51 protein-coding genes, 2 tRNA genes and 2 pseudogenes (1 of these 55 cut by a window edge) are annotated in these 57,247 nt (G+C 71.5%); 35 read left to right on the top strand and 20 right to left on the bottom strand.

Features of this window, described 5'->3' with window-relative positions; translation table 11 throughout:
• Both EG812_RS07305 and EG812_RS07300 read right to left on the bottom strand, forming a co-directional pair.
• On the bottom strand, positions 1-2,061 hold the 5' portion of the coding sequence (locus EG812_RS07305; protein ID WP_233579420.1) for a tetratricopeptide repeat protein. The gene continues 522 nt to the left of window position 1, outside the view; only the first 2,061 of its 2,583 coding nucleotides appear in the window; it begins with the start codon at positions 2,059-2,061; its stop codon lies beyond the left edge, outside the window.
• A 140-nt stretch (positions 2,062-2,201) separates the two neighbouring features.
• Positions 2,202-2,759 (bottom strand): sugar O-acetyltransferase, encoded by a 558-nt coding sequence (locus tag EG812_RS07300; protein WP_043721878.1) that lies wholly within the window; start codon positions 2,757-2,759, stop codon positions 2,202-2,204.
• A 136-nt stretch (positions 2,760-2,895) separates the two neighbouring features.
• Between EG812_RS07300 and EG812_RS07295 the strand changes: the two genes are divergently transcribed.
• Positions 2,896-6,234 (top strand): S8 family serine peptidase, encoded by a 3,339-nt coding sequence (locus EG812_RS07295; RefSeq protein WP_126711185.1) that lies wholly within the window; start codon positions 2,896-2,898, stop codon positions 6,232-6,234.
• A gap of 75 nt (positions 6,235-6,309) precedes the next feature.
• On the opposite strand, the gene dapD is transcribed toward EG812_RS07295, so the two are convergent.
• Positions 6,310-7,269 carry a 2,3,4,5-tetrahydropyridine-2,6-dicarboxylate N-succinyltransferase gene (dapD, locus tag EG812_RS07290; protein ID WP_126711184.1) on the bottom strand — a complete coding sequence of 320 codons (960 nt, stop codon included), beginning with the start codon at positions 7,267-7,269 and terminating at the stop codon, positions 6,310-6,312.
• Between the two features lie 81 nt (positions 7,270-7,350).
• On the opposite strand from dapD, the gene dapE reads away from it, so the two are divergent.
• Positions 7,351-8,424, top strand: a complete 1,074-nt coding sequence (dapE, locus tag EG812_RS07285) for a succinyl-diaminopimelate desuccinylase (protein ID WP_126711183.1) — start codon at positions 7,351-7,353, stop codon at positions 8,422-8,424.
• A gap of 45 nt (positions 8,425-8,469) precedes the next feature.
• Here the strand turns inward: dapE and EG812_RS29065 are convergent, their stop codons facing one another.
• Positions 8,470-8,625 (bottom strand): hypothetical protein, encoded by a 156-nt coding sequence (locus tag EG812_RS29065; RefSeq protein ID WP_158632495.1) that lies wholly within the window; start codon positions 8,623-8,625, stop codon positions 8,470-8,472.
• Between the two features lie 140 nt (positions 8,626-8,765).
• Between EG812_RS29065 and EG812_RS07280 the strand changes: the two genes are divergently transcribed.
• The 9 genes from EG812_RS07280 (at position 8,766) to nudC (ending at position 22,045) form a co-directional block, all read left to right on the top strand.
• Positions 8,766-9,602 (top strand): LOG family protein, encoded by an 837-nt coding sequence (locus tag EG812_RS07280; protein ID WP_013735776.1) that lies wholly within the window; start codon positions 8,766-8,768, stop codon positions 9,600-9,602.
• A gap of 4 nt (positions 9,603-9,606) precedes the next feature.
• The gene (locus EG812_RS07275) at positions 9,607-10,152 is read left to right on the top strand and encodes an LOG family protein (RefSeq protein WP_126711182.1); all 546 of its coding nucleotides are present in this window, start codon (positions 9,607-9,609) and stop codon (positions 10,150-10,152) included.
• A 252-nt stretch (positions 10,153-10,404) separates the two neighbouring features.
• Complete coding sequence (locus EG812_RS07270; protein WP_126711181.1) at positions 10,405-14,067, top strand: ATP-dependent helicase; 3,663 nt, start codon at positions 10,405-10,407, stop codon at positions 14,065-14,067.
• Between the two features lie 26 nt (positions 14,068-14,093).
• A complete protein-coding gene (locus EG812_RS07265; protein WP_126711447.1) occupies positions 14,094-17,438 on the top strand; it encodes an ATP-dependent helicase in 3,345 nt (1,114 codons plus the stop codon).
• 233 nt (positions 17,439-17,671) lie between these two features.
• Positions 17,672-17,875, top strand: a complete 204-nt coding sequence (locus EG812_RS07260; protein WP_013735772.1) for a cold-shock protein — start codon at positions 17,672-17,674, stop codon at positions 17,873-17,875.
• 228 nt (positions 17,876-18,103) lie between these two features.
• On the top strand, positions 18,104-18,292 hold the full coding sequence (locus EG812_RS07255) for a hypothetical protein (RefSeq protein WP_013735771.1): 189 nt from the start codon (positions 18,104-18,106) through the stop codon (positions 18,290-18,292).
• A gap of 86 nt (positions 18,293-18,378) precedes the next feature.
• Complete coding sequence (locus EG812_RS07250; RefSeq protein ID WP_043721874.1) at positions 18,379-19,692, top strand: M16 family metallopeptidase; 1,314 nt, start codon at positions 18,379-18,381, stop codon at positions 19,690-19,692.
• Positions 19,693-19,709: 17 nt separating this feature from the next.
• On the top strand, positions 19,710-21,035 hold the full coding sequence (locus tag EG812_RS07245; RefSeq protein WP_502697178.1) for a M16 family metallopeptidase: 1,326 nt from the start codon (positions 19,710-19,712) through the stop codon (positions 21,033-21,035).
• Positions 21,032-22,045 carry an NAD(+) diphosphatase gene (gene nudC / locus EG812_RS07240; RefSeq protein ID WP_233579419.1) on the top strand — a complete coding sequence of 338 codons (1,014 nt, stop codon included), beginning with the start codon at positions 21,032-21,034 and terminating at the stop codon, positions 22,043-22,045. The genes EG812_RS07245 and nudC overlap by 4 nt, the downstream gene beginning before the upstream one ends.
• Positions 22,046-22,196: 151 nt before the next feature.
• On the opposite strand, the gene EG812_RS07235 is transcribed toward nudC, so the two are convergent.
• The 3 genes from EG812_RS07235 to EG812_RS07225 all read right to left on the bottom strand — a co-directional run bounded on the left by EG812_RS07235 (position 22,197) and on the right by EG812_RS07225 (position 23,957).
• Positions 22,197-22,466 carry a hypothetical protein gene (locus tag EG812_RS07235; protein WP_013735767.1) on the bottom strand — a complete coding sequence of 90 codons (270 nt, stop codon included), beginning with the start codon at positions 22,464-22,466 and terminating at the stop codon, positions 22,197-22,199.
• Positions 22,467-22,682: 216 nt separating this feature from the next.
• The gene (locus EG812_RS07230) at positions 22,683-22,916 is read right to left on the bottom strand and encodes a DUF397 domain-containing protein (RefSeq protein ID WP_013735766.1); all 234 of its coding nucleotides are present in this window, start codon (positions 22,914-22,916) and stop codon (positions 22,683-22,685) included.
• A 60-nt stretch (positions 22,917-22,976) separates the two neighbouring features.
• The gene (locus EG812_RS07225; RefSeq protein WP_013735765.1) at positions 22,977-23,957 is read right to left on the bottom strand and encodes a helix-turn-helix domain-containing protein; all 981 of its coding nucleotides are present in this window, start codon (positions 23,955-23,957) and stop codon (positions 22,977-22,979) included.
• 218 nt (positions 23,958-24,175) lie between these two features.
• Between EG812_RS07225 and EG812_RS07220 the strand changes: the two genes are divergently transcribed.
• Together EG812_RS07220 and EG812_RS07215 are read left to right on the top strand one after the other, a co-directional pair.
• Entirely contained in the window at positions 24,176-25,489 is a 1,314-nt protein-coding gene (locus EG812_RS07220) for an MFS transporter (RefSeq protein WP_126711179.1), read from the top strand.
• A 336-nt stretch (positions 25,490-25,825) separates the two neighbouring features.
• Entirely contained in the window at positions 25,826-26,950 is a 1,125-nt protein-coding gene (locus tag EG812_RS07215; RefSeq protein ID WP_158632494.1) for a M14 family zinc carboxypeptidase, read from the top strand.
• Positions 26,951-27,032: 82 nt separating this feature from the next.
• Here EG812_RS07215 and EG812_RS07210 read toward each other — a convergent pair whose 3' ends face one another.
• Positions 27,033-27,275 (bottom strand): mycoredoxin, encoded by a 243-nt coding sequence (locus tag EG812_RS07210; RefSeq protein ID WP_013735762.1) that lies wholly within the window; start codon positions 27,273-27,275, stop codon positions 27,033-27,035.
• A 92-nt stretch (positions 27,276-27,367) separates the two neighbouring features.
• On the opposite strand from EG812_RS07210, the gene EG812_RS07205 reads away from it, so the two are divergent.
• The 3 genes from EG812_RS07205 (at position 27,368) to EG812_RS07195 (ending at position 30,443) form a co-directional block, all read left to right on the top strand.
• Positions 27,368-29,506, top strand: a complete 2,139-nt coding sequence (locus EG812_RS07205) for an ATP-dependent DNA helicase UvrD2 (RefSeq protein WP_126711177.1) — start codon at positions 27,368-27,370, stop codon at positions 29,504-29,506.
• 151 nt (positions 29,507-29,657) lie between these two features.
• Positions 29,658-29,945, top strand: coding sequence for a hypothetical protein (locus EG812_RS07200; protein ID WP_013735760.1), 288 nt, complete (start codon positions 29,658-29,660; stop codon positions 29,943-29,945).
• Positions 29,946-30,077: 132 nt separating this feature from the next.
• Positions 30,078-30,443: a WhiB family transcriptional regulator gene (locus EG812_RS07195; protein WP_013735759.1), complete on the top strand. Its 366-nt coding sequence runs from the start codon at positions 30,078-30,080 to the stop codon at positions 30,441-30,443.
• A gap of 311 nt (positions 30,444-30,754) precedes the next feature.
• Here EG812_RS07195 and EG812_RS07185 read toward each other — a convergent pair whose 3' ends face one another.
• The 3 genes from EG812_RS07185 to EG812_RS29260 all read right to left on the bottom strand — a co-directional run bounded on the left by EG812_RS07185 (position 30,755) and on the right by EG812_RS29260 (position 33,549).
• Positions 30,755-32,083 (bottom strand): ABC1 kinase family protein, encoded by a 1,329-nt coding sequence (locus EG812_RS07185; RefSeq protein ID WP_013735757.1) that lies wholly within the window; start codon positions 32,081-32,083, stop codon positions 30,755-30,757.
• Between the two features lie 10 nt (positions 32,084-32,093).
• On the bottom strand, positions 32,094-33,188 hold the full coding sequence (locus EG812_RS07180) for a hypothetical protein (protein ID WP_126711176.1): 1,095 nt from the start codon (positions 33,186-33,188) through the stop codon (positions 32,094-32,096).
• Positions 33,189-33,381: 193 nt separating this feature from the next.
• Complete coding sequence (locus EG812_RS29260; RefSeq protein WP_012014940.1) at positions 33,382-33,549, bottom strand: DUF5679 domain-containing protein; 168 nt, start codon at positions 33,547-33,549, stop codon at positions 33,382-33,384.
• 519 nt (positions 33,550-34,068) lie between these two features.
• Here EG812_RS29260 and EG812_RS07175 point away from each other — a divergent pair.
• The 3 genes and pseudogenes from EG812_RS07175 to EG812_RS30230 all read left to right on the top strand — a co-directional run.
• Positions 34,069-34,590 (top strand): M48 metallopeptidase family protein, encoded by a 522-nt coding sequence (locus tag EG812_RS07175; RefSeq protein WP_013735755.1) that lies wholly within the window; start codon positions 34,069-34,071, stop codon positions 34,588-34,590.
• 42 nt (positions 34,591-34,632) lie between these two features.
• A pseudogene (locus EG812_RS30235) lies at positions 34,633-34,867 on the top strand (hypothetical protein); the annotation flags it as partial.
• Between the two features lie 95 nt (positions 34,868-34,962).
• Positions 34,963-35,307: pseudogene (locus tag EG812_RS30230) on the top strand (hypothetical protein); the annotation flags it as partial.
• Between the two features lie 181 nt (positions 35,308-35,488).
• On the opposite strand, the gene EG812_RS07165 reads toward EG812_RS30230, so the two are convergent.
• On the bottom strand, positions 35,489-36,790 hold the full coding sequence (locus tag EG812_RS07165; protein WP_043721854.1) for a zinc-dependent metalloprotease: 1,302 nt from the start codon (positions 36,788-36,790) through the stop codon (positions 35,489-35,491).
• Between the two features lie 114 nt (positions 36,791-36,904).
• Between EG812_RS07165 and EG812_RS07160 the strand changes: the two genes are divergently transcribed.
• From EG812_RS07160 to EG812_RS07135, 6 genes are all read left to right on the top strand, one after another.
• Complete coding sequence (locus EG812_RS07160) at positions 36,905-37,918, top strand: YlbL family protein (RefSeq protein WP_043721852.1); 1,014 nt, start codon at positions 36,905-36,907, stop codon at positions 37,916-37,918.
• 193 nt (positions 37,919-38,111) lie between these two features.
• Positions 38,112-41,117, top strand: a complete 3,006-nt coding sequence (locus EG812_RS07155; protein ID WP_193386271.1) for a UPF0182 family membrane protein — start codon at positions 38,112-38,114, stop codon at positions 41,115-41,117.
• A gap of 166 nt (positions 41,118-41,283) precedes the next feature.
• Positions 41,284-41,357, top strand: a tRNA-Met gene (locus EG812_RS07150).
• A 264-nt stretch (positions 41,358-41,621) separates the two neighbouring features.
• Positions 41,622-41,695 (top strand) — tRNA-Met (locus EG812_RS07145).
• Positions 41,696-41,811: 116 nt separating this feature from the next.
• Entirely contained in the window at positions 41,812-42,048 is a 237-nt protein-coding gene (locus EG812_RS07140) for a hypothetical protein (protein WP_013735750.1), read from the top strand.
• Between the two features lie 82 nt (positions 42,049-42,130).
• On the top strand, positions 42,131-42,964 hold the full coding sequence (locus tag EG812_RS07135; RefSeq protein WP_126711174.1) for a phosphoribosylaminoimidazolesuccinocarboxamide synthase: 834 nt from the start codon (positions 42,131-42,133) through the stop codon (positions 42,962-42,964).
• On the opposite strand, the gene EG812_RS07130 is transcribed toward EG812_RS07135, so the two are convergent.
• Entirely contained in the window at positions 42,965-43,435 is a 471-nt protein-coding gene (locus EG812_RS07130) for an ATP-binding protein (RefSeq protein WP_043721844.1), read from the bottom strand.
• 117 nt (positions 43,436-43,552) lie between these two features.
• Between EG812_RS07130 and macS the strand changes: the two genes are divergently transcribed.
• Positions 43,553-44,671 (top strand): MacS family sensor histidine kinase, encoded by a 1,119-nt coding sequence (gene macS / locus EG812_RS07125; RefSeq protein ID WP_232510859.1) that lies wholly within the window; start codon positions 43,553-43,555, stop codon positions 44,669-44,671.
• 14 nt (positions 44,672-44,685) lie between these two features.
• Positions 44,686-45,324 carry a response regulator gene (locus EG812_RS07120; RefSeq protein WP_043721841.1) on the top strand — a complete coding sequence of 213 codons (639 nt, stop codon included), beginning with the start codon at positions 44,686-44,688 and terminating at the stop codon, positions 45,322-45,324.
• 10 nt (positions 45,325-45,334) lie between these two features.
• Here EG812_RS07120 and EG812_RS07115 read toward each other — a convergent pair whose 3' ends face one another.
• Complete coding sequence (locus EG812_RS07115; protein WP_126711173.1) at positions 45,335-45,904, bottom strand: DUF5709 domain-containing protein; 570 nt, start codon at positions 45,902-45,904, stop codon at positions 45,335-45,337.
• Between the two features lie 71 nt (positions 45,905-45,975).
• On the bottom strand, positions 45,976-46,974 hold the full coding sequence (locus EG812_RS07110) for an SDR family oxidoreductase (RefSeq protein WP_233579418.1): 999 nt from the start codon (positions 46,972-46,974) through the stop codon (positions 45,976-45,978).
• Between the two features lie 139 nt (positions 46,975-47,113).
• On the opposite strand from EG812_RS07110, the gene EG812_RS07105 reads away from it, so the two are divergent.
• Positions 47,114-48,316, top strand: coding sequence for a glycosyltransferase (locus EG812_RS07105; RefSeq protein WP_013735743.1), 1,203 nt, complete (start codon positions 47,114-47,116; stop codon positions 48,314-48,316).
• Here EG812_RS07105 and EG812_RS07100 read toward each other — a convergent pair.
• From EG812_RS07100 to aroA, 4 genes are read right to left on the bottom strand one after another with little or no spacing between them, the layout of a single operon-like run.
• Entirely contained in the window at positions 48,271-49,284 is a 1,014-nt protein-coding gene (locus EG812_RS07100) for a hypothetical protein (RefSeq protein ID WP_126711445.1), read from the bottom strand. The genes EG812_RS07105 and EG812_RS07100 overlap by 46 nt on opposite strands.
• A 59-nt stretch (positions 49,285-49,343) precedes the next feature.
• Positions 49,344-50,147 (bottom strand): histidinol-phosphatase, encoded by an 804-nt coding sequence (gene hisN / locus EG812_RS07095; protein WP_126711171.1) that lies wholly within the window; start codon positions 50,145-50,147, stop codon positions 49,344-49,346.
• A gap of 49 nt (positions 50,148-50,196) precedes the next feature.
• A complete protein-coding gene (rsgA, locus tag EG812_RS07090; RefSeq protein ID WP_126711170.1) occupies positions 50,197-51,345 on the bottom strand; it encodes a ribosome small subunit-dependent GTPase A in 1,149 nt (382 codons plus the stop codon).
• Positions 51,315-52,616, bottom strand: coding sequence for a 3-phosphoshikimate 1-carboxyvinyltransferase (gene aroA / locus EG812_RS07085; RefSeq protein WP_126711169.1), 1,302 nt, complete (start codon positions 52,614-52,616; stop codon positions 51,315-51,317). The genes rsgA and aroA overlap by 31 nt, the downstream gene beginning before the upstream one ends.
• A 104-nt stretch (positions 52,617-52,720) precedes the next feature.
• On the opposite strand from aroA, the gene EG812_RS07080 reads away from it, so the two are divergent.
• The 5 genes from EG812_RS07080 (at position 52,721) to rsrA (ending at position 56,102) form a co-directional block, all read left to right on the top strand.
• Positions 52,721-53,431, top strand: a complete 711-nt coding sequence (locus tag EG812_RS07080; protein ID WP_013735738.1) for an SOS response-associated peptidase — start codon at positions 52,721-52,723, stop codon at positions 53,429-53,431.
• Positions 53,432-53,630: 199 nt separating this feature from the next.
• The gene (locus EG812_RS07075) at positions 53,631-54,023 is read left to right on the top strand and encodes a WhiB family transcriptional regulator (protein WP_043721834.1); all 393 of its coding nucleotides are present in this window, start codon (positions 53,631-53,633) and stop codon (positions 54,021-54,023) included.
• Positions 54,024-54,114: 91 nt separating this feature from the next.
• Positions 54,115-54,729 carry an alpha/beta hydrolase family protein gene (locus EG812_RS07070; RefSeq protein WP_126711168.1) on the top strand — a complete coding sequence of 205 codons (615 nt, stop codon included), beginning with the start codon at positions 54,115-54,117 and terminating at the stop codon, positions 54,727-54,729.
• Positions 54,730-54,997: 268 nt separating this feature from the next.
• The gene (locus EG812_RS07065; protein WP_286047692.1) at positions 54,998-55,813 is read left to right on the top strand and encodes a sigma-70 family RNA polymerase sigma factor; all 816 of its coding nucleotides are present in this window, start codon (positions 54,998-55,000) and stop codon (positions 55,811-55,813) included.
• Between the two features lies 1 nt (position 55,814).
• Complete coding sequence (gene rsrA / locus EG812_RS07060; protein ID WP_013735734.1) at positions 55,815-56,102, top strand: mycothiol system anti-sigma-R factor; 288 nt, start codon at positions 55,815-55,817, stop codon at positions 56,100-56,102.
• A 110-nt stretch (positions 56,103-56,212) separates the two neighbouring features.
• On the opposite strand, the gene EG812_RS30225 is transcribed toward rsrA, so the two are convergent.
• Positions 56,213-56,287, bottom strand: coding sequence for a 50S ribosomal protein bL37 (locus EG812_RS30225; protein WP_370461611.1), 75 nt, complete (start codon positions 56,285-56,287; stop codon positions 56,213-56,215).
• A gap of 197 nt (positions 56,288-56,484) precedes the next feature.
• Between EG812_RS30225 and EG812_RS07055 the strand changes: the two genes are divergently transcribed.
• Complete coding sequence (locus EG812_RS07055; protein WP_013735733.1) at positions 56,485-56,700, top strand: biotin/lipoyl-binding carrier protein; 216 nt, start codon at positions 56,485-56,487, stop codon at positions 56,698-56,700.
• Entirely contained in the window at positions 56,697-57,203 is a 507-nt protein-coding gene (locus tag EG812_RS07050) for a GNAT family N-acetyltransferase (protein ID WP_126711167.1), read from the top strand. Before EG812_RS07055 ends, EG812_RS07050 begins: the two co-directional genes overlap by 4 nt.
• Positions 57,204-57,247 lie beyond the last annotated feature (44 nt).

Here is a 57,247-nt window from a genome sequence, read left to right as displayed (position 1 = left end):
GGCGTAGCTGGGCGGAGCGAGCGGGTGCGCGGCGCGGGGCCAGAAGGTGCCGACGTCCCAGATCACGCCGACCGACCGGCGGACGGTGTTGTTGCGGTAGACCAGCAGACCCATGGCGGCGATCGTCACCGGTAGCCAGCCGAGCAGCGCGTCGCCCAGGTCGGCGACGAGCTTGATCATCACAGCGGAACTGCCGGTGGCCGGGTCGGGGTGCGGCGGGGCGGGGGACAGGACGGCGACGCAGCCGACGACGGCCAGCACGAGCAGTGCGGCGGCGTACCAGCCGATCAGACCCAGCGCGTGTTCGCCGACCAGCCGATGCAGGGCGCGGTGGGTGCTCACGTCCCGGCCGCGGCGCAGATCGTGGGCGGAGAGCGGCCCGCTGGCCGCCAGCTTGGCGTATTCCGTGCGGTGCAGCCGGCGGAACAGCACGATGGCACGGATCACGATCACGGCCAGCATCAGCAGCGCGGCACCGAAGAGCAGCCCGCCCCAGGTGACCGGCGTCGGCGGGGTGACAGGTGCCGCGCCGCTGGGGACGCTGCCGCCGTTGAGCCGATTCGTGACCCAGTAGAGCAGCCCGGCGCAGTAGGCCAGGCAGAGCAGCCAGCCGAAGCCGGCGATGACGGCGGGTGCCTGGCCGCGCCAGGTCAGGTCGGTGTACGGGCCGAGCGGCTGCTTGCCTTCGGCGATCCGGGTCCGGGGCAGCAGCAGGCCGGTCGCGGCGAGCAGCAGCAGCGGCAGGGCGATCTGCCAGACCTCCAGTGGTGCCGCCGGGACGGCGGGCAGCCAGCCGTGGCTCCAGGCGGCACCGGCGACCAGCAGCACGGTGGCCACGGCGGGGGTGGCACCACCGCGGCGGCCGGAGCGGGAGGTCGCGCCGATGGCGATGAGCAGCAGCAGTTGACCGGTGACGAACCAGGCGGCGATCCGGTCGATGCCGGGCAGCGAATGGTCTTCCAGGCAGCCGGGCTGGGTGGCCAGGTTGGCGCAACCGGGTGGCGGGCGCAGGGCGGCGAGCGAGGCACCGGTGTCGGGCAGCATCAGCACCAGGACGGTGCCGGTCAACCCGGTCACGGTGAGCACGATGACGGCGATGCTCCACCGGCCGAGCGGGGTGGCCCCGTCGCGTCGGGTCAGGCTGGGCAGGGTGAGCGCCACCAGGGTGATCACCACGACCGCGACGAGCACCAGCACGCTGGTCCAGGCGATCACCGCCTGGGTTCCGTGCGGCGGGCTGAGCACCAGGACGGTGCCGAGCGGGATGGCTGCCGCGACCACAGTCCCGGTGCACAGGTGCAGGACGGCGGCCCGGCGTAGTTGTCCCTCGCCCCACCAGAAGGTCGGGTCCTGCAGCGGGCTGGCGAGTGGTCCGGTGGGCGTGGGCGGGGGTGGCGGCTCCGGCACCGGTTGTGCGTCCGGCAGTTCGGCGTCGACCGGGCCGGGTGTGTGGTGCACCGGCGGGTCCATCGGGTCGGCGGGCATCACCGCCTCGTACTGGTACGTCCGCCAGGCGACGATGCCGAGCACCGCGATCAGGGCGAGTGGGACGATGAGCCCGGCCGCGAGCGACCGGCCGCTCTGCCGCCACCAGGGGTTGGCGAGGAAGTCCCACGGCCCGGGCAGCCGGTTCAGGCAGGCCGAGTCCACGCACTGCCAGGCGATGAGGTCGACGCCGACGGTGGTAAGCGCGAACACCGGAGTGCAGGTCAGGCTGAGGCAGAACATCCGGATCAGCCAGGCGGTGATCCCGGACCGGCTGGCCAGCCGTTCGGTGTTGGGGTCCGGCGGGATGCCGGGTCGGGCGTGCAGCGCCACGTTGGCGAGGGTGAAGGGCAGCAGCAGTGTCCACAGTGCTCGCTCGACGTCGCGTGCCGTCCGCGCCCCCGAGGTCAACTGCCCCCAGCTGTACGCCTCGACCGCGATCGGGTCGAGCGGCGTGCTGGTGGCGGAGCGGTAGAAGCCGGTGATCGGGCCACCGGCCACCAGTTGTGGTGCGGGGGCCTCGCCGCCCGGGGTCGAGCCCAGTCCCAGGGTGTCGGCGGGCGGCGTGTTGGACACTCCGTGTACGCGAAGTTCGAGAATCCGGCCGCCCACAGTGACACCTCCCAGTGATAGCTCCAATACCCAGAGTGCTTGACTTCTGGGCCGAGTGCCACCCTTCGGGACGGTATTTATGCAGGTAGAAGTAGTTACATGGGTCAGCCGATCTGGCGTACCGGTCGGGCGGGGTTACCGACCGCCACGACGTTGGCCGGCAGATCCCGGGTCACCACGGCCCCTGCGCCGACGACCGTGTTGTCACCCACCGTCACTCCAGCGAGGACGATCGCGCCGCCGCCCAGCCACGCGTTGTCGCCGATGGTGATCGGCTGGGCCGCCTCCCACTTGGCGCGGCGCTGCTCCGGCTCGACCGGATGGGTCGGGGTGAGCAGTTGTACGTTCGGGCCCACCTGCACGTCCGCGCCGAGGGTGATCGGCGCGACGTCCAGGAAGACGGACTGGAAGTTGACGAAGCTGCGTGGTCCGATCCGGATGTTGTAGCCGTAGTCGCAGTGGAACGGTGGGCGGATCCAGGTCTCCTCGCCGAGGTCGCCGAGCAGTTCGCGCAGCACGGCCAGGCGGGCCTCGCGTTGGTCGACGGGGCCGGAGTTGAACTGTTCCAGCAGGCGCAGCGCGCGAAGGTGGTCGGCGATGAGTTCCGGGTCGTCGGCGAGGTAGGGCTCGCCGGCCAGCATGCGCTCCTTCATGGATCCCATCGGCTGATCATGCCGCTCGGGGACGCGCCGCGTACTCAACTTCGTCGAAATTTTGACTCCCTGTTGCATACTCAGTATGCAACCCTGGTTCTATCGATGTCCTCACATCGATAGACGTTCTCTAGAGGAGGATCAGTTGCAACGAAGGAGCAAACTGACCGCCATCGGGCTGGGCCTGGCCCTGGTGCTCGGGGTGCCGGGGGCGGCCGCGGCCACCCCGCCGGGACCAGCCGCACCGCAGTCCGCCCAGCTCACCGCCCGGCCGGCGGCGCCGGGACAGTCGACCGTCACGCTGATCACCGGTGACCGGGTCACCGTCAGCGCGTCCGGGGCGGCGAGCGTACGCCCGGCCGAGGGGCGGTCCGGCATCCGCTTCCTCACCCAACGGCAGCAGGACCACCTCTGGGTGGTGCCGCAGGACGCCCTGTCGCTGATTCGCGACGGTCGGGTCGACCGTCGGCTGTTCGACGTGGCCGGTCTGATCGCCGCCGGTTACGACGACGCCCGCCGGGACCACCTGCCGCTGCTGATGACCTACCAGGCAGGGGTTGCAGCCCGTCGCGCGGCCGCCCCGGACGGGGTCACCGTCACCCGCGACCTGGCCGCCATCGGGGGCGTCGCGGCCACCGCCGACAAGCGGGAGACAAGTGAATTCTGGGCGACCCTTGCCGGTAGCGCCGCCGCCGCTCGGCTCGACGGTGCGGGGGGTGTCGAACGGGTCTGGCTCGACGGCCGGCGGCAGCTGACCCTGGAGCACAGCGTGCCGCAGATCGGTGCGCCCGCCGCCCACCAGGCCGGTTACACCGGCCAGGGGGTCCGCGTGGCGGTGCTGGACACCGGCGTCGACGCCGCCCACCCGGATCTGGTCGGGCGGGTCGCCGAGGCGCAGAACTTCACCGAGGAGGCGGACGCGGGCGACCTCGTGGGGCACGGCACCCACGTGGCGGCGACCATCGCCGGCAGCGGTGCCGCCTCCGGTGGACGCAACCGGGGCGTGGCCCCGGACGCGACGCTGCTGAACGGCAAGGTTTGTGAGGAGTGGGGCTGCACCGAGTCGGCCATCCTGGCCGGCATGCACTGGGCGGCGGTCGACCAGCAGGCAGATGTGATCAACATGAGCCTGGGCGGGGCGGACAGCCCCGCGATCGACCCGCTGGAGGAGGCGGTCAACACGCTTACCGAGCAGACCGGCGCCCTCTTCGTGATCTCGGCCGGCAACAGTGGCCGGGCCGGTTCCGTGGGCTCGCCGGCCAGCGCGGAAGCCGCGCTCGCCGTCGGCGCGGTGGACCGCGATGACGAACTCGCCTACTTCTCCAGCCAGGGCCCGCGCGTCGGCGACGACGGGCTGAAGCCGGAGATCACCGCACCCGGGGTGGACATCGTCGCGGCCCGGGGAGCCGGCACCGAGCTCGGCGAGCCGGTCGGGGAGCACTACGTCACGCTCTCCGGCACCTCGATGTCCGCGCCGCACGTCGCCGGTGCGGCGGCCCTGCTCGCCCAGCAGCGCGGCGACGCCACCGCGGCACAGCTCAAGGGCATCCTCATGGCCTCGGCCCAGCCGCACCCGGACCTGACCGCGTACCAGCAGGGAGCCGGCCGGGTCGACGTGGCGCGGGCGATCAGCCAGTACGTGGTCAGCGAGCCGGCGAGCCTCTCGCTCGGTCGTACCATCTGGCCGCACGACGACGACGAGCCGGTCACCCGGGAGCTGAGCTGGCGAAACACCGGCGCTACGGCGATCACCCTGGACCTCACCGTGCAGGCCACCGGCCCCGGCGGGCAGTCGGCCCCGGACGGCATGTTCTCGCTCAGCACCCAGCAGGTCGTGGTGCCGGCCGGCGGTACGGCCTCGGCCACCGTCACGGCCGACACCAGCATCGACAGCCCGGACGGTCACTACACCGGCCGGGTGCTCGCCCGCTCCGGCGACACGGTGGTGACCACCCCGCTGGCGGTCAACAAGGAGGTGGAGAGCTACGACGTGACCCTGAAGCACCTGGGTCGCGACGGTGCCGTGGCAGGCGATCACTTCACCTTCCTGCTCGGGCTGGCGAACTTCGACGAGTACGTCGCGTACGACCCGTCCGGCACCACCGAGGTCCGGGTGCCCAAGGGCCGGTACGGGCTCGTCAGCTACCTGTTCGACGAGGCGACCGAGCAGGTGACGATGATGGCCGGGCCGGAGTTGGAGGTGAAGCGGGACACCTCGGTGACCATCGACGGACGCAAGGCGGGCGCGGTACGGCTCACCGTGCCGGACCGTTCGGCGAAGTCGGCGGTGGCCGCGGCCGAGGCGACCTTCCTGCTCGGCGACCTCGGCGCAGCCAGCTTCGGTGCGCTCGGCGATGACTTCGACGGTATCGCCATCGGGCAGCTCGGCCGACCGGTGCCGGCGGACCGTTTCGTCAGTTCGGTGTCGAGTCAGTTCACCGACTGGGAGGCGGCGAACAGCACGTACTTCTACGGGCTGGGCGAGTCCTTCCCGGGCCGGCTGCCCAACGGTCTGACCAAGCACTACCGCTACAGCGACCTGGCCAAGGTCACCCATCGGTTCCAGGGTGGCTATTCCGGGATGCTGGCCGAGCGCATCGTCTACCCGGTCTTCGAACCCGACCTGGGCGGCTGGGCGGCCGTGACGAGGGTCGCGGTGCCGGGACAGCGGGTCGAGTACTACAACACCAAGCAGGTGCGCTGGTTCGGCGAACTGGCCTTCGGTACCCCGGTCGAGGACCTGCCGTGGCTGGATCTGGTGGCCGCCTACTGGTCCGAGCCGACGGCGTACCGGGCCGGCCGGCACTACCAGGAGACCTGGAACGGTGCACCGTACGGGCCCTCGTTCCCGACGCCTCGGTGGCCGGACGACGGCGTGACCCGGCAGGGTGACGTGATCGGGCTGGCCGTGGGGTTGTACCACGACGCGGCTGGTCACGTCGGCGGTTCGGTGACGGACGCCGGGCGTACCGCGTTGTATCGCAACGGCAAGCTGGTCGGGGAGAGCGAGGAGTACGGCTGGGGGCAGTTCGAGGTGCCACCCGGTACGGCGAACTACCGGCTGGAGACGTCGGCCAAGCGCAGCTTCACGGACCTGAGCACCGAGGTCAGCGTGGCGTGGACCTTCCGGTCCGGCCATGTCCGGGGTGACAAGTACGCGCGGCTGCCGGTCAGCGTGGTCCGGTTCGCGCCTGCGTTGGACGCGCGGAACGCCGCACCGGCCAACCGGGCCTTCGTCATCCCGATCGAGGTGCAGCGTCAGGCGGGTGCCCCGAAGGGGCGGACCACGTCGCTGACCGTCGACGTCTCCTACAACGGTGGGAAGACCTGGCAGAAGGCGAAGGTGACCAAGGCCGGCAGTGGCTGGCAGGCGGTCGTGAAGCACCCGCGGGGCACCGGTCACGTGTCGCTGCGGGCCAGCGCCCAGGACAGCACCGGCAGCACGGTGACCCAGCGGATCATCCAGGCGTACCGCCTGCGGTGAACCGCGCGGCAGGCGTTCGTTAAGAAGGGCCCCTTCCTATACGCGAGGCGTTAGGAAGGGGCCCTTCCTTACACCTCAGTCGTTGGCGTGCAGGGCGGCGTTGAGTTCGATGCCCCGGCCGGTACGCGGGCGGGCCTCCAGCGCGCCGTTCACCGAGTTGCGCCAGAACAGCAGCCCGTCGACGCCGGAGAGCTTCCGGGCCTTGACCACCCGACCGTCCGGCAGGGTGATCTTCGAGGCGGCGGTGATGTAGCAGCCGGCCTCGACCACGCAGTCGTCGCCGAGCGAGATGCCGATCCCGGCGTTCGCCCCGATCAGGCTGCGCTCGCCGATGCTCACCCGGTCCGTGCCGCCACCGGAGAGGGTGCCCATGATGGAGGCACCGCCGCCGATGTCCGAGCCGTCGCCGACCACCACACCCTGCACGATGCGACCCTCGACCATCGAGGTGCCCAGCGTGCCGGCGTTGAAGTTGACGAAGCCCTCGTGCATGACAGTGGTGCCACTGGCCAGGTGCGCGCCGAGGCGGACCCGGTCGGCGTCGGCGATGCGCACCCCGGAGGGCACCACGTAGTCGGTCATCCGGGGGAACTTGTCCACCCCGTACACAGCCAGGTGACGGCCGGCGGCCCGCTCGATGACGCGCAGCTCGTCCACCCGCTCCGGCGGGCACGGCCCGGCGGAGGTCCAGGCCACGTTTGCCAGCTTGCCGAAGATGCCGTCGAGGTTGAGCTGGTTGGGCCGCACCAGACGGTGGGAGAGCAGGTGCAGCCGCAGGTACGCGTCGGCCGCGTCCTTGATCGGGTCGGCCAGCGAGCCGATCACCGTTACCACCTGCACGGTACGCAGACCGGGCAGCGCCCGGTCGCCGAGCGCTCCCGGCGGCAGATCCAGTACGTCGGCCTCGTCCTCGCCGGGCACCAGCGGCAACTCGCCCAGGCCCAGCTTGCCGGTCGGGTACCAGGTGTCGAGCACCTGGTCATCGGCAGTGACGGTGGCCAGGCCGATGCCCCACGCGGATTCTGTCGACGTCACGTACTCACCTCTCGTTGCCAGCTCACACCGCTCACGGGCTCGCGTCTCGCGGTCGCCAGTTGTGACGGTACCGTGCGGACCATGGAGAACCCGCTCACCCCCGAGGTCCTCGCCGATCCGGTGGCGTTGACCCGTGCCCTGGTCGACATCGAGTCCGTGTCCCTCAACGAGAAGGCCATCGCCGACTGCGTGGAGGAGGTGCTGCGGGCGGTACCGCACCTGAGCACGTACCGGCACGGCAACACCGTGATGGCCCGTACCGACCTGGGCCGGGGCTCGCGGGTGGTGTTGGCCGGGCACCTGGACACCGTTCCGCTGAACAACAACTTCCCGTCGACCATGCGCGGCGACCTGATGTACGGCTGCGGCACCTCGGACATGAAATCCGGGGTGGCCTTCGCCCTGCACCTCGCGGTGACCCTGGCCGAGCCACGCCACGACGTGACGTACTTCTTCTACGAGGCGGAGGAGATCGAGTCGCGGTACAACGGGCTCACCCTCGTCTCCGCGGCCCATCCGGAGTGGCTCCAGGCCGATTTCGCGCTGCTGCTGGAGCCGACCCACGGGGTGGTGGAGGCCGGCTGCCAGGGCACCATGCGGGCGACGGTGGTCACCACCGGGGTCCGGGCCCACTCGGCCCGCTCCTGGCACGGGGTCAACGCCGTGCACGCCGCCGGTGACGTGCTGCGCCGGCTCGCCGAGTACCAGGCCCGACGGGTGACGATCGACGGCTGCGAGTACCGCGAGGGGATGAACGCGGTGCGGATCCACGGTGGGGTCGCCGGCAACGTGGTGCCGGACCGGTGCGAGATCGAGGTCAACTACCGCTTCGCGCCGGACCGTACGCCGGCCGAGGCCGAGGCGCACCTGCGCGAGGTGCTTGCGGGGTACGAGCTTGCGGTGACGGACTGCGCGTCCGGTGCCCTGCCGGGGCTCGACGCCGCGCCGGCGCGGGAGTTCCTGGCGGCGGTGGGTGCCGCCCCGATCGGCAAACTGGGCTGGACGGACGTGGCCCGCTTCGCGGCGCTGGGCATCCCGGCCCTCAACTTCGGCCCCGGTGACCCGAACCTGGCCCACCACCCGGACGAGCACGTGGAGATCGGCAAGATCCGCGAGGGCGCGGCCATCCTGCACCGCTGGCTCGCCAACGTTTGAGTCGTTGGTTTGTCAGCGTCTGACCGGAAGGCTGGTGCCTTCCGGTCAGACGACGGTGAGCTGGGAGTCGGTGGCGGGTTCGTCGGCAGGCTCGGGAGCGGTTTCGAGCAGCCGCTCCCGGCGGCGCTCTGCCACCACGTCGCGGATGCGCCGCTGCATCTGTCGCCGGATCCGGATCCGTTCGTTGTTGTTGTTGATCACGCGTTGTCTCCTCCCCCGAAGCCGCGCGCCGGGGCATACCCGGTATGTGAATAGTACGACGCCTGGGGAAGTGATTTGGTTGCACAAGATCACAAAGTGTTTTCCGAGTTCTGCGGCGTAGCTCCACTACGGTTGCTCCCATGGAGCAGAGCAACCACCGCGAACCAGGACGGGAGCGGCATCGAGGCGCCGTCACGATGCGCCGGCAGGCGATTCCCACCAGCACCGCCGACCAGGGGCTGCTGGATTCGCGGGCCCGAGCCGACTGGCGGACCAAGGACTCCTGGCGTGCGTTGCGCATCCTCTCCGAGTTCGTCGAGGGCTTCGACACCCTCGCCGATTTGCCGCCGGCGGTAAGCGTCTTCGGCTCGGCCCGGAGCAAACCGGACAGCCCGGAGTGCCAGCTCGCCGAGGCGGTCGGCGCGGCCCTGGCCCGGGCCGGCTACGCGGTGATCACCGGGGGTGGCCCCGGCGTGATGGAGGCGGCCAACCGGGGCGCGAGCGAGGCCGGCGGACGCTCGGTGGGCCTCGGCATCGAACTCCCCTTCGAGCAGGGCATCAACGAGTGGGTCGACCTCGCGATCGACTTCCGCTACTTCTTCGCCCGCAAGACCATGTTCGTCAAGTACGCCCAGGCGTTCGTGGTGCTGCCCGGTGGCTTCGGCACCCTGGACGAGTTGTTCGAGGCGCTCACGCTGGTGCAGACCGGCAAGGTCACCCGGTTCCCGGTGGTGCTGATGGGCAGCGACTACTGGCGGGGACTGCTCGACTGGCTGCGCGACACCATGGCGGTGGAGGGCAAGATCGGGCCGGTCGACCTCGACCTGATCCGCGTCACCGACGACATCGCCGAGGCGGTGCGGCACATCGTGGAGGCCGAGGCCGCGCTCAGCCCGGAGCAGGAATCGGTACGCGAGGAAGCCGTGGCCCGTACCGCCGCGGACCAGCAGGCGGCGGCCGAAGAATCGGAGCGCTGACCGAGTGGCCGCGATCTGCGTATTCTGTGCCTCCTCCCGTACCCTCGACCGGCGCTGGCTGGACCTCGCCACCGCCACCGGCGCGGAGATCGCCCGGCGCGGACACACCCTGGTCAGTGGCGGCGGCTGCGTCGGGATGATGGGCGCGCTTGTCGACGGGGCCCGCTCGGCGGGTGGCCGGACGATCGGCGTGATCCCGCAGGCGCTCGTCGACCTGGAGGTCGCCGACCTGGCCTCCGACGAGTTGGTGGTCACCGACTCGATGGCCAGCCGGAAGGTTGTCATGATCGAGAAGTCGGACGCCTTCCTCACGCTGCCCGGCGGGCTGGGCACCCTCGACGAACTCTTCGAGGTCTGGACCACCGCCACCCTGGCCCTGCACCGCAAGCCGATGGTGCTGGTGGACACCGACGGCTTCTACTCGCCCCTGGTGGAGTGGCTGCGCAACGTGACCGCGCAGAACTTCCTCAAGCCCGGCGGCTTCAACCTCCTCCAGTTCGCCGACACCCTCCCCGCCGCCCTCGACCTCCTCGAATCCCGCCTTACCTGACCTGCCCTCCGCCATGATCGCGCTCGATCCGGGATCGAGTGGCCTCGGCGGCATCACCAAGGCACTCGATCCCAGATTGAGCGTGATCATGGGCGCGGCCATGCTCAGTCGGGCAGGGTGTCGAGGGTGATCATGGGCGTGGTCACGCTGGGTGGGGCAGGAGTGATGGTGCGTCAAGGGTGCGGCGTGCGTCGGGACTGAAGAGGGTGTGGCGCGGCAAGGGGTGTCGCAGGCCCGTGATGGGATGGCGGGATGCAGGCGTACCGGCTGGTGCGTCGGCCCGTGGGGCCGACCGAGGGAGACGGCCCGACCGACGGGCGCTCCCCGGCGCAGGCTCTCCCGGTCGCCGACCCGCCGTCGACCGCGCCAGCGCCCGCCTCGCCACCCGCCAGTGAAGGCTCTCCCGGCGAGCAGACCGGCCCGGCGCCTGCCTCCGGCGAGCAGACCGGCCCGGCGCAGGTCGCCAGCCCGCCGGGCGACCCGGTGCACGCCTCTGCCCCGCAGATCGGCCCGGCTCGGGTCACTGGTCCGCAGGGCGACCCAGCGGTCACTGGGCTGCGGGGTGGGCTGGGGTGGGTGGCGGATGCGGGGCAGGCGGAGGTGGTGGCGCACACCGACGGGCCGATGCTGGTGCTGGGGGGACCTGGCACGGGGAAGACCAGCACCCTGGTCGAGGCGGTCGCCAGTCGGGTCGCCGAAGGGGTCGATCCGGAGCGGATCCTGGTCCTCACCTTCAGCCGGCGGGGCGCCGCCGACCTGCGGCACCGTATCGAGGCGCGGATCGCCGCCGATGGGCAGCGGGTGCTGCGCGAGCCGCTGGTGCGGACTTTTCCCGCGTACGCCTTCGGGTTGTTGCGGCGTGCGGCGGCCGAGCGGGGTGAGCCGTCGCCGCGGCTGCTCACCGGCCCCGAGCAGGATCTGATCATTCGTGAGCTGCTGGACGTGGTCGGCGAGGAGTCCGGCGACGACCCGGTCGGCTGGCCGGAGGATCTGCGCCCGGCGCTGCGTACCCGTGCTTTCGCGGCACAGCTGCGTGACCTGCTGATGCGGGCGGCCGAGCGGGGGGTGGGTCCGGTCGAGCTGGCGCGGCTCGGGGAGAAGTTGGGTCGGGCCGACTGGCCGGCGGCTGCCCGATTCCTGCGCGAGTACGTGGCCGTGCTGGCGCTGCGGGACGTCGCCAACCGGGGCTCGGTCGCGTACGACCCGGCGGAGCTGGTCCGGGCGGCCACCGGGATGCTGCGTGACGATCCGGAGCTGCTGGCCGTCGAGCGGCGTCGGCTGGCGTACGTCTACGTCGACGAACTGGCCGACACCGACCCCGCTCAGCGTGATCTGCTGGAGACGGTGGCCGGGGGCGGACTGACCCTGGTCGCCTTCGCCGATCCCGATTCGTCCACGTACGCCTTCCGGGGTGCCGACCCGACCGGCGTGACCACGTTTCCGCACCGGTTCCGGACGGCGTCCGGTGCGCCGGCCGCCCAGGTGCTGCTGACCACGAGTTACCGCTGCGGGGAGCGGCTGCTGGCCGCCTCCGCCCGACTGGCGCGGCGGCTGCGTGGTCCGGCGGCGCACCGCCGGATGCGTCCCGTGCCGGGCACGCCACCGGGCTCGATGGAGATCCATACCTTCCGGTCGGCGACCAGCGAGGCGGCCTGGTTGGCGCACGCGTTGCGCGAGGCGCACCTGCTCGGCGGGCTGCCGTGGGCGCGGATGGCGGTGCTGGTGCGGTCCACCGGCCGGCAACTGCCCACGCTGCGTCGGGCCCTGCATGCGGCAGGCGTGCCGACCGTGGTGCACGGTGAGGATCTGCCGCTGCACCTGCAACCGGCAGTCGCGCCGCTGCTGCTTCTGCTGCGTTGTGCGCTGGAGCCGGACCGGCTCGACGAGGAGGCCGCGGTAGCGCTGCTGCACTCACCGCTGGGCGGTGCCGATCCGCTGGCGGAGCGGCGGCTACGCCAGGGACTGCGGGCACTTGCCCTGGCCGCCGGCGACCGCCGTCCGTCCGGTGAGTTGATCGTCGAGGCGCTGCGCGACCCGGCCGAGTTGGCAGGTGTCGAGCGGCGCTGGGCCGAGCCGGCGCAGACGGTGGCCGGGCTGCTGGCCGTGGCCCGGGAGACGGCCGCTCGGCCGGGTGCCACCGCCGAGGACGTGCTCTGGGCGGTCTGGCGGGCCAGCGGTCTCGCCGAGCTCTGGTCGGCGGCGTTGACTAGGGGGCCGTCGGTGGCCGGCGAAGGTGATCTGGCACGGCGTCGTCGTGCCGAGGCGGCCGACCGCGATCTGGACGCGGTGATGGTCCTCTTCGACGCCGCCGCCCGGTTCACCGACCGGCTGCCCGGTGCGCGTACCGAGGTGTTCCTCGACCACGTGCTCGGGCAGGAGTTGCCCGCCGACACCCTCGCGCCGACCGCCGACCGGGGCGACGCGGTACGGCTGCTCACCGCGCACGCCGCGAAGGGGCTGGAGTGGGACCTGGTGGCCGTCGCCGGTGTGCAGGAGGGCGTCTGGCCCGACCTGCGGCTGCGCGGCAGCCTGCTCGGCTCGGAACGGCTGGTGGACGTGCTGGCCGGCCGGGCGGACGGCGCGGGCACGGTGGCCACCCTGGTCGGGCAGACCTCCGCCCTGCTGGACGAGGAGCGGCGGCTGTTCCATGTCGCGGTGACCCGAGCCCGACGCCGCCTGCTGGTCAGCGCGGTCGCCTCGGCCTCGGTCGGCGGCGACGACCACGATGAACAACCCAGCCGCTTCCTCTACGAACTCGGCCCTGGCGACACCCCCACCGACGAGGCGTCGACGGCCAGCGGGGACCCCGAGCCGTTGCCCGCGGGCATCGAGACCTCCGGCACCGAGCCCTCCGGCAGCGAGACGTCCACCAGCGAGGCGGGCGGGTCGCGTACCTTGCCGGTGAGTCGGCCGCCGCGGGCGTTGACCCTGCCCGCCCTGGTGGCGGAGTTGCGTACCGCGCTCGTCGATCCGGCCGCGCCGCTGGCCCGGCGGCAGGCGGCGGCGGCCGAGTTGGCCCGGCTCGGTGCCGCTGGGGTGTCCGGGGCGCATCCCGACGACTGGTGGGGGCTGCGACCGCTGTCCGACGATCGGCCGCTCGTCGACGAGGGGGAACCGGTCCGGGTCACCCCGTCGGGCATGGAGAGCGCGCTGCGGTGCAGCCTGCGTTGGCTGTTGGAACGGCACGGCGGCAGCACACCGGCCAGCGCCGCACAGGGGGTCGGCAACCTGGTGCACGCGGCGGCGATGCTCGCCGAGGACGCCCGCGCCGACCGCAGCGCCCTGCTGGAGTACGTCGCCGCCCGGTTCGACGCGATCGAGTTGGCCGCCCGCTGGATGGTGGGGCCGGAGCGGGCCCGCGCCGAGGCGATGGTCGACAAGCTGCTGCGCTGGTTGGCCGCCAACCCACGTCGGCTGCTCGCCATCGAGCACGAGTTCGCGGTCCGCCTCGACGACCCGCACCGGCCCGTCGACCTGGTCGGCCGGGTGGATCGCCTGGAGGTGGACGAGGACGGCCGGTTGGTGGTGATCGACCTCAAGACCGGCAAGTCGACAACCGTCACCGAACGCGAGGTGGTCGAGCATCCGCAGCTCGGCGCGTACCAGGCGGCGGTGGAGGCGGGGGCCTTCGCCGAGTTCGGCGACGAGTCGGGCGGGGCTGCCCTGGTGCAGCTCGGCACCGGTGCGCGCGACGCCCGGGAACAGTCCCAGCCGCCGGCCACCGACGGTCCCGAGGCCGGCTGGGCCACCGCCCTGGTACGCCGCACCGCCGATACGATGGCCGCCTCCACCTTCGCCGCGGTCGCCAACTCGAAGTGTCGGGTCTGCCCGGTGCGTACCAGCTGCCCGGTCTCCGGGCAGGGGCGACAGGTGGTCGAGCCGCCGACCATACGTCGTCCCGAGCGCGAGGAGTGAGCGTGCCAGCCGGCGAAGCGGGCAGCATGACCCAGCCCGCGCTGTTCAGCCCCGGCGCCCCGGCGCCCCGGGCGGCCGACTCCGGTCCGCGCTACACCCCTGTCGAGCTGGCGAAGCTGCTCCGACTGCCGGCACCGACCCGGGAGCAGGCGGCGATCATCGCCGCGCCGGTCGAACCGCTGCTGGTGGTCGCGGGCGCAGGATCGGGCAAGACCGAGACGATGGCCGCCCGGGTGGTGTGGCTGGTGGCCAACTCCTACGTGCGGCCGGAGCAGGTGCTCGGCCTCACCTTCACCCGCAAGGCCGCCGGTGAGCTGGGGCACCGGGTGCGTACCCGGCTCGACCAGTTGATCCGCCGCCTCGGTCGGCGCGGCCGGGACCCGCTCGACGACCCGTTGGCCGGGGAACCGACGGTGGCCACCTACCACTCGTACGCCGGTCGGATCGTCACCGAGCACGGCCTGAGGGCCGGCTACGAGCCGTCCACCCGGCTGCTCACCGAGGCGTCCCGGTGGCAGTTGGTGGACCTCATCGTGCGCAACTACGACGGCGACATGTCCGAGGTGGACCGGATGCCCAGCACGGTCACCGACGCGGTGCTGGCCCTCGCCGGTGAGCTGGACGAACATCTGGTCGAGCCGGACGACCTGGCCGCGTGGACCGGCCGCTTCTTCGCCGACGTGCAGTCGCGTCCCGGCCGGATCTACGCCGACGTGCGCAAGGCCCTCGCCTTGCAGCAGACCCGGCTGAAGCTTCTGCCGCTGGTCCGCGCCTACGCCCGGCGCAAGGACGACTTCGAGGCGATGGACTTCGCCGACCAGTTGGCCCGCGCCGCCCGGGTGGCCCGCGACCATCCGGGCGTCGGCGAGATCGAACGGGACCGCTACCGCGTGGTGCTGCTCGACGAGTACCAGGACACCAGCCACGCCCAGGTGGTGCTGCTGCGGGCGCTGTTCGGCGACGGGCATCCGGTGACCGCCGTGGGCGACCCCTGCCAGTCCATCTACGGCTGGCGGGGTGCCAGCGCCGGCACCCTGGACCGCTTCCCGACCGAGTTTGTCGGCAGCGACGGCAGCCCGGCCCGGGTGCTCGGGCTGACCACCAGTTGGCGCAACCGTCCGGAGATCCTCGCGGTGGCCAACGCGCTGGCCACCCCGTTGCGGGCGGCCGGTGCCCGGGTGCCGGAACTGCACGCCGCGCTCAGCGTCGACGAGCCCATCGCGCACCGCAGCCCCCGTGGGGCCGCCGCCGGCACCGTGCACTGTGCGCTGCTGTCGACGTACGCCGACGAGGCCGACTGGATCGCCGACAGCCTGCTGGCGGCGTGGCAGGGGGCGGCTCGGATGCCGCGGGCGCTGCCCGAGCAGATTCCGGTCACCGCCCGCCCGACCACGGCGGTGCTGGTCCGGCTGCGCAGCCAGATCCCGGCGATCGCCGCCGCGCTGCGCGAGCGCGGCCTACCGGTCGAGGTGGTCGGGCTCGGCGGCCTGCTGGACACCCCCGAGGTCCGCGACGTGGTGTGCACGCTGCGGGTGCTGGCCGACCCGACCGACGGTGCCGCCCTGCTGCGCCTGTTGACCGGTGCCCGGTGGCGGATCGGGCCCCGGGATCTGGTCGCCCTGCACCGCCGGGCCAAGGCCATCGCCGCCGCCCGCCGCCAACTCGCCGACGACGGCGATCCCGAGATCGTCCCGGATCGTCTGGACGAGGCGACCCTGGTGGAGGCGCTGGCCGACCTCGGCCCGGCGCAGGCGTACTCGGCCGAGGGGTATGCGCGGCTGCGCGCGTACGCCCGGGAACTGGGGTTGCTCCGTTACCGGCTGGACCAGTCCCTGCCGGAGCTGATCGCGGACATCGAGCGGACCACCGGCCTGGACGTGGAGGTGGCGGTACGGGCCGGCGGGGAGGGCGCCGGTGACGCCGGCCTGGCCCGCGCTCACCTGGACGCCCTCGGTGACGTGGCCGCCCGGTTCAGCGGGGAGACGCCGGGGGCCACCCTCGCCGGTTTCCTGGCCTATCTGGCCGCCGCCGAGGACGAGGAGCGCGGGCTCGCCCCCGGTGAGGTGGAGGTGGTCGAGGGTGCGGTGCAGATCCTCACCGCGCACGCCGCGAAAGGGCTGGAATGGGACGTCGTGGCGGTCGCCGGGCTGAGCAGGGGAGTGTGGCCGGGGCCGGTACGCAACTCCGATCACTGGCTCGGTGGCCTGGGCGTCCTGCCGTTCCCGTTGCGTGGTGACGCCGACGGGCTACCCGAGCTGGCCCTGGCCGAGGCCGCCGATCAACGCGCGGTGGCCCGCACGATGGCGGAGTTCACCGACGCCTGGCGGGCCCACGACGAGCGGGAGGAACGGCGACTGGCGTACGTGGCGGTAACCCGCCCCCGTCGACTGCTGCTCTGCTCGGGCCACTGGTGGGGGGAGGGCACCAAACGCCCACGCGGGCCGTCGGCGCTGTTGCGTGAGATACACGACGCCTGCCTGGACGGCGGGCCCGGTCACCTGGTCGACGAGTGGACGCCCGAGCCGACGCCCGACGCGGTCAACCCGACCACCGAGGTGGTGTTGCGCGCCGAGTGGCCGGCGGACCCGCTGGGGGTACGTCGGCCGGCGCTGGCCGAGGCGGCGGCGCTGGTGCGCCGGTTCCTCACCGGGGAGGGCGGGCCGGACGACTCCGCCGCCTCGGATCCGCAGGTGGCGCGGTGGCGGCGGGAGGCCGATCTGCTGCTGGCCGAGCGGGCGGAGCTGAGCCGACTCTCCGGCCCGATCGACGTGGTGTTGCCGGAGCAGCTGTCGGTGACGCAGCTGGTCAGTCTGCGCCGGGATCCGGCGGCCCTGGCCCGTACGCTGCGCCGGCCGTTGCCCGCCGAGCCCAACCCGTACGCCCGTCGGGGCACCGCCTTCCACGCCTGGCTGGAGCAGCGCTTCGGGGCGGACCGGCTGCTCGACACCGACGAGTTGCCCGGGGCGGCCGACGAGGACGCCGCGCCGGACGAGGCGTTGGCCGAGCTGCAGCGGCGCTTCCTGGCCAGCGAGTGGGCCGACCGGACGCCGATCGAGGTGGAGGTGCCGTTCGCCACGGTGATCGGCGGCGTGGTGGTGCGGGGCCGGATGGATGCGGTGTTCCGCCGGCCGGGGGACCGCTTCGACGTGGTCGACTGGAAGACCGGTGCCCGCCCGACCGGCGCGTCCGCCGAGGTGGCCGCGGTGCAGTTGGCGGTCTACCGGCTGGCCTGGGCGGAGTTGGTCGGGGTGCCGGTCGACCGGGTCGGCGCGGCCTTCCACTACGTGCGGGAGGGGGTCACGGTACGCCCGGCGGATCTGCTCGACCTCGATGGCCTCACCACCTTGATCACCTCGATTCCACAGCCGTGACACTTGCTGTGGGTCCGGAGCGCTGGTAACGTGCCTCGCGTTGCGAGTTTTGGTTACCAGCTCTGTGTGCGCCTGGTTGAACTTAGCCCCAGGCGCACTTTGTTGTGTCCGGAGTTCTCCGGGCGGGGCGACCAGAAGCGACAGGTGTTCCGGGCAGGTCCGCCCGGCGCACTCCTCTCTCCGATCCCGCAACAGGTGCGGGATCGACGTTCCGTCAAGGAGACGTAACAAGCATGGCTATTGGCACCGTCAAGTGGTTCAACGCTGACAAGGGCTTCGGTTTCATCACCCCGGACGGCGGCGGCGCTGACGTCTTCGCCCACTTCTCGGCGATCCAGTCCTCCGGCTACCGGAGCCTGGACGAGAACCAGCGGGTCGAGTTCGAGGTCGTCCAGGGCCAGAAGGGCCCGCAGGCGGAGAACATCCGTCCGCTCTGACCTCAGGGCGACACACACTTCCTGATCGCGAACGGTCGGGTCACATCCGGTGAACTTCTGGCCGGTGTGACCCGACCGTTCGCACATTCGGGCGCACTCCTCCGCATCCTGAGTCGGGAATCAGTCGTTGAAGCGTCGGGTGGCTGACTGCCAGCACCGCTGGGCCGGGTGAGGCTGGCCTCGGGGGCAAGCGCAGACGCGGCTTGGGCGCGGGGGAGGTAGGACCTTATGGTGGGCTCGGCGACGGCACGTGAGCTGCTGTTGGTGGTGGCGATGGCGGTCGTCGGGCTGCTGCTGGCCACGGTGGCGGCGTTCACGCCCTGGCCGGTCACGCCTGGTGGGTCCGCACCCTCCAGCCTGGTGGATCTCCAGGGTCCGCCGGTTCCCCCGGAGCCCGTCGGCAGCACGGCCGGCTGATTCCGCCCCTCACGGCACGCCCGGCCTCGGCACCAGCGCGCAACGGTTCCTCCCGCGCGTAGCCGTCGAGACGCTAGGGTCGGACCGTGCCGACGCGCAAAGCGAAAATCCCAGCGACCAGGTATCCGGTCGAGCGGTTCACTCTCGACAACGGCCTGCGGGTGGTCCTCACCCCCGATCGCAGCGCCCCGGTCATCGGGGTGGCGGTCGTCTACGACGTGGGCATCCGTTCCGAGCCCGAGGGGCGTACCGGCTTCGCCCACCTCTTCGAGCACCTGATGTTCCAGGGCTCGGAGAACCTGGAGAAGCTCGCGCACTTCCGGCACGTGCAGGGCGCCGGTGGCACCTTCAACGGCTCCACCCACCTGGACTACACCGACTACTTCGAGACCCTGCCGAGCAACGCGCTGGAGCGGGCGCTGTTCCTTGAGGCCGACCGGATGCGCGGCCCTCGGTTGACCGAGGAGAACCTGCGTAACCAGGTCGACGTGGTCAAGGAGGAGATCCGGGTCAACGTGCTCAACCGGCCGTACGGCGGGTTCCCGTGGCTGACCCTGCCACCGGTCATGTTCGACACCTTTCCCAACGCACACGATGGCTACGGCTCCTTCGTCGACCTCGAATCGGCCACCGTCGCCGACGCCGCCGACTTCTTCCGCCGCTACTACGCCAGCGGCAACGCCGTGCTGGCGGTCAGCGGCGACATCGACGTGGCCGAGGCGACCACGCTGATCGAGCGGCACTTCGGTGACGTGCCGGCCCGCCCGGCGCCGCAACGCCCGGACTTCGCCGAGCCGGAACTGACCGTCGAGCGACGCACCGCGTACACCGACCAGCTGGCGCCGCTACCGGCGGTGGCGTCGGGGTGGCGGGTGCCCGACCCGATCAATGACTTCGCCGCCTACCTGCCGTACGTGGTGCTGGCCGAGGTGCTCACCGACGGCGACGCCTCCCGGCTGGTCGAACGGCTGGTGCAGCGTGATCGGACGGTGACGAGCGTCGGTGGCTACCTGAGCTTCCTGGGCGACCCGTTCGACGTGCGCGACCCCACGGCTCTGCTGCTGCAGGCGCACCTGCCGCCGGGTGGCGATGTGGACAAGGTGCTGCGCACCGTCGACGAGGAGTTGGACCGGCTGGCCACCGACGGGCTGGCCGACGGCGAACTGGCCCGCACCCAGGCCAGGATGGCCACCCACCTGCTGCGCGACACCGACGCGGTGCTCGGCCGTGCGCTGCGGATGGCGGTGCTGGAGCAGCAACGCGGCGAGCCCGGACTGCTCAACGACCTGCCCCGGCTGGTCGGCGCGGTCACCGACGAGCAGGTCCGCGCCGCCGCCGCCACCCTGCGACCGGAGCGCCGCGCATCCGTCGAGGTCATCCCCGGCGGTGGCCGGTCATGAACGAAGGAGACAGCCCGGTGAGTGCGAGGGCCCTGCCGCCGCTCGGTCCGACCCGTCGGCTCAAGCTGCCGAGCCAGGCCGAGCGGACGCTCGGCAACGGGCTCACCGTGATCGCCGTCCGCCGGTCGGCGGTGCCGCTCGTCGAGCTGCGGCTCTGGATGCCGTTCGGCCGTGCGCACCTGGCCCGGGGTCAACTGCTCGCGCAGACGCTGCTCTCCGGCACCGAGACGATGAGCAGTGTGCAGATCGCCGCCGAGTTGCAGAAGATCGGTGGTGGCCTCTCCGCCGGGCTCGACCCGGATCGGCTGATGCTCTCCGGCACCGGCCTGGCCACCGGTCTGGATCGGCTGCTGGAGATCCTCGCCGAGGTGCTCACCGGCGCCAACTACCCGGCCGAGTGGGTGGCCACCGAACGCGACCGCATGGTCGACGGTATTCAGGTCGCCCGCAGCCAGCCGGCCCACCTGGTCCGTACCGCGCTGCTCAAGCGGATCTACGGCAAGCACCCGTACGCGGTGCAGACGCCGGAGCCCGAGCAGGTCCGCGCGGTCCGGCCGGCGGCCCTGCGTACGCTGCACGCCCAGCGGGTGCATCCGGCCGGTGCGGTTCTCGTACTGGTCGGCGACGTACGGCCGGAGCGGGCCCTGGACGCGGCCGAGAAGGCACTCGGCGGCTGGAAAGGTGACGGACACTCCGTCACGCCGCCACCTGCCCCGCCACTGGTGCCCGGTCCGCTGCTGCTGATCGACCGGCCCGGCTCGGTGCAGTCGTCGCTGCGGATGGCGCTGCCGGGGGTTCCGCGTACCCATCCCGACCACGCCGCACTGCAACTGGCCAACCTGATCTTCGGTGGCTACTTCTCCTCGCGATGGGTGGAGAACATCCGGGAGGACAAGGGCTACACCTACGGCCCGCACTCGGTGGTGGAGCATTCGGTGGCCGGTTCGCTGCTGGTGGCCGCCGCCGAGGTGGCCACCGAGGTGACCGCACCGGCGCTGCTGGAGACCCACTACGAGTTGGGTCGGCTCGCCACCCTGGCACCGAGCGAGGAGGAGTTGGAGCAGGCCCGGCAGTACGCCCTCGGCACCCTCCAGCTGGGGGTCTCCACCCAGGCCGGGCTGGCGTCGCTGGTCAGTGCCTACGCCGGCAACGGACTGCGCCTGGACTTCCTGTCCGAGCACGCGGCCCGACTGGCCAGGGCGACAGTCGACGACGTCGCCGCGGTGGCGGCCCGGTATCTCGCCCCGTCGCGGGCGGTCACCGTGGTACTCGGTGACGCCGAGCGGATCGCGGACGCACTGGGCACCCTGACCTCGATCGAGACCGCGCCGGTGCCGGCATGATCCCGCGAGCTGCCACCCGCTCGGGCGGTGGCACCGGTTGGGGTGGCGTCGGGCAGGGCACCGGATCGGGCGGTGAGGCCGCTCCGCCGCTGGCCCGCTCCACGCTGGACCGGGCGGCGCATCGGCGTACCGACACCGACTGGCTGGCCGGGGCCTGGGCCGGGGCACGGGTGCTGGTGCTGGACGTGAAGGCGGGCGGACGGGCCTTGGTGCGTACCGACACCGACCTGCCGAGCCTGGTTCTCGTCGAGGCCGACGGTCTGCCGCCGGAGCTCGCTGCCGAGGCGATGTTCCTGGGCGTGGAGCCGGACGGCGTGCCGGTGTTCTGCGTACACACCGAACTGCCCCTCGCGCCGGACACCCGGTCGGCCAACCTGCGGCAGATCGGCCACCTGCTCGATGACCGGGACGCCGGCCTGTTCACCACGGCACTGGCGTTGACCAACTGGCACCTGCGGCACCTGTACCACCCTGTCACGGGCGAGCCGACCCGGACGAACGAGGGGGGCTGGTCCCGGGTGGACAGCCGGGGCGAGCGGATCTGGCCGCGTACCGATCCGGCGATGATCGTGCTGGTGCACGACGGTGTCGACGGCGCCGACGGGCGGTGCCTGCTCGGCAACAACGCCAGTTGGCCGAGCACCCCCGGGCAACGCCGCTTCTCCTGCCTGGCCGGCTATGTGGAGCCCGGTGAGTCGGCCGAGGCGACCGTGCTGCGGGAGGTCCACGAGGAGGTCGGTGTCCCGGTCACCGACGTCACGTACGTGACAAGTCAGGCGTGGCCGTTTCCCGGCTCGTTGATGCTCGGATTCCTGGCGACCGCGGACCCGGCGCATCCGGTACGGGTCGATGCCGCCGAGATCGCCGAGGCCCGCTGGTTCACCCGGCAGGAGGTCGGCGCGGCGCTGGCCGGCCGGCCGGTGGATGTGGGCGGTGCCGAGTTGCGCCTGCCGCCACCGTCGTCGATCGCGTTGTTCCTGATCCACCGCTGGTTCGACGGCCACTGCTGAGCCCGGGCGGAACCCGTCGGGGGAGTGTGCGGCCCCGACCCGTGACCGTCGTTGCCGCGGCGGTCACGGGCCGGGGACACGGGCCGTCGTGGTCGGCTGGGTGAGGAACGCGGCGGGGGAGCCGGTCGACCATGACGGACGAGTGCGGGTGTCAGCTGCCGGGGTCGGGACGGGTCTGCCGTCCCCCCGGGTCGTCCAGCGGCAGCACCTTGATCCGCTGTCTGCCGGAACGTACGGCGCCGACCGTGGCGAACGCGCGGGCCAGCACGAAGGCGGCGTCGCGGTCTTCAGCGTGCACCACCTGGCGGCGCGGCTCGGGTCGGGTGGTCTCGTCCCGCAGCCGGTGGCCTTCGGCCCAGGCGGCCGTGATGTCGGCTTCGGCGGCGGCGCGGATGCTGGTGCGAACGATCAGGAACCGCATGTGGGTCTCCGGATGTGCCGCGACGGGTGGAGTTGGTGGAACTTCCACGTCAGGTACATCCGTCATGCTACGCCGCAATCGCATCTCATCAAGTGGAACGCTCGGATTGGACGCAGGCTCGTCCGATCATCCGACCCCTGCTCGTCGGGCTCGCCGAACGACAAGGGGCCGCCGGCACCGATGCCGGCGACCCCATCGGGCGTACGCGAATTCGGTTCAGTTCAGATCGAACTGCCCGTTCTTGGCGCCGGAGATGAAGCCCAGCCAGCCGGCCCGGTTGAACAGCAGCACCGGACCACCGCGATCCTTGCTGTCGCGCAGTGCCACCGCCGCGGGGCCGTTGCGCAGCGGTGCTACCTCGACGCAGTTGGAGGTCTGGCTGCGCGTGCTGGTACGCCAGGGCGCGTCGGCGAGTTGGGCGAGGACGGAGGTGTTGCGGATCTCGTTCATCGTTGTGCTCCTGAGGTCGATCGACACCGACGAGTGGCTGGACTGTCGTGCGGTGTTGCCTCACCGTTCCGTCAGGCGCCCGGCGGAGCCGCGGCGCTGGGTCGGCGCCGTTGCCGAACCACCTACCACGGTGGACGGGACGCCCGCCTCGGACAGCCGTCCCGCCGACTCCATCAGCCAGGAAACGGTGTCCGTTGCGGACAGCGCCGCCGTGCATAGCCACTCAAACGCCACTTTATAGCGATTTAGGGCGATTACCTCGGTCGACATGACGTCGGTGAAGCCACCTTCGATGGCCAGCGTCTCCGGATCGAGCGGGTCGGCGAACCGGTAGAGGGAGAACGCCGTCGGTGGCAGGTACCACTGACCGATCGGCGTGTCGCGCGGCAACACGTGCAGCGTGACGTTCGGCAGCATGGCCAGCTCGCACAGCTGCGTCATCTGCTCCCGGAGCACCTCGGGCGGCCCGGCCCGGTGACTGAGCGCCGCCTCCTCCAGGACCGCCGTGTAGCGGGGCGCGTCGGTGTCCCGGGTGAGCAACGACTGCCGGGCCAGCCGCGCCTTGATCTCGGTGTCGATGTCCTCACCGACCTCCGGATCGCCGGCCTCCCGGTCGACCTGCCAGGCGGAGGTGATCCGCATCCGGGCGTACCCGGTGGTCTGCAACAGCCCTGGCACCAGGACCGGGTTGTACTCGGAGATCTCGACGCAACCCGCCTCCAGCTCGGCGAAGCTGCGCTGCTGCCGGGTCATGGCCGGGAAGTTCTTCAACCAGCCACGGATGTCGCCCGCCTCCTGCGTGATGCCGAGCAGTTCGGCCCGTAGCGTCGCATCGACCCGGTAGAGGTCGAGCAGGTCCCGGACGTCCTGCGGGTCCGGCCGGCTGCGTCCGTTCTCCAGCCGGGACAGCTTCGACGCGGAGGCCCAACCGATGTGGTCGATGACCTGGTCTCCGGTCAGGCCGGCGGCCTCGCGCAGACGACGCAGCTCAAGGCCGAGCCGGCGACGGCGCAGGATCGGGCCGGGTGAGGCTGGAGGCACGGTGTCCTCTTTTCCGTCGACCGCCGCAGACGCGACGGTAACTGTATGAAAGTCGCCCCCCACGGTCAGTATGGACGTCGCGACCGGCGCCGGAGGTTCCGGCGGAGGGCGTGTCTCCAGAATTGCGCAGACCCGACACCGGAGGGGCCCCGCCGTGACCTGCGGCGCTCCGGGGTGGGGCGTCTGCCGCGCCCGTCGCGCCACCCCCGGAGGGATCAATGCGCACCGTCCTGAGACGCCCGGACTTCTGCCTGCTCTTCGGCGGACTGCTGGCCAGCATGATCGCCGAGTCGATGCTGCTGCTGGCACTCGCCATCTGGGTGAAGGACCTGACCGGATCGGACGCCCTCGCCGGCGCCATCATCTTCGTGATCATCGCCCCGCGGGTGCTCGCACCACTGGTCGGCTGGGTCGTCGACCGGTACCCCCGGCGTCGTGTCTTCGTGGTCACCAACCTCGCCATGGCGCTGCTGCTCACCCCGCTCCTCGCGGTGCGCGACGCGGGCGACATGTGGATCATTTACGGGGTGGCCGCGCTCTACGGCCTGGCCAACCTCACAGTCGGCGTGGTGCTCAGTCGACTGATCCGGGAACTCGTCCCCACCGACCTGCTCGGTGAGGCCAACGGGGTGCTCCAGACGGTGCGCCAGGGCCTGCGGCTGGTCGGCCCGCTGGCCGGTGCCGGGCTCTACGCGCTGGTCGGTGGCGGCATGCTGGCCACCGTCGGGATCGCCGGGTTCCTGGTCGCCGCCGTCGTGGTGGGCGGACTACCCTTCGCCGAGCCGGCTGAGGACCCGGCCGAGGGCTGCCCGGTCACCCGGCGTTGGCGGGTCCAACTCGTCGCGGGTCTGCGTCACCTCGTCGACGAGCCGGCGATCCGGCGGGCGCTTGTCGGCTACGGGCTCGGCTCGCTGGTGATGGGCTTCACCGAGTCGCTCATCTTCGCGTACGTCGATCAGGGACTGGGCCGGGACGCGGCGTTCGTCGGGGTGCTGGTCACCGTGCAGGGCGTCGGCGGTCTGGTCGGCGGTCTGGTCTCGGCCGCCGTGCTGCGTCGGGTCGGCGAGGTGGGCACGCTCGCCGCCGGTGTCGCGTTCTTCGGGCCGGCCGCATTGGCGCTGGCGTACCCGAACATGTGGCTCGGTTTCGCCGCCGTGCTGATGGCCGGTGTGTCGCTGCCGCTGACCATGGTCGGCCTGCACACGCTTGTGCAGCGACGCACCCCGCCCGAGGTGCTCGGCCGGGCCGCTGCCGCGGCCGAGGCGGTGACCCGGGTGCCGCAGGCGCTCTCGATCGGTGCCGGCGCCCTGGTCGTCGGCGTGCTCGACTACCGGTTGGTGTTCGTCGCGGTCGGGCTGGTCACCCTGCTCGCCGCCGCATACCTCTGGCGTGGACGCCAGCTCAGCCCGCCGGCCGGGCAGCCGGCACGTCCCCGGATCCCGGCACCGCGCCCCGCACCCGAAGGGCGAGCGCGTCCGGCCCCCGAAGATCGGAAAGACGGAAATACGGCCGTTTCGACCGTACGGCGGTGATCACGCCGCTCAGACACCGCGATTCCGGCGAACCTGAACCAACCCCGGGATCTGATCATTTTTCCGCCTTGCAGCGGGCCTGGCCGATACCCCTCCTCCAGACGCCGAACATTCGATGGAGTGTCGACGGTCACGTTCTGCACATTCGACGGAACTTGACACTGGCTCTTGACCTGCGAAAACGGCCCTCGTTCAATGATCAGCACACACAGCCTTCCGCTCGGAGGGTCGCAGCCAGGCCAGCACGTAGCGCGACAGACGAAACAGGCGCACGGGGGCCGCGACGATGTCTGGCTGGACGCTGCCGCACCACGCCTCAGAAGGGACGTCACAACTGTGACCAGACCACGCCGCCGCCATGTGGCCCTGATCGCCGCGCTGCTCCTCGCCCCCATGGTGGCGCCCGGGGTGGCCAATGCGAACGGCCCGTTCGTCCCGCCGGGTCAGGAGACCCTCAACCGCTCCTCGATCCTCAGCGCCGCCGAGGTCTCCGCCGAAATGCACGCCCTCGCGGCCCGCAGCAAGGGTGCCCTCCGGATCGAGGAGATCGGCCGTAGCGGCCGTGGCCGCCCGCTGGAGATCGCCTTCATCGGTACCGGTGAGACCCGGGTCTGGATCCAGGGCCGGATCCACGGCAACGAGCCCTACGGTGCCGAAGCCTCGCTGGACTTCCTCAAGACCCTGGTGTCCGGTGGGAAGAAGACGCAGGAAGTCCTGAAGAACATCAGCTTCGCGATCATCCCGATCTACAACCCGGATGGTTTCGAGGAGTACCGCCGCCAGGACAGCGTCCACCGCATCGACCTCAACCGCGACTGGGGCGTCGACCGGCAGATCTTCGACCAGATCAACAGCGTCCGGGCCAGCCGTGGCGAGGCCCCGCTGCCCGAGCGCAACTTCACCAACTACACCCAGTACCGCGCCGTCGAGTCGCAGCAGTTCTGGTACGCCTGGGCCGACTTCAAGCCGCACCACATGATCGACCTGCACCACCAGGGCACGTACTACGTCGGCGACGACACCGACGAGATGACCACCTTCTCGGTGGGCATCTCGCTCGACCCCGGCATGCTCACCCAGAGCCAGTGGGACACCGTACGCCGGATGGGCGTCGCGGCCGCGGACGCCGCCAACAAGAGCGGCGTGGTCGAGACCACCCTCTACCCGTACATCAACATCCCCGAGGGCGTCGTCTCGGCCGCCATGCTCAACGGCCCCGGCCCGCGTGGTGAGTACGCCAACTGGCGCAGCAACGCGATGTTCTTCGAGTCGCGCGGCGGCATCGGCCAGAAGAGCGGTGGCTACCTCATCAAGCAGAACGTCAACGGCCTCTGGGGCATCATCAACGCGATGAGCGACGGTTCGCTGGCGAACGTGGACGCCGACCGGTACAACGAGCTCCCGACGCGGGGTGCCACGATCACCACCTGCATCAAGTTCCCGAACCAGTGTGACTTCTGATCCTCCGCACTGACTGACAGCAGTGGCGGTCCACCCCGCACCGGGGTGGACCGCCACTGGCGTTGTCAGGCCGCGATCGTCGTCAGGCGGCGATGCCGGCCAGGTGCTGCTTGACCTGGACGATCGAGGGGTTGGTCAGCGCGCTGCCGTCGGCGAAACGCAGCGTGGGGACCGTCTGGTTACCGCCGTTGACGCTCATCACGAAGTCGGCGGCGGCCGGATCCTGCTCGATGTCGACCACCTGGTAGGCGATCCCCTCCCGGTCGAGCTGCGACTTCAGCCGGTGGCAGTAGCCGCACCAGGGCGTCGAGTACATCGTCAGCATGGTCAGATCCTCCCACGTCGGGCCCGGCTGGTCGCTGACCAGGCTCGGGCTATCCGCTGCAACGTCCGGGGCAGCTGAGACAATTCCCCGTTGTGGTGGTCAACTCCCCGTCCGAACGCGTGCTCGCCGGTCTCGACCCGGAGCAACGCTCGGCGGTCACCGCCCCCGCCGGGCCGGTCTGCGTACTGGCCGGTGCCGGCACCGGCAAGACCCGGGCGGTCACGTCGCGGATCGCGTACCGGGCGTTGACCGGTGAGATATCGGCCCGGCACGTGCTCGCGGTCACCTTCACCGCCCGGGCCGCCGCCGAGTTGCGACACCGGCTCGCTCAGCTGGGCGTGGCCGGGGTGCAGGCCCGCACCTTCCACGCGGCGGCGTTGCGTCAGGTGCGCTACTTCGCGCCCCGGCTGCTCGACGGGCGGGCCATGCCCGAACTGCTGGACAGCAAGGTCCGGCTGGTCACCCTGGCCGCCGCCCGGGCCGGCCTGCGCGCCGACCGGACCGCCGCCCGCGACCTCGCCGGTGAGATCGAGTGGGCCAAGTCCAGCCTGGTCGAGCCGGGGGAGTACGTGGTGGCCGCGGCCAAGGCGCTGCGCGAGACGCCGCACGAGCCGGTCAAGGTTGCCGAGGTCTTCGCCGCGTACGAGAAGCTCAAGCGGACCACCGGGGTGATCGACTTCGAGGACGTGCTGCGGGCCGCGGTCTGGGGCATCGAGGAGCACGCGGACGTCGCCGAGCAGGTCCGCAACCAGTACCGGCACTTCGTCGTCGACGAGTACCAGGACGTCAACCCGTTGCAGCAGCGGCTGCTGGACGCCTGGCTGGGCGGCCGCGACGACGTGACAGTGGTCGGTGACGCCAGCCAGACGATCTACTCGTTCACCGGGGCGACCTCGTCGTACCTGGTCGACTTCCCGCGCCGGCACCGCGGCGCGACAGTGGTCCGGTTGGTCCGCGACTATCGGTCCACTCCGCAGGTGGTCGGTCTGGCCAACGCGGTCATCTCGCAGGCGCGGGGCACCGAGGCGCGGTTGCGGCTGGAACTGGTCGGCCAGCGCCCCGCCGGCCCCGCACCCGAGGTGCGGATCTTCACCGACGAGGCGGCCGAGGCCAACGCGGTGGCGGCGCGCTGCCGGGCCCTGGTCGACGCCGGCACACCGGCCCACGAGATCGCGGTGCTGTTCCGCACCAACGCCCAGTCCGAGGCGTACGAGAAGGCGCTCGCCGAGTCCGGCGTGCCGTACGTGGTGCAGGGGGCCGACCGGTTCTTCGAGCGGCCCGAGGTGCGCCAGGCGATGGTGGCGATGCGCGCGGCCACCCGGTCGATCCCCGGCGAGACGCCGTTGGCGGCGGCGGTGGTCGAGGCGCTGGCCGCTGTCGGCTGGACACCCGACTCGCCCCCACCCGGTGGCGCCGCCCGGGAGCGCTGGGAGGCGCTCGCCGCGCTTGTCCAACTCGCCGAGGAGTACGCGGCCACCCCGCAGTTGATGCCGCTCGGTGCGGCAGCCACCGTCGAACGTCCGGTCACCCTTGCCGACTTCACCGACGAGTTGGCCCGACGGGCCGCACAGCAGCACGCGCCGACCGTGGACGGGGTCACCCTGGCCTCCCTGCACTCCGCCAAGGGGCTGGAGTGGGACGCGGTGTTCCTGGTCGGCCTGGCCGAAGGCACCCTGCCCACCACGTACGCGCGTACCGCCGAGCAGGTCGAGGAGGAGCGGCGGCTGCTCTACGTCGGCATCACCCGGGCTCGCCAGTGGCTCTGGTTGTCGTACGCCTCGGCCCGCTCACCGGGCGGACGGGCCCGGCGGCCCTGCCGTTTCCTGCCCCAGCTGTCGGCGTCCGGTACGACGGAACGGGCCGGTGGCACCCGACCGGCCCCCGGCGCCCAGCGGAGTGCCACCCGGATCGTCTCCTGTCGGATCTGCGGCACGACCCTGCTCGCCGGGCCCGACCGCAAGCTCGGGCGGTGCGCGACCTGTCCCTCCGATATCGACGACGAGCTGCACGAGCGGCTGCGCGAGTGGCGGTCCCGGGTGGCGCAGACGCAGAAGGTGCCCGCCTACGTCGTCTTCACCGACGCCACGCTTGTCGCGCTCGCCGAACGACGTCCGGGACGGGCCGAGGAACTCGTCGCCATCGCCGGCATCGGTCCCCGCAAGTTGGGCCTCTACGGCGAGGCGGTGCTGGCGCTGGTGAAGGGCGCGGCAGTCGACGAAATCTGCTCGTAGAAAACTTTTTGAATCTGCCCGTTAATTCGTTTGCCCTCGCGCGGTCGGCGGGCATAGCCTCAGAACACACCTCGGAGGGGGCCCTGTTCGGGCTGCTCAACCGGGGAATGCCCGAGTCGATTACGAGTGAACGTCAAAGGAGGTGGCACCGATGGAGAGCTACATCAACAAGCGTCCGACGGCGCTGCCCGTTGCCGTCGCTCCGCTGTCGGCTGCCCTGACTCTGGCCGCGGCACCACTGTCGGTCGGTCGGGCTAACGTCGCCGCCGCGCGACCGTGGGCTCCGCAGGTGCACCGGGTCGAGGTTCAGGCCGAGCTGATCCTCGCACCGACGCAGCGTGGGCTCCAGGGGATCAGTGGCTTCACGGGCAAGGGCGTCGATGGCGCCGTCAAGCGGATGGACGTCCGCGGTGTTCCACCTCGAGGTAGACCGGTCTGACCATCAGACCACCGGCTCACCTCGAGGCCGCGGAACCCGCATACCGGGATCCGCGGCCTCAGTTTTTTGCACCGCCGAAGTACGTCGGACCAGCGATCCACGAGATCGAGATGAGAGAGAGGTGACCGGGAGATGAGTCTGGCGTTGGCCCCGCTCGACCTGAACGTCGAGATCGAGGCGAACCTGCCCTGCCGGAAGTTCGACCCCGACCTGTGGTTCTCCGACTCACCCACCGACCTGGACGTGGCCAAGACGCTCTGCGGGGACTGCCCGCTGCGGGTCGAGTGCCTCGCCGGCGCGGTCGAGCGGGCCGAGCCCTGGGGCGTCTGGGGTGGCGAGATCTTCGAGCGTGGCGCGGTCGTCCCGCGCAAGCGGCCCCGTGGCCGTCCGCGCAAGGAGGACCTCGCCCGCGACGCCGCACTGCGGGTCGAGGCCGAGGCGCGGTTGGCGGCCAACGGCCTTGCCACCTCGCGCAACGCCGTCCGGCTGGCGGCCTGACATGTTCCCGAACCGAACCCGTACCGCCGGTGTCGCACCGGCCGAGAGAAAGCCGAAATCCATGCTGCACCTGCTGAGCGGAGTCGCCGAAATGCAACTACTCAACGAAGCGTTGTCGAGGGCTCGAATGCTCCGGCCTCAGGCCGGTCGCACCACCACGAGCACTGAGGCAACCCGATCCGCCCGTACCGTCGCCATGGCCAGCCGCAACCGGTCGGCCCGCGAACTGGGCGTCCTGTAGTACCAGCAACCGAACCGGCGGGCGGGGACCTGAGAAAGGTCCTCGCCCGCCGACCTATGTGCGGAGGTGGTCAGCTGACCGCCGCGAAGCCGGGCAGCCAGCGTTCCATGATGCCGCGGTACGGCGCCCTGGCCTCCAGTTGGCACAGCACGCCGATCGACCCGAGCGTCACCCGGTGGATGAGCAGGTACGACGGCGGCAGGTTGAGCTGCCGACTGAACTGGTACGCCGGTGAGCGCGGATTCGCCAGCCGGGCGGCCTCGGCCCGCAGCCAGGCCCGGGTGAACCGGAATTCGTCGGTGGCGATCGGTTCGAGCATCGGGCGCAGGAAGTCCAGCAACGCCTGGCCGTCGACCGGAGCGTCGGCGCTGACGAAGCCCTCGGCCCGCAGGCCTGCCACCACCTTGTCGGCGTCGCCGCGCAGGGCCAGCCCCGCGATGCGGCCGATCGGTTCCGGGGTGCCCTCCGGCATCCGCGCCACCGCACCGAAGTCGATCACTGCGAGCCGGCCGTCCGGCAACAGCCGGAAGTTGCCCGGATGGGGATCGGCGTGCAGCAGCCCGGCCCGCATCGGGGCCGACAGGTGCAGGGTGGCCATCAGCCGACCCGCCTCGTCGCGTTGCTGCTCGCTGCCGTCGCGGATGATGTCGGCCAGCGGGGTGCCCTCCACCCACTCGGTGACCAGGACCCGGGGTGAGGCGGAGAACACCGTCGGCACGTAGATCTCGGAGTCGTCCGCGTACGCGGTGGCGAAGGCCCGTTGTGACTCCGCTTCCAGCTCGTAGTCCAGCTCCTCGGTGATCCGCTCGCGCAGCTCGGTCAGCAGCGGCTTGATGTCCAGCCCCGGCTGGATGGCCCGGAACATCCCACCCAGTCGGGAGAGCTGCTTGAGGTCGGCGAGCAGGGCGTCACCGGCGCCCGGGTACTGGATCTTGACGGCGACGTCGCGGGTCGTGTCGTCCGGCATCCGCCACACCGCGCGGTGCACCTGACCGATGCTGGCCGCGGCGGCCGGCGAGTCGTTGAAGCTGTCGAAGCGGTCCCGCCAGGCCGGGCCGAGCTGTTCGGCCAGCACTCGGTGCACGCTGGCGGCCGGCAGCGGTGGCGCGGCCTCCTGGAGCTTGGTCAGGGCCTGCCGGTACGGCGCGGCGACCTCCTCCGGCAGCGCGGCCTCGAAGACCGACAGCGCCTGACCGAACTTCATCGCCCCGCCCTTGAGCTGGCCGAGGACGCTGAACAGCTGCTCGGCGGTGCGCTGCTGGATCTCCGCCGAGATCACGTCGGAGGCGAGCCCGGTGACGCGCTTTCCCATGCCGAGGACGGTCCGACCGGCGAAGCCGAGCGGCAGAGCGGCGAGCTTGGCGGTCCGGGAGACGGCGCGGCGCGGGATGTCGGTCACCTGGCCATTGTTACTGACTCTGCACCCTCGTTGCTGCCGTGCGGCCGGGCTGGCCACCGGACGTCCGGGTGCGCGAGCATCCGCAGCGGGGATGCGGCGGCCAGTGGCGCCGCCGCAGATTGCCCGGGGACGCGATCTCGATCGCTGCGCCGAGGGTCTCCGGGGTGGCGCCGTCCAGCTGGTGCAGCGCCTCGCCCACCGCGAGCGCGGTGGCCGCCAGCAGGATGCTCGCCGCGCAGCTCGGTGCGGCCGGGCGGCTGGCCAGCTGGGCGGCCAGCGCCGGCCAGTCGGGGTCGCGGTCGGTGCGGTGCAGGTCGAGGCAGCCCAGGCAGGGCCCGTCGGGCGGCCGGACCAGCGGCCCGATCACCGGGACACCTTCCCGCAGGTCGACCATCAGGTGTGGTTGTCGCCGTTGGGCGTGGCCGGCGGCCAGGAGCGGGGCAGGCCGGTCGGCGCCCAACTGGATCACCAGGTCGGGTCGTGGCCGGCGTAGCGCACTGGTGCCGGTGCCGGGTGCCGACCGGGCCACGGCGGCCTGGACCGCCCGGCCGAGTGGCCGGCCGATCTCACCAGCCGTGATGCCGGTGCCGACCAGGTCGATCGGTCGGACGCAGCCGGGCAGGTCGGGATGGACGTGGCCGACGCCGGCCTGGGCCAGGGCGACGGCGATGGCGGCACCGAGCGGGCCGACGCCGGTGACCGTGACCCGGCTGGCCAGTCGGCGCCGGAGTACCTGAGCGGGGGTGCCGGGAAGCCGGGCGGCGGCGAGCGCCAGCGCGGCGGCCTCGGTGACCAGCCGGGCCCGGCGCGGCCCGGTGAGCTCGCGGGGCACCAGGGTGTGCAGGGGGACCACCAGGCCGGCGGTGCGAAGGGCGTCGAGCAGGGTGCGGGCGTACTCCGTCCGGGCACCGGCTCCGGTCAGCACCTGCCGTTCGCTGTGCGTGCCGTCGAGCAGGTCGAGCAGCCCGGCGGTCCTGGGGTCCGCGATCTCCACGAGGACGGCCCGTTCCTGATCGAGCCCGAGTTGCAGGGTGTGCCGGTCGCGCCAGAGGCGGCTGAGCCCGGGCAACAGGGTGGGACGTGGTGACGGCGGGGAAGGCGGCATGGGTACGAATAGTGACCGAGTCCATGCGTTGCGTCGATCGTTGTCCACAGGTGGCCAGCTTCAGATCCAGGGCTGTCCACAGGATTTGGCGAGATATCCACAACCAGCGGGTAACCAGAGTCGGTCGTCCGACAGTAAGCGAAAACGCGAACGGGGGTGGCCGTCGGCCACCCCCGTTGGTCGAGCGCGTACGTCAGACCTTGGCCTTGCCCAGGATGCGGTTCACTGTTGTGCCACACACCGGACACTTGCCCTTGGCCATGTTCATGCCGGTCTTCGAGACCTCGACGCGGCCTTCGAAGTCCCGCTTCTCCTTGCACTTGACGCAGTAACCGTTGTAGGTCTGGGCCTGGTCGGCCACGTTGCCCTCCTCGTCTCGTCCGCCGGTCGATACCGGTCCGGCGGGTTTCCGGCGGCGGTCGCGTACGGCGCCCGGCGCTGGTGTTTTCCCGCGGCCACCCACGTGACCGCTGGTTGGCGGACCCTACCCAGGTGTGGGCGGTTCCATGTCAGCTGCGCTTTGCCACTGTGAGCAAGGCGACGTCGAGAGTGTGCACGCCGAATCGGGCCAGATCAGTCAGTTTCGCGGGGACACGCCGACCGGGAGCCCGCAAATGCGCTGGTGGTGCCGGTGCGCGGGGGGTGAGGCCCCGACTCGGCCGCCGCTGCGATGATCACTTAGAGTCGCGGGCGCGGCGACCCTACCGCTCGGCGCTCACCACGAAGGGTGATCGTGGCACCTGGGTCAGACTTTTTTTAGGACTCCTGGCAATCAATTATCACTTTTCGGACGCGTGTCCGGGGTTGACCCTTGCGGACCCCTGGTCACAACGCATTAGCTTGCCATCGTGACAGCAAACCGAGGCTGCGCGGTCCACTGATGGCTGGGCCGCGGAAGCCGGTCGTCGAGGTACGGCGCAGCCAGCGCCGGCGACGCACGGTGTCCGCCTACCGCGACGGTGAGCGCGTCGTCGTCCTCATCCCGGATCAGTTCTCCCGGGCCGAGGAGAGCGAGTGGGTCGACCGGATGCTCGCCCGGCTCGCAGCCCGGGAGGGCCGCCTGGCCCGTTCCGACGCTGAGCTGCTGGACCGCGCCGACCGGCTGATCAATCTCTACCTCGCCGAATACGGCAAACAGGCGCTTCCGGCAATCGTCCGGTGGGTGAGCAACCAGAACGGCCGTTGGGGCTCCTGCACCCCGGCGGACCGGTCCATCCGGTTGTCGCACCGGCTCCAGGACATGCCCGACTGGGTCATCGACTACGTGCTGCTGCACGAACTCGTGCACCTCATCGTGCCCAGTCACAACGCCCAGTTCTGGGCGCTGGTCGGCAGGTACCCGAAAACCGAACGCGCCCGAGGTTATCTGGAAGGCGTGGCCGCCGTCTCCGGCACCCCCTGACGCCCGTGAGCGCGTCGGTCCGGCTCCGCGTAGGGTCGGAGGATGCCCCGACGTGTGGTGGTGGCCCTGCTCGGGCCGATCAGCTGGTCGCCGCCCGGCATCGACCCGGTGCACTGGCGTACGGCGCTCGCCGAGGACGTGGTGGACCTGCTGGCCACGCTCAACGAGGTGGACACCGCAGTGGCGGTCACCCCGGCCGACCGTTGGCTGGCCGACGCCGTGATCTGGCCCGGCACCAGCGTCTACGAGGTGCCCGAACCGACCCCGAACGCCGTCTTCGCCGCCCTGACCAGCACCACCGCCCCGGCTGCCGACGCTGACCTGGTCGGCGGTGCCGGGTCGGGGGCGGGTGACGAGCGGCTGTCGGGGCCGTACGAACAGGCGGCGGTGATCGCTGGGGACGCTCCCGACCTGCCGGGGCTCACCATCGGCAAGCTGTTGCGTCCGCTGACCAGCCGTCCGCTCGCGGTCGCCCCGGCCGAGGGTGGTTCCGGCCTGCTGGGTGTGGCGGCCCGGCTACCCGTACCGCCCTGGCTGCCGCCGCTGGATCTGGACGCCACGGTGCCCGCAGCCGTCCGCGCGGCAGCACCCCGCCCAGGTGACCTGGCGGTCACCCCGTCCTGGCACCGGCTACGCGGCCCGGCGGACCTGCCCCGGCTCGACCCCGCCCTCGGTGGCTGGGAGAACACCCGGGCCCTGCTGCCCGACGCGGTCTGAACAGGTGTACGTCGACGGGGCGAACTTCAACGCGCACTCGATCCCGGATCGAGTGGCCTCAAGGACATCCGAAGCCACTCGATCCCAGATCGAGCGTGATCTTGCGCTGGACGAGCGTGCTTTCCCTGCCTGAAGCGTGATCCTGGCGACAGTGGGCTCGGATCAGAGCCGCGCCCAGCGGTCAGGACGGGGTGTCGCCGCCCTTGGGGTCGTCGTCGCGGCGGTCCTGCTCGCCCGGGGCCTTCTCCTCCGGGCCGCCGGGGGCGGTGAAGTCGAAGTTCTCCAGCTCGGTCATCAGGTCGACGTCGGCCATGGCGAAGGCCACCGGGTCGGCGAAGTCGTTGTCGGAGGGCAGCAGGTCCGGGTGGCCCCAGAGCGCGTCCCGGCCGCCGATGCCCCGGTGCTCGGTGAGCGCCGCCCAGAGCGCCGCGGCCTCCCGCAGTCGACGGGGGCGCAGCTCCAGCCCGACCAGTGCGGCGAAGGTCTGCTCGGCCGGCCCACCGGCGGCCCGGCGCCGACGGAACGCCTCGCCCAGCGCGACCACGTTCGGCAGCCGGCCGGCCGCCGCGCCGTCCACCACGTGGCAGACCCAACCCTCGACCAGAGCCAGAGCGGTCTCCAGCCGGGCCAGGGACGCCTTCTGCGTCGGGCTGTCCTCCGGGGTGAAGATGCCTTCCAGGGCGATGGCCTGCATCGACTCGGGGTCGGTTGGGTCGACCCGACCCATCGCCTCCTCGATCGCCTCTCGGTTCACCCGGATGCCGGCGGCGTACGTCTCCACGGCGTTCAGCACGTGCCCGCGCAGCCACGGCACGTGCTCGAAGAGCCGCTGGTGCGCCGCCTCACGCAGCGCCACGTAGAGGCGTACCTCGTCCTCGGGGAGTTCGAGGCCCTCGCCGTAGCTGCGGATGTTGGCCGGGATCAGCGCGGCGGTGCCGGCCGGGCCGAGCGGTAGGCCGATGTCACCGGCGGAGAGCACCTCCGCGGCGAGCGAGCCGAGCGCCTGGCCGAGCTGGCCGCCGAAGAGCGCGCCGCCCAGCGTGGCGACCATCGACTGCATCGGGCCGAGCTGGGCGCGGGCCTCCGGCGGCACCAGGTCACCCATCGCGCCGACCATCCGGCTGGCGACCGGGTCGCACAGCTTGCGCCAGACGTCGAGCGTCTTGAAGATCCATTCGTTGCGGTTCCAGGCCACCACGGTCCGGATGCCGGAGGGCAGCGCGGAAGCCGGCTCCAGCCAGAGGTCGGCGATGCGCAGCGCCTCCTCGACGGCGTTGCGTTCGTACGGCGAGACCGCCGGGTCGCCGGCCGCGGCGAGCTGGCTGGCCGCGACCTGACGGGCCAGGTCCCAGTTGACCGGCCCGCTTCCCGGCGCGGAGAGCAGGTGCTGCAACTGCGACATGAACTGCTGCATCTGCGCGGGGTCGTTGGGGTCGGGCGGCTGCCCACCCGGTAGCGCGAAACCGAACGGAATATCAGGCACGACGTCTACGGTACGCGTGCCGCAGCCCAGGTGGCCCGCGCCGCTGTTGCGCTGAGGGCGAAGTCGCCGTCGTGCCGCCCGGACGCCGTGTCCCGCCTCGGTACGCTCTGCCGCATGAGACGTCGAGGCGTGACCGTCCTGCTCGGTGCTCTGCTCACCGCCCTGCTCAGCATCGGGGTGCTCGCTGCGCCCGTTCCGTACGTGGTGCTCGGTCCCGGTCCGACCGTCGACACGCTCGGGCAGGAGGACGGCAAGGAGGTGATCCAGGTTTCCGGCCGGGAGACCTCCACCTCCACCGGTCAGCTCCGGTTGACCACCGTCGGCGTGCAGCCCAACGTGAAGCTGCGCTCGGCCATCCAGGGTTGGCTCGACGACGATCAGGCGGTGGTGCCGCGCGAGCTGGTCTACCCGCCGGGGGAGACCCGGGAGCAGGTCGAGCAGCGCAACGCCGAGGACTTCCAGGTCTCGCAGACCAGCGCGGAGACCGCCGCGCTGCGCAAGCTCGGGTACGAGGTCCAGGTCGTGGTCAAGGGAGTGTCCGCCGACGGGCCGGCGGCCGGGTTGCTCCAGGAGGGTGACGTGATCACCTCCGTGGACGGCGAGGCGGTGCCGCTGGCCTCCCGGCTTACCGAACTGATCAGGGCGAAGCCGGCCGGCACGCCGCTGCGGGTCGGCTTCACCCGCGACGGGGTGGCCGACACCGCCACGATCACCAGCCGGGAGATCGACGGTCGGCCCCGCATCGGCGTCGACATCGGGCAGCAGCAGCCGCACCCGTTCACCCTCTCCTTCGACCTGAAGGACATCGGTGGTCCCAGCGCGGGTCTGATGTTCGCCCTGGGCATCATCGACAAGCTGACCCCGGAGGACCTCACCGGTGGCCGGATCATCGCCGGCACCGGCACCATCGACGACTCCGGTCAGGTCGGGCCGATCGGCGGCATCCCGCAGAAGCTGGTCGGGGCGAAGGAGGCCGGCGCGACGGCCTTCCTGGTGCCGGAGGCCAACTGTGCCGAGGCGGTGCGCAACCGGCAGCCGGATCTGCCGTTGGTGAAGGTGGGCTCGCTCGACGAGGCATTGGCGGCGCTGGAGACGATGCGCTCCGGCGGCGAACCGACGCACTGCTGAGATCGTCCGGTGACCATTCGCAACCGTTGACGCTCAAGCCTCTGACCAGGCCAAACTCGGGGACCGCCCGGCTACGGATCGACCGCTCGACGCAGTCGCCACGCGACCTTGCGCGAACGCTTGCAGGAACACCCCGTACTCTGGGTGCCTGGTCGGTGCCGATCATATCGAGCGTGCGGAGCCAACAGTGGTCATGCGTAGCAGCAGCCCCCTGCCGAGGATGAGCCGACGTGGACGCGTCACGGTCGGCGTTCTGATCGGGGTGTTCGTCCTGTTCACCCTGCTGGGTTGGGGGGTGCAGGCCTGGACGGACTGGCTGTGGTTCTCCGAGGTCGACTACACAGGTGTCTTCACCGGGGTGCTCGTCACCCGGCTGGTGCTCTTCCTGGCCGCCGCCGCCGCGATGGCGGCGATCGTCGGGGGCAACCTCTGGCTCGCCCAACGACTGCGGCCGCGCAACCGGCCGCACTCGCCGGAACAGGCCACGCTTGAGCGGTACCGGATGCTGCTCGGCCCCCGTCTCGGGCTGTGGATCGCGCTGGCCGCGGCGATCGTGGGTCTGTTCGCCGGCCTGTCCGCGCAGAGCCGCTGGAACCAGTGGCTGCTCTTCCGCAACGGCGGCGACTTCGGCGTCAAGGATCCCGAATTCGGCACCGACATCGGCTTCTACATCTTCCAGTTGCCGTTCTGGCGGTTCCTGCTCGGCCTCGGTTTCACCGCCGTGGTGCTGGCCCTGATCGGCTCGCTGGCCGTGCACTACCTGTTCGGCGGGGTGCGTCTGCAGGGCGTGGGAGACCGGATGACCAACGCCGCGCGGGCCCACCTGAGTTCGCTGGTCGCGGTCTTCGTCCTGCTCAAGGCGGTCGCGTACGTGCTGGACCGGCGCTCGATGCTGCTGGAGTACAACGACGGCGTGGGCGTCTACGGCGCCGGGTACGCCGACATCAACGCCCTGCTGCCGGCCAAGGAGATCCTCGCCTACATCTCCGTGGTGGTGGCGATCGCGATCATCGTGTTCTCCAACGCCTGGATGCGCAACCTGGTCTGGCCGGGCATCTCCCTGGCGCTGCTCGGCGTCTCCGCCGTGGCGATCGGCGGCATCTACCCCTGGGCGGTGCAGACCTTCGAGGTCAAGCCCAGCGCCCGGGACAAGGAAGCGCCGTACATCGAGCGCAGCATCCAGGCCACCCGGGCCTCGTTCGGGCTGGACATCGCGCAACACACGCCGTACGCGGCCAGCAACCTGACGCCGCCGGAGAGTCTGGCCACCGACACCACTGTGGTGTCCAACGTGCGGCTGCTCGACCCGCAGCTGGTCAGCGAGACCTACACCCAGTTGCAGCAGGTCCGTGGCTTCTACGACTTCGGCCCGAAGCTGGACATCGACCGGTACACCGTCGACGACAAGACCCAGGACTACGTGGTCGGCGTACGTGAGATCAACTACGGCGAGCTGACCGCCCAGCAGAGCAACTGGATCAACCGGCACACCGTCTACACCCACGGCTACGGTGTGGTGGCTGCCCCCGCCAACCGGGTGGTCTGCGGTGGTCAGCCGTACTTCGTCTCCGGCTTCCTCGGCGACCGGGCGCAGGAGTCCTGCTCCTCGCCCACCGACCTGATCCCGGCCAACCAGCCCCGGATCTACTACGGCGAGCGGATGCAGGACGGCGACTACGCCATCGTCGGCAAGCCCAGCCCGGACGCCAACCCCGCCGAGTTCGACCGGCCGGCCGGCGAGAGCGGTGAGGGCCGTGAGTCGTACTACACCTACACCGGTGAAGGTGGCGTCGAGATCGGGTCGTTCACCCGGCGACTGCTCTACGCGATCAAGGAGCAGGAGGCGAACTTCCTGCTCTCCGAGGCGGTCAACGAGAACTCCAAGCTGCTCTACGTGCGTAACGCGCGGGACCGGGTGGAGAAGGTCGCGCCGTTCCTCACCCTGGACGGCGACCCGTACCCGGCGGTCGTCGACGGCCGGGTGCAGTGGATCGTGGACGGCTACACCACCGCCGCGACCTACCCGTACGCCGAGCGGGTCAACCTCCAGCAGGAGACCACCGACGAGCTGACCGGCCGGGGCACCATCCAGCTGGCCCGGGAGAACGTCAACTACATCCGCAACTCGGTGAAGGCGACCGTCGACGCGTACGACGGCACGGTCACCCTCTACGAGTTCGACGAGAACGACCCGGTGCTCAAGGCGTGGAACAAGGCCTTCGGTGGTGACCTGATCAAGCCGCGCGCCGAGATCCCGGAGGCGCTGGCCGCCCACTTCCGCTACCCGGCCGACCTGTTCAAGGTGCAGCGCAACCTGCTCACCCGGTTCCATGTCACCAGCCCCGGCGACTTCTACTCCGGGCAGGACTTCTGGCAGGTCCCGAACGTGCCGGACGCGCCCGACAGCGAGGTCAAGCAGCCGCCGTACTACCTCTACACCCAGTTCCCCGAGCAGGACGCGCCGACCTTCCAGTTGACCAGCGCGGTCACCCCGAACGGTCGACAGAACCTGGCGGCGTTGATCTCCGGGTCGTACCAGGACGGCAAGCCCAGGTTGCAGGTGCTGGAGTTGCCCGACCAGACCCGGGTCTCCGGGCCGGTGCAGGTGCACCAGCAGATGACCAACAACGCCAACATCCGGCAGCAGCTGAACCTGCTCTCCTCCAACCAGGCTCAGGTGCAGTACGGCAACCTGCTCTCCCTGCCGTTCGGCAACGGGATGCTCTACGTCGAGCCCGTCTACGTCAAGAGCAACCAGACCGACGCGTACCCGCTGCTCCAGAAGGTGCTGGTGTCCTACGGCGACGGCGGTTCCTTCGTGGTGCTGGCCGACAACCCGACCGACGGCATCAAGCAGCTGGTCGAGCAGGGTAAGCGGGCCAATGCGGGCAATCCGCCGCCGGCCACCGAGGAGCCGCCGGCCGGCGATGACGAGCCGTCGGCCACTCCGTCGCCGACCCCGCCGGCTACTGACGCACCGCCGCTCACCGGCGACCTGGCCGCGGCCGCCAACCGCGTGCAGGCCGCGATCACGGAGGTGCGGGCCGCGCAGACGTCCGGCGACTTCGAGCGGTACGGCCGGGCGCTGAAGGAGCTGGACGAGGCGCTGACCGCGTTCCAGCAGGCGCAGCAGGCGGCCAGCGGAGGCGGCGCCCAGGGCGGTGCGACGCCCACGGGTGCTCCGACACCGAGCGGCTGACGTTCGTCGACCGCGAGGGCCTGCGGTGGTGATTCTCCGATCACCACCGCAGGCCCTTTCGGCTTTCATGGTGAGGCTGGTGACCGTGGGAGCGGCCCGGGCCGAGCGGCCGTTCCGGCGTCGTTTTGCGGTGGCCAGGGGTGGTGCGCTACGGTGGATCTACCGACGCGGGGTGGAGCAGCTCGGTAGCTCGCTGGGCTCATAACCCAGAGGTCGCAGGTTCAAATCCTGTCCCCGCTACTGCCAGACGATGGCCCCGGACTCAGGTCCGGGGCCATCGTGGTCTCGGCGCGCTGTCGTGTCGGGCTCCTCGCCGGGTCCGGTACCGCGTCCGTCGTCGGGTCGGTGCCACCGCTGGTGCTCCAGCGGGCATGCGTATGTGGGTCATGACTCGCGGCGGTGGTGCGCGAATGGCCCCGGTGGGCGGTGTTCGCACCGACTGCGTGCCGATGGTGGGGGTGGGTGATCGGTGCAGCGGTGGGTGCGGTAGGCTGAATCTACCGACGCGGGGTGGAGCAGCTCGGTAGCTCGCTGGGCTCATAACCCAGAGGTCGCAGGTTCAAATCCTGTCCCCGCTACTGCCAGACGATGGCCCCGGACTCAGGTCCGGGGCCATCGTCGTTTCGCCAACTCGCGTCGTCGACACAGCTGCCGTTCGTCGACCACGGTTGCGTTCGTCGGCGAGGATGAGCCCATGTCTTCGTTCAGCAAGTGGTGGGGGCGGCTCAGCACGCTCCTGGGTGTGGTCGTGCTCTCGGTGTTCGTTCCGGTCGCCGCCTGGGCCTCGACCGGGACCGGGGAGCTGGTCGTCGAGGCCGCCCGACGGCGGCGTGGTGGCGGCTTCTTCGGCTTCCTGAGCCTGCTCTGCTGCCTGGCGGTGGTGGCGGTGGTCGTGCTGCTGGTGGTCCGGATGACGCGCCGCCGGCGTTGACCTGGGCTCGGCTCCCGCACCGCCCTCGCCGAGGGCACCTTGCTTTTCGGCACCCTGCGCGGCACGTGGTCTACTTGTCGCCGTGGAACTTCTGCATTCGGGCAAGGTGAGGGACGTATACGCCGACGGCGACGATCTGATTCTGGTCGCCTCGGACCGCATCTCCGTCTACGACGTGGTGCTGCCGACCCCGATCCCGGACAAGGGCAAGCTGCTCACCGCGCTGTCGCTGTGGTGGTTCGAGCAACTGGCCGACCTGGTGCCGCACCACGTCATCTCGGCGACCGACGTGCCACCGGAGTTCGCAGGTCGGGCGATCCGCTGCCGTCGGCTGGAGATGGTGCCCGTCGAGTGCGTCGCCCGAGGCTTCCTGACCGGTGGCGGCCTGAAGGAGTACGAGCGCACCGGCGCGGTTTCCGGAGTCGAGTTGCCGCGTGGGCTGGTCGAGGCGTCGATCCTGCCGGAGCCGATCTTCACCCCGTCGACCAAGGCGCCGATGGGTGAGCACGACCAGCCGATGACCTTCGCCGAGGTGGTCGACAAGGTCGGTGCCCAGACCGCCGAACGGCTGCGTCAGGTGACGATCGACGTCTACTGCCGCGGCACCGAGTTGGCCGCGCAGCGGGGCATCCTGGTCGCCGACACCAAGATCGAGCTTGGTTGGGCGGCGGACGGCACGCTGGTCCTCGCCGACGAGGTGCTCACCCCGGATTCGTCGCGGTTCTGGCCGGCCGAGTCGTACCAGCCCGGTCGGGCGCAGTTCTCCTACGACAAGCAGTACGTGCGGGACTGGGCGGCCAGCAGCGGCTGGAACAAGCAGGAGCCGGCGCCCGAGGTCCCGGCCGAGGTGGTCGAGGCCACCCGCGCCCGCTACGTGGACGTCTACGAGAAGCTGACCGGCAACCGCTGGGAGTGATCACTCCAGCCGGTGTCGGCCGATGTGCTGCTCGGTCACCACGGTCGCGGTGAGGATGCGTACCGTGGTGCCGGCCGGGCCGGTCGCGACATCCATCGCGTCGGTCAGCTCGCGGGCCAGCCAGAGGCCCCAGCCGCCGGCCGTGTCGGGCGCCGGCCGGTTGCGGTTGTCGAGTCGCTGGGCGCTGATGCCCCGGCCGTGGTCGGAAACCTCGCAGAGCAGCTGACCGGGCTCCGCCCAGAGGCGCAGCCAGCCCTGGCCCCCGCCGTGCCGCACGGCGTTGGTGATCAGCTCGTTGACGGCGAGCACGAAGTCGTCCAGACGCTCGTCGCGCAGCCCGGCGGCGTGCGCGCAGGAGGCGACCGAGTGTCGAAGCTCGGTCACCTGAGCCTGGTCGAAGGCATCGGCGATCAGGAGGGCGTGTTCGATGGGCACCACCGTACGCGGTGTAGGCGGTTCTGCGTTTGTCATGGCCCTGTCCCGACAGAAGATCGCGGAGCTTTACGCGGCATTTACCACCGTACGTCAGGGTTCGTTGGGCCGCATGGGCCGAGGTGCCGGCTGATCGCTTGTGGCATGGTGACGCACGTGCCCGCGCCCGGTGGTTTCGAGGTCCCGCTCTGGCGTGCCGTCGCGGTTTTCCGGGTGGCTTCCCTGGCGTACGTCTGCGTGGTCGTGGCCCGCGACGCGGACCGGTACGCCCACCCGCTCGCCGCCGGTGCGCTGGTCCTGGTGATGGCGGCCTGGACCGTCGTCACCGCGTTCGGCTACGCGGCACCGGCCCGGCGCGGCTGGCCGCTGCTCCTGGCCGACCTGGGTGTCGTGGTGGCGATCCTGCTGGTCACTCCGTGGGTGATGGGCCGGGAAGCCCTCGCCGCCGGTCTGCCGACGCTGGCGATCGCCTGGCTCAGCGGGCCGGTGCTGGCCTGGGCCGTCTCCGGTGGCCGACGCCGTGGCGTGACAGCCGCGCTGGTGATCGGCGGAACCGACCTGGTGACCCGGGGCATGGTCACCCCGACCGCGATCAACGGCACGATCCTGATGTTGCTGGCCGGTGTGGTGGTCGGGCACGTGGCCCGGTTGGCGGTCCGCGCGGAGCAGCGGTTGCAGCAGGCCGTCGAACTGGAGGCGGCCACCCGGGAACGGGAACGGCTGGCCCGCGACATCCACGACTCGGTGTTGCAGGTGCTGGCCCTGGTGTCCCGCCGGGGCGAGCACCTCGACGGGGAGGCCGGTGAGCTGGCCCGGTTGGCCGGCGAGCAGGAGGCGGCCCTGCGCGCACTGATCTCCGACGCCGGTCCGCGTGCCACCGACGGGCCGGTGGACCTGCGCGAACTGCTCGGTCGGTACGCCTCGGCCACCGTCTCGCTGTCCACCCCCGCCACCGCGGTGCCGCTGCCCCCGCGGGTGGCCCACGAGCTGGCCGCCGCCACCGGGGCGGCACTGGACAACGTGGCCCGGCACGGCGGCGGGCGGGCCTGGGTGCTTGTCGAGGACGAGGACTCGACGGTGACCGTGTCGATCCGGGACGAGGGACCGGGTTTCGCCCCGGACCGGCTCACCGAGGCCGTCGCCCAGGGGCGGCTCGGCGTGGCCCAGGCCATCCGGGGCCGGCTGACCGACCTCGGTGGTACGGCCACGATCAGCTCCGTCCCGGGCAGTGGCACCGAGGTCGAACTCACCGTGTCGAGGAGGAGGAACCCGTGAGCGGCGTACGAGTCATGGTGGTGGACGACCACCCGATGTGGCGCGAAGGGGTGGCCCGCGACCTGGCCGAGGCCGGTCATCAGGTGGTGGCCAGCTGCGGTGAGGGCCGCCAGGCGGTCCGGGTGGTGGCCGCCGCCCGCCCCGACGTGGTGGTGCTCGACCTGCAACTGCCCGACGTCTCAGGCGTGGAGGTGATCCGTGGGCTGCGCGCCGCCTGGCCGCAGGTCCGCGTGCTGATGCTCTCCGCCAGCGGTGAACAGCAGGGCGTGCTGGACGCGGTCAAGGCCGGGGCGACCGGCTACCTGCTCAAGTCCGCCGCGCTCGCGGAGTTCCTCGACGCGGTACGGCGTACGGCGGCGGGCGAACCGGTGTTCACGCCCGGCCTGGCCGGGCTGGTGCTCGGCGAGTACCGCCGGCTGGCCGCCGCCGGTGGGCCGGAGCCGGGTCAGGACACCGCACCCCGACTCACCGAACGGGAGACCGAAGTGCTGCGGCTGGTGGCGAAGGGGATGTCCTACAAGCAGATCGCCGAGCGGCTCGGCCTGTCCCACCGTACGGTGCAGAACCACGTGCAGAACACGCTCGGCAAGCTGCAACTGCACAACCGGGTCGAACTGACCCGCTACGCGATCGAACGCGGCCTGGACGAGTAGCGCGTCGCCGTCACACCGAGTGCGGCGGACGGGTCTCGTGCACGGCCAACTCCTCGGCGCTGGCCCCACCACCGGCGCTGCCCGCGTCGTACGCGATGGCCTCGGCCTCCTGGTCGGTGTGCGTGCCCTCGTCCGGTTGGACCAGCCGACCCACGGTGGCGTCGCCCGCGCCCAACTGTCCGTGGTCGTAGAGAGAGACCGGGGACTTCGGGTCGGAGGTCGGGCCGGGGTCCATCACGTCGGCGTCGAGTTGCGCCTGCGCCGCCTGTTCCCGACTGTCCGCCTCGGCCGCGATGTCCGGGTCCACCGGCGCGGCCAGCGGGTCGTCGACCGGCAACTCGAACTGCTCCCGGCTCAGCTTGTAGTCCAGCGACTCACCGTCGAGCTGCTCGTCGGCGGTGGTGCCGAACTCGTCCACCGCCACCGGCACGCGGTCGCCGGGCAACTGGGCGGGGGCCGGGCCGTCCGCCTCCCGTCCGGTCAGTACGTCGTCCCCGGCCGTCGAGTCGTCGTCGGCGGTGTCGGGCAGACCGTCGGCCTCGGGGTCGGACAGCGGGGTCGGGTACTCGTCTTCGCGCATACCTGCACCACTACCCGCTGCCCCGGTGCCGTAACCGGCATCGTCGGTGCCGATCGGGGACGCCGAGGCCGTTACCGGACCTGACGACGCTGGCGGGCCATCGCCGCGACGGTGCCGACCGCGGTGCCGGCGGCGGCCAGACCGAGGGCGGCGGTCACCCGGACCACCTGACGGCGGCGACCGTGCCAGCCGCCCTCCGGGACGCCGTCGGCATCCGGCCGGAAGACGTTACCGCTGCTGTCGGCGGGCGCGCCGGGGCCGAACTGGGTGCGCTGGGCGTACCAGGCGAGGGCCCGCTCGGTCAGCGCCGGGGCCAGTCGCCACTGCAGGCCGAGCAACCGGGCGGCACCCCCGGCGTACGCCTCACGGCGGGGACGCTGCAACAGCCGGACGATCGTCTCCGCCACCATCGTCGGCGGGTAGACCGGCGGTGGCGGCGCGAACACCTGACCACTGTGGTTGGCGGCGTGCCGGAAGAAGGGCGTGTCGATGGCGGCCGGCAGCACCGTGCAGATCGAGATGTCGCCCCGGCCGGTGAGCCGCAACTCCTGGCGTACCGTGTCGGACAGCCCTCGGATGCCGTGCTTGGCGGCGTTGTAGGCGGACTGGTACGGCATCGCCACCTCGGCCAGCACCGAGGCGTTGTTGACCACCACACCGCCACCGGTGGCGCCGAGATGCGGCAGCGCGGCCCGCATGCCGTACGCGGTGCCGAGCAGATCCACCTCCAGCACCCGGCGGAACTCCGCCACCGGGATCTCGTCGAAGAGCCCGACCACGCCGACCGCGGCATTGTTGATCCAGGCGTCGATGCGGCCGAACTGGGCGACCGCGCTCGCGGCGAGCCGCTCGACCGCCGCCGGGTCGGTGACGTCGGTGGGTACGACAAGGCTCCGACCGCCCAACTCGTCGCAGCGCCGGGCCACCGCCAGCAGCGCCGGCTCGGTCCGGGCGGCCAGCACCAGAGCACATCCCCGTCGGGCCAGGGCGTACGCGGTCGCCGTGCCGATACCGCTGGAGGCGCCGGTGATCACCACGGTGCTGTCGCTGATCGGTCGAACGAGAGGCATCAAGTACCGATACCCCACCGTGTCTCCGGTCATGCCGCCGCCGAGCAGCGGCGATCTGCCAGGTTTCGGCTCGTCGGGCCCCGGTTAATGGGACGCTCTGACCGGAGGACCACCGCACAATTACGCATGGAGGTGACCCATGCGCGTCGGCCTTGTCTGCGCCCACGCCGCTGCGCCGACCTCCGGCGACGGGACCGTCGTCGGCACCTACCAGCACATCGCACGGGTCGCTGCCGAACTGGCCGGACGCGGGCACGACGTGCGGGTGTACACCCGACGGGACGATCCGGACGTGGCCGACACCGACCTCGTCGACGGCTACCGGATCGAGCGGGCACCGATCGGACCGGTGGCCCCGACCCCCACCGCCGACCTGGTGCCCTACGTGTCGGAGTTCGGCCAGTGGCTCGCCGACCGGTGGGCGACCGACTGGACGCCCGAGGTGGTGCACGGTCACTACTGGATCGGCGGGCTGGCCGCCGCGCACGCCGTACGGGAGACCGACATTCCCGTCGTGCAGACGTTCCACTCGATCGGCATGGAGCAACTGCGGCACCTCGGCCCGCGCTACGACGGACCCGGTACCCGCATTCCGCTGGAGCGGGCGCTGACCCGGGCGGTGGACATCGCGGTGGCCCAGTGCAACGACGAGGTGGAGGAACTGACCCGGATGGGTCTGCAACGCATGTCGGTGGCGATGGTGCCGACCGGTGTGGACACCGGGCAGTTCCATCCCGACGGCGAGGCCGCGCCGCGTGACCAGCGCCCCCGGATCCTCTCCGTGGGTGGGCTGTCGCCCGGCCACGGTCAGGACGACCTGATTCGCGCGATGCGCCTGGTCGGCGAGGCGGAGCTGGTGATCGCAGGTGGCCCGCCGGCCGGTCAGCTGGCCGGTCACGCCGAGGCCCGCCGACTGCGCGAGCTGGCCGAACGGGTGGGCGTGGCCGACCAGGTGCACCTGGTGGGTGCGGTGCCGCACGACCAGATGGCCACCTGGTACCGCTCGGCCGACGTGGTGGCCTGCACCCCGCACTACTCCTCCGCCGGCCGGGTGTCCCTGGAGGCGATGGCCTGCGGCGTTCCCGTGGTCGGATACGCCATGGGCGGCATCGCCGACACCGTGGTCGACGAGGTCACCGGCAAGCTGGTGCCGCCGGGCGACGTACGCACACTCGGGATGACCCTGCGCCGGCTGATCACCGACAACGCGGGCCGGTTCGCGTACGGGCACGCGGCCGTCGACCGGGTCCGGTGCAGCTACACGTGGGAACGGACCGCGAGTGCTCTGGAACGGCTCTACGAGCGGGTGATCGGACGGCGTAAACCGGTCGAGGCGGCCTGAGCCGAGGCGGCCTGAGCCGAGGCGGCCTGAGCCGAGGCGGCCCGAGTCGGGCCGGTCGACTCCGAGTCGCACAGCCGACCCTCGGCCGGTCGAGGGGCCACCAGAGGCAGCTGCCGGCCGCCCACACCGCCGTCCAGCACGGCCCGGGTGGTCTCCTGCGCGACCGCGTGATGGTGTTGCGGCTCGGCGTACCGGGTGAGCCCGATGACCGCCGCGAGGGTGATCAGGAAGCCGGTGCCGGCGAGCCATTCCCGGCCGGGCCAGATCTTGTCGTTGAGCAGCAGCAGGCCGACGATCGCCGCGGGTACCGCCCCGGCGGCGTCCATGGCGGCCACCGCCGCCGTGGTGGAACCCCGCTGCATCGCCAGCCCCAGCAGCAGTTGGCCGACGATCGAGTGGCCGATGAGCAGGTACAGCAGCGGGTCGGTGAGGAACGCGTCCCAGGTCGGCGCGGAGGCCAGCGGCCGGGCGGCCACCGCGGCGGCGGAGAACCCCAACCCGGCGAGGGAACCGAGCGCCACCGAGCCCGGCGCGCCCTGCAACCGGACCGCGAAGATGCCCAGCACCGCGATCGCCGCCAGGGCCACCAACAGGGCGATCACCCCGGCCGTGCCGAGTGGCTTCGACGGTGCCGGCTGCGCGGAGAGCACCAGCGCGGTGATCCCGGCGAAGAGCAGCAGCAACAGGACGACCTCGGCCATCGGCAGTCGCCACTTCAACACGATCACACCCAGCACGGCGGTGACACCCAGCCCGGCGGCCACGCTCGCCTGCACCAGGAACAGCGGCAGGTCCCGGCGGGCCAGGAAGGCCAGCACGAACCCGCCCACCTGGCAGACCAGACCGACCAGGTAGGCGCGATGCCCGGCCAGCCGCAGCAGCAGCCCGGGATCGAAGGTGTGCTGCATCGTGGTGCGAGCGGCGGCGACCGACTGCAACAGGTTGGCGATGCCGTACGCGACGATCATCGCCGCCAGAAAACACCAACTCGCGGTAGCCACCTGGCGAGGATAGAGGCTACCGGGCGTCAGCGCGCGGCCGGTCGACCGAGCCTTTCGAGGATGTCCGGGTGCAGCATCGCGTTGCTGGCCACGGCGCTGGTCTCGGCTCCGGCGGGGGCCGGACGACCGTCCAGATCGGTGAAGGTGCCCCCGGCTTCGGTCACGATGGGTACCAGGGCGGCCACGTCCCACAGCGACAACTCGGGCTCGATCATGATGTCGAGGGCACCCTCGGCCAGCAGCATGTAGCCGTAGAAGTCGCCGTAGGCGCGGCTGCGCCAGGTGTCCCGCATCAACTGGAGCACCGGCTCCAGCCGGCCGTGCTCCTCCCAGCCGGTCAGCGACGAGTAGCACAGGCTCGCGTCGGAGAGTTGGCGTACCCCGGAGACCCGGATCGCCTCGCCCCGGTCGGGGGTCGGGCCCGCGTACGCCCCGCTGCCCTGCGCCGCCCACCAGCGGCGCCCGAGCGCCGGCGCGGACACCACGCCGACGACCGGACGACCGTCCTGCAGCAACGCGATCAGGGTGGCCCAGATCGGTACGCCCCGGACGAAGTTCTTGGTGCCGTCGATCGGGTCCACCACCCACTGGCGGGTGCCGGCGGCGGGCGTCACGCCGTACTCCTCGCCGAGCAGGCCGTCGTCGGGTCGCTGCTGCGCCAGCAGCGCGCGGATCTCGCGTTCCACCGCGGTGTCCGCGTCGGAGACCGGGGTCAGGTCCGGCTTGGACTCCACCCGCAGGTCGAGGGCGCGGAACCGGGCCGTGGAGATGGCGTCGGCGGCGTCGGCGAGGCGGTGGGCGAGGGCGAGGTCGTCGGCGTACCCGGTCATGGGTTGCACCGTAGCGACGCCGCTGGGGTGCCGGCGGAGTGGGTCGCGCTCACTCCGCCCGCCCGCGCGGATCGTGCTCGGGCTCGTCCCGAGGGTTCGTCGCACCGCGCGGGTCGGTCTCACCGGCCCGGGAGGCCAGCAACCGGTGGTACGAGGCCAGCCGGCGCGGATCGGCCCGACCGTCGGCGACCCAGGCGGCCAGCGCGCACTCGGTCTCGTCGGCGGTGTGTGTGCAGTTCGCCGGACAGTCGACGGTGGCCTCGACCAGATCCGAGAAGCCGTGCAACAGGCTCTCGGCCGACACGTGCGCCAACCCGAAGCTGCGCACCCCAGGGGTGTCCACGATCCAGCCCGGGTCGTCCGGCAGGCCGGCCACCGCGGGCAGCCGCAACGCCACCGCACTTGTCGAGGTGTGCCGTCCCCGGCCGATCGCGCTGACCGTGCCGACCGCCCGCTCGGCCTCCGGCACCAGGCGGTTCACAAGCGTCGACTTGCCGACCCCGGAGTGCCCGACGAGCACCGACACCCGACCGGCGAGCAGGCTGCGCAGCGCGTCCAACGACGAGTCCGGCCGGATCAGCACGTACGGCAGTTCCAGCTCGGTGTAGTAGTCGAGCACCGTTTCCGGGCCGGCCAGATCGGCCTTGGTCAGGCAGAGCAGCGGCTCGATGTCCGCGTCGTACGCGGCCACCAGGCACCGGTCGATGAAGCCGGTACGCGGTGGCGGGTCGGCCAGCGCGCTGACGATCACGAGCTGGTCGGCGTTTGCCACCACCACCCGTTCCAGCCGCCCTTCGGCGGTGCTGGCGTCGTCCTCGGCGGTACGGCGCAGCACCGACCGGCGCGGCTCGATCCGGACGATGCGGGCCAGCGCACCGGGGGCCCCGGAGGTGTCGCCGACCAGTCCGACCCGATCGCCCACCACCACCGACTTGCGGCCCAGTTCGCGGGCGCGCATCGCGGTGACGGTGGGGGCGTCCGGCGCGGCTGCGGCCAGCACGCAGGTGTACCGCCCCCGGTCCACCGCGATCACGAAGCCGTTCTGCGCGTCGGTGTGCCGGGGCCGGGTGCGGGTACGCGGACGGGACGATTTACCGGGCCGGACCCGTACGTCGTCCTCGTCGTACTCGCGCCGCTTGGTCGCCAGGACCGCTCCCGTCTCTGCGTTCAGCTCTTGCCGGTCACCATCGCCGACCACAGCGCCGGAAAATCGGGCATGGTCTTGGAGGTGCACGCCACGTCGTCCAGCTCGATCCCGGGCACGGCCAGGCCGGCCACGGCGGCGGCGTGCGCCATCCGATGGTCATCGTAGGTGTGGAAGACCCCACCGCGCAGCGGCCGGGGGTGGATCTGCAGCCCGTCGGCCGACTCGGTGACGTCCCCGCCCAGCGCGGTGAACTCACGGGACAGCGCGGCCAGCCGGTCGGTCTCGTGGCCCCGGATGTGGCTGACCCCGGTGAACACCGAGGGAGAGTCGGCGAGCATGGCCAGCCCGGTCAACGCGGGGGTCAGCTCGCTGACGTCCGACAGGTCGGCGTGTACGCCGCGCACCCTGCCGGTGCCCCGCACGGTGAGCCCCTCGGTGGTCAGCGCGACCTCCGCACCCATCTGCTGCAACAGCGAACGCAACCGCTCCACCGGCTGGGCGCTGCTGCGTGGCCAGCCCTGAAGGGTCACCTCACCGCCGGTGACCAGGGCCGCGGCGAAGAACGGCACCGCGCCGGACAGATCCGGCTCGATCTCCCAGCCGCGGCCGCTCAGCGGACCCGGCTCGACCACCCAGACGTCGGGCGTGCTGTCGTCGACCGCCGCACCGGCGGCCCGCAGCATCTGCACGGTCATCCGCAGGTGGGGCGCGGAGGGCACGGGCGGGCCGACGTGTCGGATCACCAGCCCGCGGTCGAACCGCGGCGCGGCCAGCAGCAGCCCGGAGACCAGTTGGCTGGAGGCGGAGGCGTCGATCACGACCTCACCGCCGGTGACCCGACCGGTGCCCTGCACCGCCAACGGCAGACTGCCGGTGTCGGGGGTGTCGACGCGTACGCCCAGCGAGCGCAGCGCCTCGATCAACGGACCGAGCGGGCGGGTCCGGGCGGCCGGGTCGCCGTCGAAGGTGACCCGGCCCTCGGCCAGCCCGGCCACCGGTGGCACGAAGCGCATGATCGTGCCGGCCAGCCCGACGTCGACGTGCGCCGGGCCGACCAGCCGGTGCGGCCGGACCAGCCAGCGCTCGTCGTCGGCGATCGACACGTGGGCGCCGAGCGCCCGCAGCCCGCCGGCCATCAGCTCGGTGTCCCGGGCGCGCAGCGGCTTGGCCAGGGTCGAAGGGCCGGCGGCCAGCGCGCTGAGCACCAGGGCCCGGTTGGTCATCGATTTGGATCCGGGCAGCCGCAGCGAGGCCGTGACCGGATTGCTGGCGGTCGGGGCGGTCCACGGCTGCAGCGGCCGGGTCGCGGTCAGGTTCCCCACGACTACATTCTGCCGCGTCGCGGTCTGGTGGTCCGCCCGCCGCCGGTACCACTCCCGGTGGACGGGACATCGCAATCGGCCGTCGGCGCGCTAGCGTGTGCGGCATGTGCGGGAGGTACGCCACGACCCGGAGCTCCGGTGAGCTGAGCGGACTGTTCGAGGCCACCGACGAGACCGAGGGTGCGCTGGTCGTCGACTACAACGTCGCGCCGACCGATCCGGTGCCCCTGGTCCGGCTCGACGCGCAGGGGCACCGGGCGCTGTCGCTCGGTCGCTGGGGCCTGCTGCCGGCCTGGTCCCGGTCGCCCGCCAACGCCGCCCGCATGATCAACGCCCGGGCCGAGACGGTGGCCACCAGTCGGGCGTACGCCCCCGCCTTTGCCCGTCGCCGCTGCCTGGTCCCGGCCGACGGCTGGTACGAGTGGGTCCGGCGGCCGGACGGCTCGAAACAGCCGTACTACATGACCTCGACGGACGATCCGGTGCTCGCCTTCGCCGGCATCTGGTCGGTGTGGGAGGGGCCGAGCGGTCCGCTGCTGACCCTCAGCGTGGTGACCACGGCCGCGCTCGGCGAGTTGGCCGAGGTGCACGACCGGATGCCGCTGTTGCTGCCGCGTCAGCGGTGGGCGACCTGGCTGGGCCCCTCGGACGACCCGGCGAGCCTGCTCGCGCCGCCGCCGCTTGAGTGGCTCGCCGGCGTCGAGATCCGGCCGGTGGGGCCGGGCGTGGGCAACGTCCGCAACGACGGCCCTGAGTTGATCGCCCGGGTGCCGTCGATGCCTGCGGCGGAGCCGGCGGACGTCACGCTGTTCTGACCGGTACGCCCGCGCATTGTCGGGAGTGATTTGCCGCGGTTGCGGATGAAAGGTCAGCTAATCGTTCTGCCAACTTCGCGGCGAAGTCTTGTCTCGATGTGCACAAGTGCGATACAACACAGCGCCGGTGGTGGGTGTCGCTCTCTTCTAGTCGAGTGATATTCATCGATCTTGCTGGTCCCACGGGGGAGGTGGGTGGATGACTCGGGCACGTATGCCCCGTCCACATGAGGTCGCCGCTGCGCGGCGTGATCCGCGACTGTTGCGGGCCCTGCGCGAGCGTCGACAGGATGAAGCCTGGCGTACCAGAGGTACCTGCCAGAGCGTCGATCCGGAGACATTCTTTCCGGCGCCGAACGAGCCGGCCGACGCCGCGGTGGCGTTGTGCCGCAGCTGCGACGTGCAGGGCTCGTGCCTGGCCTGGGCATTGGAGGTCGGCGACTGCCACGGCGTGTGGGGCGGCACCACCCCCCGCGAGCGGCGGGCGATGCTGGTGGCCTGGCGTGACGAGGTGCAACCGGATCCCGATGTGGCGAGCGAGGCGGGCCCTCCCGTCCGCGACCAACTGCTCGCGCTGGTGACGTCCCGCTGAGGACCGGGCTGCCGCGTCGACCGTGACCGCGGCGCACCTTTCCTGCCGAGGTCTGCCTCGCGTCGGGGAGGCGGGGCCGCAGAATGAGGCGGTGCCGCAGGACGAGATCATCCAGACCCCGCGTGGCCCGGCCCGGGTGGACATCGACACGCCAACCGCACCGGGCTCGTCGCTGCTCGTGCTGGGCCACGGCGCGGGTGGGGGTGTGGATGCCCCCGACCTGTGCGCGCTGCGCGATGCCGCAGTGTCCGCCGGGGTGATCGTCGCTCGGGTGACCCAGCCGTACCGGGTCGCCGGTCGGCGTGCGCCGGCACCGGCCGGGCACCTCGACGAGGCGTGGGGCGTGGTGCTCGCCGTGCTGCGAGACCGCTGGCCGGGCGTACCGGTGCTGGTGGGTGGCCGGTCCAGCGGGGCCCGGGTGGCCTGCCGCACCGCGACCACGGTCGGGGCCGTCGGGGTGGTCGCGCTCGCCTTTCCGCTGCATCCGCCCGGGCGGCCGGAGCGCAGCCGGGCCGGTGAGCTGGCGAGCGGGGTGCCGACCCTGGTCGTCAACGGCGACCGGGATCCCTTCGGCGTGCCGGAACCCGCTCCGGGGGTGCACGTGGTGATCCGGCCGGGGGAGCGGCACGATCTGCGGCTCGACCCGACCGGCACGGCCGCTGTGGTGCTCGACTGGTTGCGCCGACACGGCTGGGCGCAGGACTGACTGCTGCAAGGCCGTCGGCACCGTGCTCGCGTCGGGCTGAGGCCGCTCTGCCGGGGTGGGTCGCCGTTTCCGGCTGCCGTCCGGGTCGTTGCACCCGATGGTGTCACCCGGGGTTCGGGTGGCACCGGGCTCCCAGGCCCTTTCCCGGTCCCGGCCGTGGTGCACCCACCCCCGGCCGGGACCAGGAATGGGAGGACCGAGATGGAATGCCCGGACCTGCGACGGATGTTGCACCCCACGGACGAACACTGTGCGAGGGGGGTGACCGGTGCCGATCCAGTTCCGGATCCGGGAGCGCGACGAACGGGAGGCCACGCAGCTCAGGCAGCTGTTGGCCGGACCGGAATGGCCCGCGGCGCAGCCGCCGGCCAGGGTGGTGACGGGCACACCCGTCGGAACCCAATCTCCCGGCAGGTCTGGACGCGTATCCTCGGCGAGGAAGCATCCGACCCGAGGGGATGTGCGGTTGACCACCGAGAAGACGGACGAGCGCAGGGCCCGGTTCGAACGGGACGCGATGCCATTCGTCGACCAGTTGTACGCGGCGGGGCTGCGGATGACCCGTAACCCGGCGGATGCCGAGGACCTGGTCCAGGAGACCTACCTGAAGGCTTACGCGGCCTTTCACCAGTTCGAGCAGGGTACGAACCTGAAGGCCTGGCTCTACCGGATCCTGACCAACACCTACATCAACACCTACCGCAAGCGGCAGCGACAGCCGGTGCAGGCGCCGACCGACGAGATCACCGACTGGCAGCTCGCCGAGGCGGAGTCGCACACCTCCAGCGGTCTGCGTTCGGCGGAGACCGAGGCGCTGGACCGGCTGCCCGACAGCGACGTCAAGGAGGCCCTCCAGCAGTTGCCGGAGGAGTTCCGGCTCGCGGTCTACCTCACCGATGTCGAGGGGTTCTCCTACAAGGAGGTCGCCGACATCATGGGTACGCCGATCGGTACCGTGATGTCACGGTTGCACCGCGGTCGTCGTAATCTGCGCAAGCTGCTTGAGGGCTATGCCGCGGAGCGCGGCTTCTCCGCCGCGCCGTCGGCCCGGAGTTCGGCCGCTGCCAGTGGCCGGGAGGTGTGACGTGAGCTGTGGAGATCCGCATGAGACGGATTGCCGTGAGGTTCTCGCCGAGGTCTACCTCTACCTCGACCTGGAGTGCGCGCAGGAGCGCCGGACGCTGATCCGGCACCATCTCGACGAGTGCGGCCCCTGCCTGCGGGAGTACGGCATCGAGCAGGAGGTCAAGGCGCTGGTGGCCCGCTGCTGCGGCAACGAGTCCGCGCCCGACGAACTGCGCGAACGGCTGCGGGTACGGATCAGCGAACTCGTCATCTTCGAGAGCACCGAATCGCGCGAACTGGCCGACTGAATCACTTTTCGTACGCCGACGCCGGTGGCCCGAACTGGGCCACCGGCGTTTTGGCTATGACCCGAGCCGGGTCATCGGCGTTTCCTGTCCGGTCCGCGATGCGGACCAGCTCAGGAGTTGGGGCGCTTGCCGTGGTTGGCGGCGCTCTTCTTACGGGCCTTCTTCTTGCGGGCCTTCTTCGCCATGCTGACCTCCTCGTGATGGTCGGATCGCCTGCGCACGACCTCGGCGCCGGTGCACGCACCGGTCCTCCCGGCGCCAGGGTCCGACCTGTTGATGTTAGAGCCCGCTCCCGGCGAACGCGGGCGGGGCTGCTCCGGCCCATGGGCGGCCGTCGCATGATTTGATACGTCGCAGGCAGTCGCGAGGGAAGGGGCCGAAGATGGCCGAGGAGATCCGCGCCGAGATGGTGGCCAACGTGTGGAAGGTCGTCGCGGCGGCCGGGGACACCGTGTCCGAAGGCGACACCCTGGTGATCCTGGAGTCGATGAAGATGGAGATTCCGGTGGTCGCCGAGTCCGACGGTGTGGTGCAGCAGCTCGCGGTGAACGAGGGCGACGTGGTGCAGGACGGCGACCTGATCGCGGTGATTGGTTGACCGGCCCGCTGGTCCGTCCGGCCGTGCCGGCGGACTATCCGGCCGTGGCCCGGCTCACCGTCGCCGCGTACGAGGCGGACGGTCAGCTCAAGGGCGAGAACGGGTACGCCGACGTGCTGGCCGACGTGGCCGGCCGGGCGGCGCACGGTGAGGTGCTGGTCGCCGCCGACCCGGCCACCGGGCAACTGCTCGGCTCGGTCACCTTCGTCCTACCCGGCAGCCCGTACGCCGAACTGTGCGGTCCCGGGGAGGCTGAGTTCCGGATGCTGGCGGTGGACCCGGCGGCACAGGGCCGAGGTACGGGCGCAGCACTTGTCGAGGCGTGCGTCGCCCGCGCCACCGAGCTGGGCTGCACCGCCCTTGTCATCTGCGTACGCGACGGACTGGCCGAATCCGCCCACCACCTCTACCGCCGCCACGGCTTCACCCGCACCCCCCACCTGGACTGGACTCCCCTACCCAACGTCCACCTCCTGGCCCTCCGCCGCCCCCTCACCCCTTGACCCCCTGACTCCCCGAGGCCTCCTCGCCGATCTTGCACTTTTAG

The organism is Verrucosispora sp. FIM060022 (assembly GCF_003977705.1).
GTDB lineage: Bacteria > Actinomycetota > Actinomycetes > Mycobacteriales > Micromonosporaceae > Micromonospora > Micromonospora gifhornensis.
This window is presented reverse-complemented; position numbering and strand designations above follow the sequence as displayed.

Coding starts and splice junctions, on each gene's coding strand:
- EG812_RS07300 (WP_043721878.1), bottom strand. CDS start 2,759: ATGGGATCCATGAAGGAGCGCATGCTGGCCGGCGAGCCCTACCTCGCC.
- dapE (WP_126711183.1), top strand. CDS start 7,351: ATGGAGAACCCGCTCACCCCCGAGGTCCTCGCCGATCCGGTGGCGTTG.
- EG812_RS07280 (WP_013735776.1), top strand. CDS start 8,766: ATGGAGCAGAGCAACCACCGCGAACCAGGACGGGAGCGGCATCGAGGC.
- EG812_RS07270 (WP_126711181.1), top strand. CDS start 10,405: ATGCAGGCGTACCGGCTGGTGCGTCGGCCCGTGGGGCCGACCGAGGGA.
- EG812_RS07265 (WP_126711447.1), top strand. CDS start 14,094: ATGACCCAGCCCGCGCTGTTCAGCCCCGGCGCCCCGGCGCCCCGGGCG.
- EG812_RS07260 (WP_013735772.1), top strand. CDS start 17,672: ATGGCTATTGGCACCGTCAAGTGGTTCAACGCTGACAAGGGCTTCGGT.
- EG812_RS07255 (WP_013735771.1), top strand. CDS start 18,104: ATGGTGGGCTCGGCGACGGCACGTGAGCTGCTGTTGGTGGTGGCGATG.
- nudC (WP_233579419.1), top strand. CDS start 21,032: ATGATCCCGCGAGCTGCCACCCGCTCGGGCGGTGGCACCGGTTGGGGT.
- EG812_RS07235 (WP_013735767.1), bottom strand. CDS start 22,466: ATGCGGTTCCTGATCGTTCGCACCAGCATCCGCGCCGCCGCCGAAGCC.
- EG812_RS07230 (WP_013735766.1), bottom strand. CDS start 22,916: ATGAACGAGATCCGCAACACCTCCGTCCTCGCCCAACTCGCCGACGCG.
- EG812_RS07220 (WP_126711179.1), top strand. CDS start 24,176: ATGCGCACCGTCCTGAGACGCCCGGACTTCTGCCTGCTCTTCGGCGGA.
- EG812_RS07210 (WP_013735762.1), bottom strand. CDS start 27,275: ATGCTGACGATGTACTCGACGCCCTGGTGCGGCTACTGCCACCGGCTG.
- EG812_RS07200 (WP_013735760.1), top strand. CDS start 29,658: ATGGAGAGCTACATCAACAAGCGTCCGACGGCGCTGCCCGTTGCCGTC.
- EG812_RS07195 (WP_013735759.1), top strand. CDS start 30,078: ATGAGTCTGGCGTTGGCCCCGCTCGACCTGAACGTCGAGATCGAGGCG.
- EG812_RS07180 (WP_126711176.1), bottom strand. CDS start 33,188: ATGCCGCCTTCCCCGCCGTCACCACGTCCCACCCTGTTGCCCGGGCTC.
- EG812_RS07175 (WP_013735755.1), top strand. CDS start 34,069: ATGGCTGGGCCGCGGAAGCCGGTCGTCGAGGTACGGCGCAGCCAGCGC.
- EG812_RS07160 (WP_043721852.1), top strand. CDS start 36,905: ATGAGACGTCGAGGCGTGACCGTCCTGCTCGGTGCTCTGCTCACCGCC.
- EG812_RS07155 (WP_193386271.1), top strand. CDS start 38,112: ATGCGTAGCAGCAGCCCCCTGCCGAGGATGAGCCGACGTGGACGCGTC.
- EG812_RS07140 (WP_013735750.1), top strand. CDS start 41,812: ATGTCTTCGTTCAGCAAGTGGTGGGGGCGGCTCAGCACGCTCCTGGGT.
- EG812_RS07130 (WP_043721844.1), bottom strand. CDS start 43,435: ATGACAAACGCAGAACCGCCTACACCGCGTACGGTGGTGCCCATCGAA.
- EG812_RS07120 (WP_043721841.1), top strand. CDS start 44,686: ATGGTGGTGGACGACCACCCGATGTGGCGCGAAGGGGTGGCCCGCGAC.
- EG812_RS07115 (WP_126711173.1), bottom strand. CDS start 45,904: ATGCGCGAAGACGAGTACCCGACCCCGCTGTCCGACCCCGAGGCCGAC.
- EG812_RS07110 (WP_233579418.1), bottom strand. CDS start 46,974: ATGCCTCTCGTTCGACCGATCAGCGACAGCACCGTGGTGATCACCGGC.
- EG812_RS07105 (WP_013735743.1), top strand. CDS start 47,114: ATGCGCGTCGGCCTTGTCTGCGCCCACGCCGCTGCGCCGACCTCCGGC.
- EG812_RS07100 (WP_126711445.1), bottom strand. CDS start 49,284: ATGATCGTCGCGTACGGCATCGCCAACCTGTTGCAGTCGGTCGCCGCC.
- hisN (WP_126711171.1), bottom strand. CDS start 50,147: ATGACCGGGTACGCCGACGACCTCGCCCTCGCCCACCGCCTCGCCGAC.
- EG812_RS07080 (WP_013735738.1), top strand. CDS start 52,721: ATGTGCGGGAGGTACGCCACGACCCGGAGCTCCGGTGAGCTGAGCGGA.
- EG812_RS07075 (WP_043721834.1), top strand. CDS start 53,631: ATGACTCGGGCACGTATGCCCCGTCCACATGAGGTCGCCGCTGCGCGG.
- EG812_RS07055 (WP_013735733.1), top strand. CDS start 56,485: ATGGCCGAGGAGATCCGCGCCGAGATGGTGGCCAACGTGTGGAAGGTC.